At 67.5% G+C, this 48284-nt stretch carries 38 protein-coding genes; 25 read left to right on the top strand and 13 right to left on the bottom strand.

Annotated elements, in window-relative coordinates; translation table 11 throughout:
- Nucleotides 1–122: 122 nt before the first annotated feature.
- Entirely contained in the window at nucleotides 123–515 is a 393-nt protein-coding gene (locus tag ABN028_RS31625; protein WP_349699141.1) for a hypothetical protein, read from the bottom strand.
- Nucleotides 516–835: 320 nt separating this feature from the next.
- Here ABN028_RS31625 and ABN028_RS31630 point away from each other — a divergent pair, with 320 nt between their 5' ends.
- Together ABN028_RS31630 and ABN028_RS31635 are read left to right on the top strand one after the other, a co-directional pair.
- Nucleotides 836–1204: an NUDIX hydrolase gene (locus tag ABN028_RS31630; protein WP_349699142.1), complete on the top strand. Its 369-nt coding sequence runs from the start codon at nucleotides 836–838 to the stop codon at nucleotides 1202–1204.
- Between the two features lie 159 nt (nucleotides 1205–1363).
- Nucleotides 1364–1909 (top strand): NUDIX domain-containing protein, encoded by a 546-nt coding sequence (locus ABN028_RS31635; RefSeq protein WP_349699143.1) that lies wholly within the window; start codon nucleotides 1364–1366, stop codon nucleotides 1907–1909.
- 261 nt (nucleotides 1910–2170) lie between these two features.
- Here the strand turns inward: ABN028_RS31635 and ABN028_RS31640 are convergent, their stop codons facing one another.
- The gene (locus ABN028_RS31640) at nucleotides 2171–2896 is read right to left on the bottom strand and encodes a tyrosine-protein phosphatase (protein WP_349699144.1); all 726 of its coding nucleotides are present in this window, start codon (nucleotides 2894–2896) and stop codon (nucleotides 2171–2173) included.
- 193 nt (nucleotides 2897–3089) lie between these two features.
- Here ABN028_RS31640 and ABN028_RS31645 point away from each other — a divergent pair, with 193 nt between their 5' ends.
- Complete coding sequence (locus tag ABN028_RS31645) at nucleotides 3090–3890, top strand: SDR family oxidoreductase (protein WP_349699145.1); 801 nt, start codon at nucleotides 3090–3092, stop codon at nucleotides 3888–3890.
- Between the two features lie 43 nt (nucleotides 3891–3933).
- Complete coding sequence (locus ABN028_RS31650) at nucleotides 3934–4599, top strand: DUF402 domain-containing protein (RefSeq protein ID WP_349699146.1); 666 nt, start codon at nucleotides 3934–3936, stop codon at nucleotides 4597–4599.
- Between the two features lie 226 nt (nucleotides 4600–4825).
- Here ABN028_RS31650 and ABN028_RS31655 read toward each other — a convergent pair whose 3' ends face one another.
- From ABN028_RS31655 to ABN028_RS31670, 4 genes are all read right to left on the bottom strand, one after another.
- Nucleotides 4826–6112 (bottom strand): RNA polymerase sigma factor, encoded by a 1287-nt coding sequence (locus ABN028_RS31655; protein WP_349699147.1) that lies wholly within the window; start codon nucleotides 6110–6112, stop codon nucleotides 4826–4828.
- A gap of 24 nt (nucleotides 6113–6136) precedes the next feature.
- Nucleotides 6137–6556 (bottom strand): YciI family protein, encoded by a 420-nt coding sequence (locus ABN028_RS31660; RefSeq protein WP_349699148.1) that lies wholly within the window; start codon nucleotides 6554–6556, stop codon nucleotides 6137–6139.
- A 172-nt stretch (nucleotides 6557–6728) separates the two neighbouring features.
- Entirely contained in the window at nucleotides 6729–8924 is a 2196-nt protein-coding gene (gene katG, locus ABN028_RS31665) for a catalase/peroxidase HPI (RefSeq protein ID WP_502877645.1), read from the bottom strand.
- A gap of 27 nt (nucleotides 8925–8951) precedes the next feature.
- Nucleotides 8952–9365 (bottom strand): Fur family transcriptional regulator, encoded by a 414-nt coding sequence (locus ABN028_RS31670; RefSeq protein WP_349331396.1) that lies wholly within the window; start codon nucleotides 9363–9365, stop codon nucleotides 8952–8954.
- A gap of 547 nt (nucleotides 9366–9912) precedes the next feature.
- Here ABN028_RS31670 and ABN028_RS31675 point away from each other — a divergent pair.
- The 4 genes from ABN028_RS31675 (at nucleotide 9913) to ABN028_RS31690 (ending at nucleotide 17537) form a co-directional block, all read left to right on the top strand.
- Nucleotides 9913–10980: an ankyrin repeat domain-containing protein gene (locus ABN028_RS31675; protein WP_349699149.1), complete on the top strand. Its 1068-nt coding sequence runs from the start codon at nucleotides 9913–9915 to the stop codon at nucleotides 10978–10980.
- A gap of 313 nt (nucleotides 10981–11293) precedes the next feature.
- Nucleotides 11294–13246 (top strand): ABC transporter substrate-binding protein, encoded by a 1953-nt coding sequence (locus tag ABN028_RS31680; protein WP_349699150.1) that lies wholly within the window; start codon nucleotides 11294–11296, stop codon nucleotides 13244–13246.
- A gap of 181 nt (nucleotides 13247–13427) precedes the next feature.
- Complete coding sequence (locus ABN028_RS31685) at nucleotides 13428–15470, top strand: ABC transporter substrate-binding protein (protein WP_349699151.1); 2043 nt, start codon at nucleotides 13428–13430, stop codon at nucleotides 15468–15470.
- Nucleotides 15471–15530: 60 nt separating this feature from the next.
- Nucleotides 15531–17537: an aldo/keto reductase gene (locus ABN028_RS31690; RefSeq protein WP_349699152.1), complete on the top strand. Its 2007-nt coding sequence runs from the start codon at nucleotides 15531–15533 to the stop codon at nucleotides 17535–17537.
- A gap of 20 nt (nucleotides 17538–17557) precedes the next feature.
- On the opposite strand, the gene ABN028_RS31695 is transcribed toward ABN028_RS31690, so the two are convergent.
- Nucleotides 17558–18379 carry a siderophore-interacting protein gene (locus ABN028_RS31695; protein WP_349331370.1) on the bottom strand — a complete coding sequence of 274 codons (822 nt, stop codon included), beginning with the start codon at nucleotides 18377–18379 and terminating at the stop codon, nucleotides 17558–17560.
- A 131-nt stretch (nucleotides 18380–18510) separates the two neighbouring features.
- The gene (locus ABN028_RS31700) at nucleotides 18511–19242 is read right to left on the bottom strand and encodes a DUF2470 domain-containing protein (RefSeq protein WP_349699153.1); all 732 of its coding nucleotides are present in this window, start codon (nucleotides 19240–19242) and stop codon (nucleotides 18511–18513) included.
- Between the two features lie 168 nt (nucleotides 19243–19410).
- Here ABN028_RS31700 and ABN028_RS31705 point away from each other — a divergent pair, with 168 nt between their 5' ends.
- Together ABN028_RS31705 and ABN028_RS31710 are read left to right on the top strand one after the other, a co-directional pair.
- The gene (locus ABN028_RS31705) at nucleotides 19411–19938 is read left to right on the top strand and encodes a hypothetical protein (protein ID WP_349699154.1); all 528 of its coding nucleotides are present in this window, start codon (nucleotides 19411–19413) and stop codon (nucleotides 19936–19938) included.
- A gap of 199 nt (nucleotides 19939–20137) precedes the next feature.
- Complete coding sequence (locus tag ABN028_RS31710; RefSeq protein WP_349331373.1) at nucleotides 20138–21148, top strand: phosphotransferase; 1011 nt, start codon at nucleotides 20138–20140, stop codon at nucleotides 21146–21148.
- A 55-nt stretch (nucleotides 21149–21203) separates the two neighbouring features.
- Here the strand turns inward: ABN028_RS31710 and ABN028_RS31715 are convergent, their stop codons facing one another.
- The 3 genes from ABN028_RS31715 to ABN028_RS31725 all read right to left on the bottom strand — a co-directional run bounded on the left by ABN028_RS31715 (nucleotide 21204) and on the right by ABN028_RS31725 (nucleotide 24681).
- Nucleotides 21204–22157: a hypothetical protein gene (locus ABN028_RS31715; protein WP_349699155.1), complete on the bottom strand. Its 954-nt coding sequence runs from the start codon at nucleotides 22155–22157 to the stop codon at nucleotides 21204–21206.
- A gap of 51 nt (nucleotides 22158–22208) precedes the next feature.
- A complete protein-coding gene (locus ABN028_RS31720; RefSeq protein WP_349699156.1) occupies nucleotides 22209–23297 on the bottom strand; it encodes an MASE1 domain-containing protein in 1089 nt (362 codons plus the stop codon).
- A 73-nt stretch (nucleotides 23298–23370) separates the two neighbouring features.
- Nucleotides 23371–24681, bottom strand: coding sequence for an MFS transporter (locus tag ABN028_RS31725; protein WP_349331376.1), 1311 nt, complete (start codon nucleotides 24679–24681; stop codon nucleotides 23371–23373).
- A gap of 236 nt (nucleotides 24682–24917) precedes the next feature.
- Here ABN028_RS31725 and ABN028_RS31730 point away from each other — a divergent pair, with 236 nt between their 5' ends.
- The 5 genes from ABN028_RS31730 to ABN028_RS31750 all read left to right on the top strand — a co-directional run bounded on the left by ABN028_RS31730 (nucleotide 24918) and on the right by ABN028_RS31750 (nucleotide 30062).
- Complete coding sequence (locus tag ABN028_RS31730; RefSeq protein ID WP_349699157.1) at nucleotides 24918–26318, top strand: amidase; 1401 nt, start codon at nucleotides 24918–24920, stop codon at nucleotides 26316–26318.
- A 49-nt stretch (nucleotides 26319–26367) separates the two neighbouring features.
- Entirely contained in the window at nucleotides 26368–27330 is a 963-nt protein-coding gene (locus ABN028_RS31735) for a hypothetical protein (RefSeq protein ID WP_349699158.1), read from the top strand.
- Nucleotides 27331–27459: 129 nt separating this feature from the next.
- Complete coding sequence (locus tag ABN028_RS31740) at nucleotides 27460–28515, top strand: amidohydrolase family protein (RefSeq protein ID WP_349699159.1); 1056 nt, start codon at nucleotides 27460–27462, stop codon at nucleotides 28513–28515.
- A gap of 15 nt (nucleotides 28516–28530) precedes the next feature.
- Nucleotides 28531–29622 (top strand): amidohydrolase family protein, encoded by a 1092-nt coding sequence (locus tag ABN028_RS31745; protein WP_349699160.1) that lies wholly within the window; start codon nucleotides 28531–28533, stop codon nucleotides 29620–29622.
- A complete protein-coding gene (locus tag ABN028_RS31750; protein WP_349331381.1) occupies nucleotides 29619–30062 on the top strand; it encodes a Rieske (2Fe-2S) protein in 444 nt (147 codons plus the stop codon). The genes ABN028_RS31745 and ABN028_RS31750 overlap by 4 nt, the downstream gene beginning before the upstream one ends.
- Before the next feature lie 12 nt (nucleotides 30063–30074).
- On the opposite strand, the gene ABN028_RS31755 is transcribed toward ABN028_RS31750, so the two are convergent.
- Nucleotides 30075–30278 carry a hypothetical protein gene (locus ABN028_RS31755; protein ID WP_349331382.1) on the bottom strand — a complete coding sequence of 68 codons (204 nt, stop codon included), beginning with the start codon at nucleotides 30276–30278 and terminating at the stop codon, nucleotides 30075–30077.
- 76 nt (nucleotides 30279–30354) lie between these two features.
- Nucleotides 30355–32211, bottom strand: a complete 1857-nt coding sequence (locus tag ABN028_RS31760) for an ABC transporter substrate-binding protein (RefSeq protein ID WP_349331383.1) — start codon at nucleotides 32209–32211, stop codon at nucleotides 30355–30357.
- Between the two features lie 1104 nt (nucleotides 32212–33315).
- Here ABN028_RS31760 and ABN028_RS31765 point away from each other — a divergent pair.
- The 10 genes from ABN028_RS31765 to ABN028_RS31810 all read left to right on the top strand — a co-directional run bounded on the left by ABN028_RS31765 (nucleotide 33316) and on the right by ABN028_RS31810 (nucleotide 48142).
- The gene (locus tag ABN028_RS31765; protein ID WP_502877647.1) at nucleotides 33316–35409 is read left to right on the top strand and encodes a serine/threonine-protein kinase; all 2094 of its coding nucleotides are present in this window, start codon (nucleotides 33316–33318) and stop codon (nucleotides 35407–35409) included.
- Between the two features lie 107 nt (nucleotides 35410–35516).
- A complete protein-coding gene (locus tag ABN028_RS31770) occupies nucleotides 35517–36299 on the top strand; it encodes a PP2C family protein-serine/threonine phosphatase (RefSeq protein ID WP_349331384.1) in 783 nt (260 codons plus the stop codon).
- Nucleotides 36296–37597, top strand: a complete 1302-nt coding sequence (locus tag ABN028_RS31775; protein ID WP_349331385.1) for a vWA domain-containing protein — start codon at nucleotides 36296–36298, stop codon at nucleotides 37595–37597. The genes ABN028_RS31770 and ABN028_RS31775 overlap by 4 nt, the downstream gene beginning before the upstream one ends.
- Before the next feature lies 1 nt (nucleotide 37598).
- A complete protein-coding gene (locus ABN028_RS31780) occupies nucleotides 37599–38351 on the top strand; it encodes an FHA domain-containing protein (RefSeq protein WP_349699161.1) in 753 nt (250 codons plus the stop codon).
- A 7-nt stretch (nucleotides 38352–38358) separates the two neighbouring features.
- Nucleotides 38359–39522 carry a GlnX family signal transduction membrane protein gene (locus tag ABN028_RS31785; protein WP_349699162.1) on the top strand — a complete coding sequence of 388 codons (1164 nt, stop codon included), beginning with the start codon at nucleotides 38359–38361 and terminating at the stop codon, nucleotides 39520–39522.
- 206 nt (nucleotides 39523–39728) lie between these two features.
- Nucleotides 39729–40919 (top strand): NAD(P)/FAD-dependent oxidoreductase, encoded by a 1191-nt coding sequence (locus tag ABN028_RS31790; RefSeq protein WP_349699163.1) that lies wholly within the window; start codon nucleotides 39729–39731, stop codon nucleotides 40917–40919.
- A gap of 22 nt (nucleotides 40920–40941) precedes the next feature.
- Complete coding sequence (locus ABN028_RS31795; protein WP_349331389.1) at nucleotides 40942–41877, top strand: sigma-70 family RNA polymerase sigma factor; 936 nt, start codon at nucleotides 40942–40944, stop codon at nucleotides 41875–41877.
- Between the two features lie 76 nt (nucleotides 41878–41953).
- Nucleotides 41954–44443 (top strand): TerB N-terminal domain-containing protein, encoded by a 2490-nt coding sequence (locus tag ABN028_RS31800; protein ID WP_349699164.1) that lies wholly within the window; start codon nucleotides 41954–41956, stop codon nucleotides 44441–44443.
- Nucleotides 44440–45867, top strand: a complete 1428-nt coding sequence (locus ABN028_RS31805) for an ATP-binding protein (protein ID WP_349699165.1) — start codon at nucleotides 44440–44442, stop codon at nucleotides 45865–45867. The genes ABN028_RS31800 and ABN028_RS31805 overlap by 4 nt, the downstream gene beginning before the upstream one ends.
- Entirely contained in the window at nucleotides 45836–48142 is a 2307-nt protein-coding gene (locus tag ABN028_RS31810; protein ID WP_349699166.1) for a DEAD/DEAH box helicase, read from the top strand. Before ABN028_RS31805 ends, ABN028_RS31810 begins: the two co-directional genes overlap by 32 nt.
- Nucleotides 48143–48284 lie beyond the last annotated feature (142 nt).

Raw genomic sequence — 48284 nt, forward strand, 5'->3', positions numbered from 1 at the left:
ATCGCACCCACGAACCAAGAACGTCCCGATCACCGTCATGCAACACCAACGCCGCAGCAGGAGGATGAGCCATACCAGCATCCTCCCAGGAACAACCGTCCAATCATTAACGCCACGCCGTACTAGGTCTCGGCCGGCGGCGTTGCCTCCCACGCTCCCTCGGCGTCCCAGCGCTCGAGGTCGCGCAGCCATGCGCGGGCATTGCCGTCGGACGGCGCACGCCAGTCGCCGCGCGGGGCCAGCGCGCCGGCCGCGGACACCTTCGTCCCGTTGGGCAGTGCCGAGCGCTTGTATTGGGCGAAGCCGAAGAAGCGCCGGCATAAATGCTCCAGCCAGTGGCGGATCTCGGGCAGGTCGTAGGACAGGCGCTTGGCGTCGGGGACGTTCGGTGGCCAGGTGCCGGCGTCGCTGTCACGCCATGCGTGCCACGCGAAGAAGCCCATCTTTGACGGCCGCATGCCGTAGCGCAGGAGGTGGACCAGCGCGAAGTCGTGCAGTGCGTAGGTGCCCAGCACCGGCACATCATCTCGAACGTGACCGACAGGGCGGCGACCGCATCATCGGGGTGACCAACCGGCGCCTACGGCCACCTCTCGGTCAGGCTGGGCCGCCGAGGGTAGGGTCGTCCGTCGGCCGCGACGACCATGGCGCACGCGAGTCCGTACTCGTGCGCTCCACCACGCTCGAGATGCGACATCTCGGCCCCACCTGAAGCGCGATGGGAGACTGTCCAGCCATGTATGAGTTGCCGGTGGAGCAGAGCGATGGATGTGTCCTTACGAGCTTCGATCGCCTGCCCGAAGATGAGCTTGGTGGCTTGGACCCAGCCGTGCCAATGACGGCCTCGCTGGTTGTGCTCTGGTGCGGCGGCAAGTGCCTGATGGTCTTCAACCGATACCGGCAGGCCTGGGAGTTGCCCGGCGGGATGCTGGATCCGGGTGAGTCGCCGCGCGAAGCCGCGTTCCGCGAGCTCGAGGAGGAGAGCGGGCAACGGCCGGCCACTCTCGACTTCGCCGGTGCGGCACGGACGTGGTACGCACCCGGTCGCCGGTTCGAGTACTTGGCGATCTACCAGGGACGGATCGTCTCTCCGCTTCCCTTCACCCCGAATGACGAGATGGCAGACAGCATGTGGTGGGACCCAGGCGAGGACCTGGCCGACCTCCACCCGATAGACGCCGCTCTCGCACACCTGTGCCCTTGAGCTAGTGGCTCGAGCCCGCGCGCGTGTACGCGTGCTGCGCCACTGCGCGACGAGCACGCCGAGTGTTCACGCCATGCGCTTGCGGAGGGAGGGGCGGGCCAGTCCACATCGACGGCGAGCCCGCAGCAGGGCCCGACTGTGTATCTGTACGGTGTGGCAGTGACTACGACGGAGTCGAACCAAGCTGACTTCAGGGCGACGCTTCCTCGAAAGCGGATGGCAGCCGGCGCGTTACTCTTCGACCCAACAGCCCGCATACTTCTTGTTCAGCCCACGTACAAGAACTCCTGGGAGATTCCCGGCGGAGTGGTGGAGGCTGACGAGTCACCACACAGGGCCGTGTGCCGGGAGTTGCAGGAGGAGCTGGGCCTTCGCCGGGCGCGGCTCGACCTGCTCTGTGTCGACTGGGTGTCATCACATGAGGGCAAACCTGAGGGCGTGATGTTCGTGTTCGACGGGGGGACGGTCCAACCTGAGGAGGTTTCGGCGATCACTCTGCCCGAGGACGAGCTGCGCGGCTGGGCGTTCTGTACTCGCGAAGAGGCAGAAAGGCTGTTGTCGCCGAGACTTGCGCGCCGGGTTATAGCGTCCCTGTCTGCTCGATCCGCTGGAAGAGCTGTATATCTGGAGAACGCGCGCCTGTTCGATCGGCCCGGCTCGGACAACGAGGAGCAGGATGGGGCAGCATGGACCACACCCGGCTGATCCGGTCGCGCAGTTCGAGCTTCAGGCTTCAACAAACCTCCATGTTTCCTGACAACCGCCGCCGAGTGCCCGGAAACCAGCCGACGGCGACCAGGGCGCGACCCTCGCGCACGAAGACAGGCAACTCGTGTCTGTTCCCGAACACACTCAGAGCATGCGGGACTTCCCATATTGGTCTCTTAAGGAGTCGTGCCGGAGCGGTGTCCATCTCAGCAAGCCATGGGTTCGTCACGGGTATGGGCAAGATCGCACCGCGTCGGTCTACTGCGAAGTGAGTCGTACGCGAAGGGTTCGGATCTGCGTCGCGGTGACGCCGCTTGCCATGAAGTAGGCCTCAGCACCGCCGTGCTGGTGGTCCACGTGTTCGAGTGCCTCCAGAATGGTTTCTGGCTTCGCTCTCCTCATCATCCGCCGCCGTTGGTCGTGAGCGGGGTCGCTGACGTCCGGCAGTTCAGCGTCGTTAACTCTCATGGCTTCTTCACTGGCGGCATAGTCTTCCGCGATAGCGGACCGTGGCACTCCGATCACGTCGAGCACGAGCGCGACGAGCATGCCGGTGCGGTCTTTACCCGCCGAGCAATGCACGATCACTGCTCCCTCCTCCACGGCGGTGATCTCAACCACAGCTGCTGCGATGCGGCGAGCGTTGCGGTCGATGCTGCCGCGGTAGAGGTCGGCGAGGGTGCGCTCGGTCGCCGGCTTGCGCTCGTGATCGCGGGTCTCGTCGATGAAGGCGATCTGCCGGTACGAAGGATCGTCCTGGAACGGGTGCGCCACCTGCGGCATCTCCCACGGCGACCGAAGGTCCACGATTCGCGCCATGCCGCCAGTTCTGATCGTCTCCAGGCCTTGAGTGGTCAGGCGGTCCAATGTGTCCGCACGGATCAGGACGCCCGAGCGAGTCTGCCCGCCATCCGCCAATGGCAGCCCACCAAGGTCACGAACATTTCGGCAGTTCGGCCAGACAAGGCGTCGTGTCTCGAACACGCCACGAGTCATGACTGACGGCTCCGGCGAGCGGACATGTCCTGGTCCATGACGCCCGAGAATAGGCCACCGTCTGCGTCCGGCCGCTCGGGGAAGATGCTGCGAGCTGGGCCAGATAGTCTCCCTTCCGTGAGATCTTCAGCTGGCAAACGGCGTGCGGGATAGGGCTACAGACACAGGGACCCCGGTGACAATGAGTATCGATCAGACCCAGGCCGACCGTGGCCGTAATCCTTCCGACGTCCCCCGCCCGGTCGCGCTGGTCACCGGCGTGGGCCGCACCGTCGGTATCGGAGCAGGAATAGCCCGCCGATTGGCGGCGTCAGGCTGGGACATCGCCTTCACCTACTGGACCGCATACGACGAGCGCATGACCTGGGGTATCGAGCCCGGAGCGGCCGGCGCGATCGACAGATCCCTTGCCGAGCACGGCGCTGCTACGGCCGCGATCGAGGCGAACCTCGGTGACGCAGGCGCCCCGTCGCGCATCTTCGATGCGACCGAACGCCGACTTGGCGGTGTCACCGCCCTGGTGATGTGCCACTGCGAGTCGGTCGCCTCCGGCCTGCTCGACACCACCGTCGAAAGCTTCGACCGGCATTTCGCCGTCAACGCACGCGCCACCTGGCAGCTGATCCGCGAGTACGGTCGCCGCTTCCACGCCACACCTGGAACGGGACGGATCATCGGTCTCACCAGCGATCACACCGTCGGTAACCTCCCCTATGGCGCGAGCAAGGCAGCCCTGGACCGCATTATCCTGGCCGCCGCCCGCGAACTCGCCCACCTTGGCATCAGCTCCAACGTCATCAACCCGGGGCCGATAGACACCGGCTGGATGACAGACGACGTGCGGGCCAGCGGCATCCGCCAGACACCGCTCGGCCGCCTCGGAACACCGCAAGACACCGCGCACCTCGTGGACTTTCTCTGCTCGCCGCAAGGGCAGTGGATCAACGGCCAATTGCTGATGAGCAACGGCGGCTTCGCGTAGTTGCCCAGCGAAGTCGACCTTCGTTGCACGTAAGGTTCATCAGATGACACTCGCAAGGCGCTTCGTACCCGGCGAACTCGTGCTGTTGCGGACGATCCAGGACGGCCTGCCAGGAGTCGAGCCGCGGCACGTCGGTTACACGATGCCGACCCGGATGATCGCCGACGACGCTGAAGCGATAGTGCTCTACCATCCACCGGGGCAGCACGCGAAGCGGAGGTCCGGCAACCGCAGTCCAGGGCCCTGGGGTCCGCGCATCATGCCCGGTGACTGGGATGGCGGCTACGAGGACGATGCCGTCTACCACGGACCTGGCGTAGTCCGGCTCCACGTAGTCGCCGACGGCTACTCGATCATCCGTACCTGGGACCACGAGACCGGCCAGTTCCAGGGCTGGTATGTCAACCTCGAACTGCCTTGGCAGCGTTCGGCACCTGGCTTCGACAGCAAAGACCTCGTTCTCGACGTCGTGGCCACAGACGATCTGTCGAAGTGGAAGTGGAAGTGGAAGGACGAGGACGAGTTCTCCTGGGCGCAAGAGGTCGGGCTCCTGACTCCGGACCAAGCCGTACTCGCCGAGGCCCAAGCGCGCAAGGCGATCGCCACGTTGGAGGCACGGGCCTGGCCCTTCGACGCCGACTGGAGCCGGTGGACGCCCAGCCTCGACTGGTCGGTCCCGCTCGTACCAGAGGAATTCCACCGCCTCTGACATCCGAAAGCACAGAAGATCCGGAGCGCGGGTCATCGTCGCGTGGCCGTTACACGAACCCTCTCGCCGGACACCCCACACACCCGTCGTACGTCGGTGATGCGCAAGGCGTGGTGTGAGGGAGTCGGTGTGACGATCAGGACGCAGGACGGCGTCCATCACCACGACATCGCTCAACATCACTCGCGGCGCGGCAGTCGACTGAGAGGTTCCGGTCGTGAGCCGGTCAGCCGAGGTCGGCGACCTTACGCTCCAGCACGGCGCGTTCGCGCTCGTTGCCGCACAGGTGGAGGGCGAGCTGCAGTTCGGCGCGCGCCTCGTCGATGCGTCCCAGGCGGGTGAGCAGCTCGCCGCGAACCGTCGGGAGCAGGTGCGAGTTCGACAGCACCTCGGCGGCAACGAGCTCGTCCACGATCGGCAGTGCCGCCGCCGGTCCCTGGGCCATGGAGACGGCCACAGCCCGGTTGAGGTCGACCACAGGCGAGGGCGCGAGCCGGCCGAGTGCCTCGTAGAGGAGCACGATGCGTTCCCAGTTCGTCGCGTCGACGGACGGGGCGACGGCATGGCATTCGGCGATCGCGGCCTGCAGGCCGTACGCGCCCAGGCCTCGGCCGACCTGCTCAGCGCGGGCGAGCGCGGCTTGTCCGCGGCGGATCGCGGCGCGGTCCCAGCGGCGGCGGTCCTGGTGTTCCAGCAGCACCGGCTCGCCGTCCGATCCAATGCGGGCGGGGAAGCGCGCCGCGGTCAGCTCCAGCAGAGCCAGCAGGCCGTGGACCTCGGGTTCGTTCGGCACCAGCCGGGCCAGCATCCGCGCGACGCGCTGTGCCTCGCTCGCGAGGTCGAGTCGGATCAGATCCTCACCGGAGCTGGCCGAGGACCCTTCGGTGAAGATCAGGTAGACCACGGTGAGCACCGATCCGAGCCGCTCGGCCCGCTCCTTCGCCGGTGGCACCTCGAACGGTACCCGGGCCGCTCCGAGGGTCTTCTTCGCCCGGGTGATTCGGGCCTGCACGGTCGCGGTCGGGACGAGGAACGCCTTGGCGATCTCGTCGCTCGTCAGACCGCCGACCACCCGCAGGGTGAGCGCGACCCTCGCCTCCCGCGACAGCACGGGGTGGCAGGAGATGAACATCAACGCGAGCATGTCGTCGTCGATCTGATCCGGATCGCACAGCACGTCCTCGCCGTCTCGGACCGGATCGGCTGGTGCGCTCCCCGAGGCGACGCCGCCCTCGCCCAGATTCTGAGCGAGGGCGGCGTACCGCTCGTCAAGGGCAGAGCGCCGGCGGAAGGCGTCGATCGCGCGGCGCCGGCCGACGGTGAGCAACCACCCCGCCGGGTTGCGGGGCACACCCTCGCGCGGCCAGGTCACCAGTGCCTCGGCAAACGCCTCCTGGGCGAGGTCCTCGGCCAGCGCGAAGTCGCCGGTGTACCGGGCGAGCGCACCGACGATCCGGGCGGACTCGATCCGCCAGACAGCGCCGACGGCCTCACGGCCGGTGGGATCAGCCATCCCCGACCCGCCCTGCCGATCCGTTCAGAGCTGACCGGTGGCTTCGCGCCACGCCCGCTCCTTCTTGATCCACTCGTTGTCCTGCGGAAACTCGTCGATCGTCGAGACCCGGCGGATCTCGGCCTTGGCGCCCGGCCCGGCCATCGGCGCCCGCTTCGCCCACTCCACGGCCTCCTCCTTGGAGGCGACGTTGAGGATCCAGAAGCCCCCGAACAGCTCCTTGGTCTCGCCGTAGGGACCATCGGTGACCACCGGCGGGTCGGACGAGTAGTCCACAACCACACCTTGTGCGGCGTCGTCGAGGCCCTCCGCCGAGATCAGCACGCCGGCACGGATCATCTCGTCGTTGAACCGGCCCATCGTCTCGATGATCTCGTTGAAATCGACGTCTTGGAACGCTTTGTACGTCTCGTCGGTGGCGCGCATGATCAGCATGTACTTCATGGTTCTGTCTCCCTGGATTGTCCGGGTCCCTCTCTCGGGCCCGCTTACCCCTAGGTCGAACGGGGAAAGTCGTGGATCGACACAACCCGCCAACCTTTTCGAGAGACTCCGGAAGCCACCCGGCCGGGGATGTCCAGGTCGGCCTGACGTGCGGCCGACCTGGACACCGGTGTCAGGCGAGGTCGAACCGGTCGAGGTTCATGACCTTGTCCCAGGCCGCCACGAAGTCGCGTACGAACTTCTCCTGCGCGTCGTTGGCTGCGTAGACCTCAGCGAGGGCTCGGAGCTCGGAGTTGGAGCCGAAGACGAGGTCGATGGCGGTGCCGGTCCGGGTGATCTCTCCGCTGGCGCGATCACGACCCTCGTACACGAACTCCTGCGACTCGGACGCCTTCCACTCGGTGTTCATGTCGAGCAGATTCACGAAGAAGTCGTTGGTCAAAGTCCCGGGCCGGTCGGTGAAGACGCCGTGCTGGGCCTGTCCGACGTTGGCGTTCAGGGCACGCATGCCGCCGACCAGAACCGTCATCTCGGGAGCGGTCAGCGTCAACATGTTGGCCCGGTCCAGCAGCAGGGTCTCCGCCGGCAACTTCTCCCCGGCTCGGACGTAGTTGCGGAACCCGTCGGCGGTCGGTTCGAGCACGGCGAACGACTCCACGTCGGTCTGCTCCTGCGAGGCGTCCGTACGCCCCGGCACGAACGGGACCGTGATGTCGTGTCCGGCGTTCTTCGCCGCTTGCTCGACGGCCGCACACCCACCCAGGACGATCAGGTCGGCGAGCGAGACCTGCTTCCCGCCTGGCTGCGCGCTGTTGAAGTCCCGCTGGACCTGCTCCAGAACCTGGAGCGCCTTGGCGAGCTCGGCCGGGCTGTTGACCTGCCAGTCCTTTTGCGGTGCAAGGCGGATCCGTGCCCCGTTGGCCCCGCCACGCTTGTCGGTGCCGCGGAAGCTTGCCGCCGACGCCCACGCGGTGGAGACCAGCTGGGAGATGGACAGGCCCGATGCGAGGAGCGTGCCCTTGAGGGCAGCGATGTCCTCGTCCGCGATGAGCTCATGGGTGACCTCGGGGACGGGATCCTGCCACAGCTGCGGCTCCGGAACCCATGGGCCGAGGTAGCGGGAGACCGGGCCCATGTCGCGGTGCAACAGCTTGTACCACGCCTTGGCGAACGCGTCGGCCAACTCGTCCGGGTGCTCGAGGAAGCGCCGGGAGATCGGCTCGTAAACCGGGTCGAAGCGCAGCGCGAGGTCCGTCGTCAGCATCGTCGGCGCGTGGCTCCGCGACGAGTCGTGGGCGTCGGGCACGGTGCCGGAACCAGCGCTGTCCTTCGGCTTCCACTGGTGCGCCCCGGCAGGGCTCTTGGCCAGCTCCCACTCGTAGCCGAACAGAGTCTCGAAGAAGCTGTTGTCCCACGTCACCGGGGTCGGCGTCCAGGCACCCTCGAGGCCGCTGGTGATCGTGTCCGCGCCCTTGCCGCTACCGAAGGTGTTCCGCCAGCCGAGGCCCTGCTCCTCGAGGGGCGCCGCCTCCGGCTCAGGCCCGACGTTCTCCGCGTGACCCGCACCATGGGTCTTGCCGAACGTATGGCCGCCGGCGATCAGCGCGACCGTCTCCTCGTCGTTCATCGCCATCCGGCGGAAGGTCTCGCGAATGTCCCTGGCGGCGGCCAGCGGATCCGGGTTGCCGTTGGGGCCTTCGGGATTCACGTAGATCAGGCCCATCTGCACGGCGCCAAGAGGTCCCGCGAGTTCCCTGTCGCCGCTGTAGCGCTCATCTCCGAGCCAGGTGTCCTCAGGCCCCCAGATGATCTCCTCGGGTTCCCAGATGTCCTCGCGACCGAACCCGAAGCCGAACGTCTTGAACCCCATCGACTCCAGGGCACAGTTTCCGGCGAAGACCAGGAGATCGGCCCAGGAGATCTTCTGGCCGTACTTCTGCTTGACCGGCCAGAGCAACCGGCGCGCCTTGTCCAGGCTCGCGTTGTCGGGCCAACTGTTGAGGGGGGCAAATCGCTGCGTGCCGGCGCCGCCGCCACCCCGGCCGTCGGCGATGCGGTAGGTGCCCGCCGCATGCCAGCTCATCCGGATGAAGAGCGGTCCGTAGTGGCCGTAGTCAGCCGGCCACCATTCCTGCGACGTCGTCATCACCTCGACGATGTCTCGTTTCAGCGCGTCGAGGTCGAGGGTCTTGAACTCTTCTGCGTAGTTGAAGTCCTCACCCATCGGACTGGATCGGGGCGAGTGCTGGTGGAGTACCTGCAGGTTCAGCCGATTCGGCCACCAGTCCTGGTTCGTCCTGGGCCGAGTCGGCGTGGGAGTCGGCGCGGAGATTGCTGGGTTTTCGCTTTCGCTACCGCGGTCAGACACGTTGGTCCTTCTCCTGTCTCGCTGTTCTCATCTGGTGGCTGGTTGGTTCGCCGCGACACACTCGGGACATCGGCCCCAGTAGATGACCTCGGCTTCGTCGATCTCGTAGCCCGAGTCATCAGCGGCCGTCAGGCAGGGGATGTTGCCGACCGCGCAGTCGACATCGGCGATGGCACCGCACGTCCGACAGACGACGTGGTGGTGGTTGTCCCCGACCCGCGCCTCGTAGCGCGCCAGGGAGCCGCGCGGCTGGATACGCCGCACCAGACCCGCGTCGGTCAGCACCCGCAGTACGTCATAGACGGCCTGGTGGGACACCCCGGCGAGGTTCTCCCGAACGGCACCGATGATCGACTCCGTGTCGGAGTGGGGATGGTCGTGCACCGCGGACAGCACCGCGATCCGCGGTCGGGTGACCCGCAATGCGGCCCCGCGCACCATCCGCTCGAGGTCCGCAGTCGTAGGCACGCTCCGAAGTTTGGCGCAGTTTCTGGAATCAATCAAGTATCAGGCGGGCCGGGCGCGCCCCAGCCGATTCCATACCAGTCCGCGTCGAAGGGGGACATCCGTCAGCACTTGCCTGTGCCCTGTCTTCCCTGGCTAAGATCTGTGCCGGCCGACATGGGCGGCCGACGGTCCGCGTGAAGGGTCGAACCCACCCGTTCACGTCCACCTCGACCGTGGCGCGCTGACTTCCAGCCCGTGAGTAGCGGACGCCGGGCTGAGTGGAAGGAACGTGCCCATGCCCACCCGAAATCTGCCCGAACGACCATCTCTGGCGTACCTGCGCAAGCTCGCCAAGGAGCGGTTGGTCGCATTACGCACGACTCGCCCAGCGACAAAACTCGCCGACACCCAGCAGGCGATTGCCCGCGAGTACGGCTTCTCGAGTTGGCGGGCACTGAAGGCAGAGGTTGATCGGCGACGTGCTCCGAGCACGGCCGACTTCTTCGGCGCGTGCACGACGGGAGACGTCGACGCCCTGCGCATGCACCTGCAGATCGATCCCGGCCTGGTTCGCGAGCGCAACTCGGAAGGCAGCACCGGTCTGCACCTCGCGGTGCCCCAGCCGGAAGCCGTGCGCCTGTTGATCGAGCATGGCGCTGATCCCGACGCGCGCGACGTGGGTGACAACGCCGGTCCGTTGCATCTTGCCGCCGGGGGAGGGCATCTGCGCAGTGTCCGGGTTCTCCTCGACGCGGGGGCTGACGTGCAGGGCGCGGGAGACGTGCACCAGGCCGACGTGATCGGCTGGGCGGCACGTGAAGGTAATGAGGCGGTCGTCAACCTGCTGCTCGAGCGTGGGGCCCGCCATCACATCTTCTCCGCGATTGCTCTCGGTGATCTGGAGATCGTCGAAGGCCTGGTCGAGGAGGATCCTGATTGCCTGTTCCGCCGCCGTTCGCGGTTCGAGAACGGGCAGACGCCACTCCACGCCGCGCTGGCGCCGCCGGACGGGTTGTCAGGAAAGGACCGGCAGTACCCCATGCTCGAGCTCCTGATCGAGCATGGCGCCGAGGTCGACGCGAAGGACGACAAGGGCCGCACGCCGTTGATGGTGGCCATGCTGCGTGGCGATCGAGAAGGAATGCGCCTGCTCAAAGCCGCCGGTGCCGAGGAGCCGCGCCAGGCCGAGCGGTCGAGCGCTGACACTCTCGGCCAGTCGATCAGGAAACTCTCGGTCGGCATGTCCGCACCCAACCTCGCCGAGACGGTGGCGTGGTACACATCCATCGGGTTCACGGTGACAACGCGCCACGAGCAGGACGGTGAACTGGACTACGCCATCTTGTCGTTCGGCGTTGCGGAGATCCACCTCAATCGGTTTGGCGAACCGACCGCGCCGACGCTCTGGTTCGTCACCGATCGGATCACAGATCTGTACGACTGGCTGAAGCAGCGCCAGCTCAGGGTGATGACGGAGCCGGACAGGGTTGATGAACCGGAAGTGCGCTTCGAGGAAGACCTGTATGAACCCTTCTATGGCGGCCGCCAGTTCAGCGTCAGGGACAACAACGGCACGTTATTGATCTTCTACGACCCCGTACAGGAATAGGCCCTCAACCCACCAGTGACGAAGGCCTGCGTCGTACGGCTGACCTACGTGCCCGCGCCGGCGCGGATGGCGGAGGGCGGAGGGTCGAGCCGGTCGCGTGCACCTTGCTCTTGCCGGTTGTGGCCGCTCGGCCACAACCGGCGGCGAGCGTTGACACCGGCCAGACACCGCCGATAATTTCCCGACAATGAAATTGACCTTCCATTCCTTAGAATTGGCGCTCGACGTGAGCACCCTTCGGGCAAGAGCCCGGCTTCCGGGACCTCGTGTGGTCGCAGTGGTGTCACCCGCATCTCACGAAGGGACGGCGTAGATGACGAGACGCCTTTCGCGTAAGGAGTTCCTGGCGATCGGGGCGATGGGCTCCGCCGCCCTGCTCACCTCGTGCGACCTGTTGACGACCGACCCTTCTCGCAAGGCCGGCGGCGGACAGGCCAGAGGCGGCGCCAACGGGCCGGAGGCGCCGAGCCTGGCCCGGCTCGTGAAGAAGGGCGAGCTACCGCCGGTGAAGGAGCGACTCCCGGATGAGCCGAGGGTGATCGATCCGGTCGAGCGGATCGGTCAGTACGGCGGAACCTGGCGGACCGCACTGGAGAGCACCGACCCGGGCTGGCTGTACATGACGATGCGCTACGACCAACATCTGGTCGGCTGGGATCCGCAGTGGCAGAAGATCGTCCCATTCGTCGCCGAGTCCTTCGAGGTCGCGAATGGTGCCCGGGAGTTCGCCTTCACCCTCCGGTCGGGGATGAAGTGGTCCGATGGTGAGCCGTTCACCGCGGATGACCTGGTGTTCTGGCACGACGCGGTGCTCACCAACTCCGAGCTGACCCCGGTCGTCGGTCCGCAATACGGCGACGACGAGAAGCCGGTGCGGGTGGAAAAGCATGATGACCAGCACGTGTCGTTCGTCTTCCGAGAGCCCCACGGCCTGTTTCTTCACGAGCTCGCGTGGTTCTGGACTTCGTTCGAGATGCTTGCTCCGCGACACTATCTGAAGCAGTTCCACCCGAAGTACAACCCGAACGTCGATGAGTTGGTCGCTGAGGCGAACGTCCCTGACTGGGTGGAGCTCTTCTTCCAGAAGCAGGACTGGTTGAACAATCCTGACCTGCCCACGCTCACTCCGTGGGTACCCATCCGTCCGTTCAACGATGGCCGCCGCATGACCTGGCGGCGCAACCCCTACTACTGGTCTGTCGACTCGAAGGGCAGCCAGCTTCCCTACCTTGACGAGGCGACGTTCACCTTCTTCAACGACCCGGAGACGTTGCTGCTCAACGCGGCGAACGGCGACATCGACATGTACATGCGTGCGGAGACCACGACGCCGCAGAACAAGCCGGTCCTCGCGCAGTCCGCCAAGACCGGTGGGTACCGACTGATGGACGTCACCACGTCCGATCTCAACACGATGGGGCTCTGCCTGAATCTGACCAACCCGAACAAGGCAAGACGCCAGGTCTACCAGAACAAGAACTTCCGCATAGGCCTGTCGCATGCCATCAACCGTCAGGAGATCATCAACGTCGTTCATCAGCGGCAGGGCCGGCCGTGGCAGACCGCGCCCCGGCCAGAGGTTCCGTTCTACGACTCCGACGACTTCGGTACGCAGTACACGGAGTTCGACCTCGACCTGGCGAGTGAGTATCTCGACAAGACCGGATTCACCGAACGGGACGACGAAGGGATCCGGCTGGGGCCGGAAGGGGAACCGATCATCGTGACGGTGCTGACCCCGAGCCGCTACACGTTGATCGTCGACGCTCTCCAGATGATCAAGCCCACCTGGGAGAAGGTCGGTGTCGGACTGCGGATCGACAACGTGGATCCGACGCTGGTCGGCGACCGGCTCGAGGCCAACGAGTACGACTGCACGGCTGATGCCGGTCAGCTCGGCTACATGGACATGATTCGAGACCCACGATGGCTGTTCGCCTCCAGCGGGAATTCGCTGTACGCCCCTCTCTGGGCCAACTGGTTCACGGGGGCCACACCACAGGAGGAACCCCCGGCGGCGATGCTGCGACAGATCGAGATCTACCGCGAGGAGGTCGTCACCAAGACCAATGTCGAGGACATGTTCGAGCCGATGCGACGGATCATCGAGATCGCCCGGGACGAGTTCTGGTCGATAGGCATCAGTTTGCCCGACAGTTACTACGCCGTGGCCAAGAACAACTTCCGCAACGTGCCGGACGACATGTGGATGGCCTTCATGTATCCGGGGGTCACCCACGTCTCCCAGTACTTCATCGACCAGTAGCGGGCATCGCGCTCGCGGTCTCCGACGCGTTCGGCCGCTGGGAATCAGGCCGCTTGGTTGGTAGTCCGCCCGAACACAGTCAGTAAGGCGTCGCTTGCACCGTCCGAAGATGGCCGGTCGCAGCCGTATACGCGCACAACCGACCGCCCTAGCCTCGTCCCCGAGGTAGGAGGCGGACGCGATGAACGAGAGCTTGGACAGAGCCGACGGCCCGATGAGGTACCGGGAGACCTTCGTCCCGCGTGACCCGTCTCGCCGACATGTGCTGAGGGCCGGTGGGCTCGCGGCGGCCGCCATGTTCGCGGCCGGCTGCGACCTGCTGTCCACCGATCCACAGGGAAGGAGCGGTGGGGGTGACGGTGCGGACGGCGCCCTTGATGCCAAGGAAGCGCCCGAGCTGACCAGGCTCGTCAAGGCCGGCGATCTTCCGCCGCTGGGAAAGCGGCTTCCCGCCAGTCCGATGGTGGTCGAGCCGACCGACCGGCTCGGAACCTACGGCGGACAATGGGACCTGTTCGGCGACAGCCCTCCGCCCGGCGGTGGCGCGGAGGTCTACTACGAGTGGTTGGTGCGGTGGAGTCCGGACTGGAGCGAGGTACGCCCCAACGTCGCCGAGTCCTTCGAGATCGAGGATGACGGCAGGCAGTACACGTTCCACCTTCGGGAAGGTATGAAGTGGTCGGACGGAGAGCCGTTCACGACCGAGGACATCGCCTTCGCCTACAACGATGTGGTGCTCAACGAGGAGGCCTTCTCCGCACCACCGTCCTTCTTCGTCACCGGCGGCAAAGCCGCGCAACTGGAAGTGATCGACGACTACACGTTCCGTTTCGTCTTCACGACTCCGAACGGTTTGTTCCTCGAGCAGTTGGCGTCCAACGGTGCCCACGTCCTGACCATCACCGCCAAGCACTACTTCGAGCAGTTCCATCCGAAGTACAACAAGAACATCGACGCGCTGCTGAAGGAAGAAAAGTTCGACACGTGGTACGAACTGTTCGGTGACAAGGGCGGCTCACTGGGCTGGATCGGCAACATCTGGCAGCCGGAGGTGCCGCTGCTGACCGCGTGGCACACCACGGAGATCACCCAGCAGGACACCCGGATGGTGCTGTCGCGCAACCCGTACTACTGGAAGACCGACCCGCGGGGCCGTCAGCTTCCCTACCTGGATCGGATCGTTCGGCACGTGATCACGGACCAGGAGGCAGCTCTCCTGCGTGCGATGGACGGCGAGTTCGAGTTCCTCCCGCCGACGTTCTACAACCCGAACCTTGGTACGCCGAAGAACAAGCCTGTGCTCGCGTCGAACCGGGACAAGGGTGGGTACGAGTTCGTCGACGGGCTGGACTCGACGATGAACAAGACGGTCATCGCGCTCAATCTGAACCATCCCGACCGCAAACTCGCGGAGGTGTTCCAGAACCGCGACTTCCGCATCGGGCTCTCTCACGCGATCAACCGCGAGGAGATCATCACCGCGGTGTACCAACGGCAGGGCGAGCCCTGGCAGGCGGCTCCGCGTAAGGAGTCGGAGTTCTACCACGAACAACTCGCCACGCAGTTCACGTCGTACGACGTGGATCTGGCCAACCAGCACCTGGACAAGGCCGGCTACACCGAGCGCGACGGCAGCGGGTTCCGGCTGCGTCCGGACGGCAAGCGCATTGCGTTCCACATCGACGTGATCACCGAGGAGCCCACCCAGATCGACGCGCTCGAACTGGTCAGGAGCTACTGGGAAGACGTGGGTGTGAAGATGGACCTCCACACCATCGACCGCTCTCTGTTCTACACGCGCAAGGAAGCCAACAAGCACGACGCCAGCGTGTGGACCGGCGATGGCGGCATGCGGGACGGAATGGTCGACCCCCGGTGGTACTTCCCGTCCAACAACGAGTCCAACTTCGCGCTTCTGTGGATGACGTGGTACCTCACACGCGGCGAGGAAGGCGAGGAGCCGCCGGAGGCGGCCCGCCGGCAGATGGAGCTTTACGACGAGATCGGACTGACCGTCGACCCGGAGAGACGGCACGAGTTGTTCATGGAGATCCTGCAGATCGCGGCCGACGAGTTCTGGGTGATGGGCACCGTCCTTCCGATCGGGACCTACGGCATCAAGCGGAAGGACTTCCACAACGTGCCGAAGTCGATGATCGCGTCGTGGAGATACCCCACACCGGGCCCGGCCTATCCAGAGCAGTACTTCGTCGCGGACTCCTAGGCAGGGTGTGCAGTCCGCGCCGGCCCGCGGTGTCGTCGGAATACGAGGGGAACGAGGACCATGAGTACGCAGAACGTGCGCTGGGGAATTCTCGGTCCGGGCCGGATTGCCGGACGGTTCGCGGCTGACCTGCCGAGCTCCGAGACCGGCAGGCTGGTGGCGGTGGCCAGCCGGGACCTCGCGCGGGCCAAGTCGTTCGCCGACAAGCATGGCGCGGATCACGCGTACGGCAGTTACGACGAACTCCTCGCGGACGACACCGTGGATGCGGTCTATATCGCTACGCCGCATCCGCAGCACGCGGAATGGGCAATTCGCGCCGCCGAGGCGGGAAAGCACCTGCTGTGCGAGAAGCCGCTCACGGTCAACCACGCGCAGGCGACTGCGGTGTTCGAGGCCGCGCGCAGGCACGACGTGTTCGCCATGGAGGCGTACATGTATCGCTGCAACCCGCGGACCGTGCGGCTTGCGGAGCTGATCCGTTCGGGTGCGATCGGCGCGGTCCACCAGATCCAGGCGACGTTCGCGTTCGGGTCCAGTGGAGATCCGGAGAATCGGTTGTTCCGGCAGGACCTCGCGGGCGGCGGCATTCTCGACGTCGGAGGTTATGCGACGTCGATGGCGCGCCTGCTGGCCGGTGCCGCGCGCGGCCAGGCCTTCGCCGATCCCGACGAGATCGACGGAGTCGGTCACATCGGGCGCGACAATCGGATCGACGAGTGGGCCGTGGCGACGTTGCGGTTCGCCGCTTCCGGATCCGACCCGTCCATCACCGCCCACGTGGCGACGGGCGTACGTAGGTCCGCCGAGAACGCCGTACGCGTCTTCGGTAGCGAGGGCTATCTCGTCGTCGGGTATCCGTGGGGCGCTGGCAGGGATGGAAATCCCACGACCATCGAAGTCCACCGGGTCGGTGCGGATCCGGAGATCATCGAGTTCGCCGCCGGGCGACCGTACGCCTTGGAAGCCGACACCGTGGCCGCACACCTGGAGGCTCGGCAGGCCCCGGCGATGAGTTGGGCCGACACCCTCGGAAACATGGCGACGCTGGACCGTTGGCGGGCGGCGATCGGGTTGGAGTACGACGCGGAGCGGATCGACGCCAACATCCCGCCCGTCCACGGGCGGCCGGTCCGCCCCGGATCCGACCACCGGATGCGGTACGGCGAGGTGCCCGGCGTCAGCAAGAAGATCTCCACGCTGGTGATGGGTGGGGTCGGTCGCGGGCTGTCGCACGCCAGCGTGATGTACGACGACTTCGTCGAGCGCGGCGGAAACTGCTTCGACACCGCGTACATCTACGGCGGTGGCATGGCCGAGCGTCTGGTCGGCCAGTGGATGCGCAACCGCGGCAACCGGGACGAGATCGTGGTGATCGGCAAGGGGGCGCACACCCCGCACTGCGACCCGGAGTCGATCCGCCGCCAACTGACCGAGAGCCTGGAGCGGCTGCAGACTGACTATGTCGACCTGTACTTCATGCATCGGGACAACATTGATATTCCTGTCGGGGAGTTCGTCGATGTGCTCGACGAACTCCACCGAGCGGGCCGGATCCATGCCTATGGTGGCTCGAACTGGACGACCGACCGCCTCGTCGAAGCGAACGCGTACGCGCAGTCCCATGACAGGAAGGGATTCGTGGCGCTCAGCAACAACTTCAGCCTTGCGCGGATGGTCGAGCCGCCCTGGGATGGCTGCCTGGCCGCCTCAGACCCCGAACCGCGCCAGTGGCTCGAGGAGCACCAGCTGGCGCTGTTTCCGTGGTCGAGCCAGGCGCGCGGCTTCTTCACCGGACGATCCAGCCCCGATGATCACTCCGACCCCGATCTCGTGCGCTGCTGGTACAGCGAGGACAACTTCCTCCGCAAGGAGCGTGCCGAGACCCTCGCCAGCCAGCGCGGGGTGTCGGCGGTCGCGATCGCGTTGGCGTATGTCCTCGCGCAGGACTTCCCCGCGTTCCCGCTGATCGGTCCGCAGCAGCTCAGCGAGACCCGCGACTCCTACGCCGCCCTCGATGTCGAGCTCACGCCGGCGGAGGTGCGCTGGCTCGACCTCCGCGACTAGGGGTGTCCACGGGAAACCCCCTAGTCGAGCGGGATCTGCCCGATGGGTTCGCGCTTCTCGGCCTGGAACCGGTCTTCGGTCCTTCCGTACGCCCAGTAGCCGGACACCGAGAGCTGGTCCCGCGGTAGGCCTCGTACGTTCTTGAGGTAGTTCCGGAGTTCCTTGACCATGCCGCGCTCACCGTGCACGAACACCTGCACCCGCCCCTCCCGCCACGGGCTCTTGGTGACCGTGTCGACGAGCACGGTGGATGTTCCCGCGCGAACGCCGTCCCGGTGCAACCAGTGGACGAGGACGCCGTCCGGGTGGGTGAGTTCTTGGTGGTCCTCGGTGGAGTCCACCTCGATGAACGCGTCGCCGACGGCATCGTCAGGCATCGCCTCGAGCGCTACGGCAATGGCGGGGAGGGCAGCTTCGTCTCCGGCCAGCAGGTGCCAGTCGGCGTCGGTCCGCGGCGTGTAGGCGCCACCGGGCCGGGAGATCACCAGGCGATCACCGGGTCTGGCGGCGACGGCCCACGGCCCGGCAACGCCTTCGTCACCGTGGACCACGAAGTCGATGGCGAGCTGGCGCTTCTGCTGGTCGTACCAGCGCACCGTGTAGGTGCGGCGCACGGGCATGTCGTCGGGTGCGAGCCGTTGTCGTAGCTCGGCGAGATCGTACGGCGGAGTCAGCCCGAGTTCGGGTTTGACGAAGGTGATCTTGACGTAGGCGTCGGCGTGGAGGTCGTCGCCGAACGTCGCGAGTGACTCGGCCGTGAGCACCACGCGGATCATGTGCCGCGTCAGCCGCTGCGTGTGGACAACCTCGACGTCGTGGTAGTCGGCCCTGCTTCTGGTCATGGTGGAAGTGGCTCCTCTGGGCGCATGCTCGAGTGGGTCGACCTGGCACGGCGAACAAATTGCCTCCGCCAGCGGTGTCGCGCGGATGATGGCCGCGACATCACCCGATCCCGCTGGGAGGGTGGCAGCGGTCATCGCTCGGCGTGCAGTCGTCGGCGATGGGGGCAGAGGTTGGCGCGCGTAAGGAGAGCGCGGAACTGCGGGCCCACCTGTGTGACGTCGGTCAGTCGTACGGGAAACGGCAGGCGGACATCGTTGTGGTGGCGTGTGTATTCGAGCCGAAGGGTGATCCCCCAGCGATCCATTGCCAGGGGCAGGACCCGGATGACGTGGTGCATCAGCCGCGGCTCGATCAGGCGGGTCAGCTTTGCTACGAGGTCGGCGTGGGCGTCGGCCAGGTGCAGAAGCAGGTCGGCCTCATGCGCGGCCAGTAGATCGGTTTCTGTCGAGGCGAATTCGTCGGGACTGACGGTGACACTGCCGCCGTTCTCCTTGAAGGTGATCAGTTCAGGATCCAGCCGAGCGGCGATCGGGTCCGTCGCCTCGCGGGCAGGAACAGGGGCCAGCCGTCCGGCAAACGTGACCTGGGCGCGAACCCGGTCCCGCACCGAGATCGGCGCCAGGTCGGTGAACTCCGCCACGGTTCGCAGGCCCTCGCTCGGACCATGAGCGAGGTCGGTTGCCACCCGGCAGTCGATGGGTAGGCGAAGGACGACCCGACCCTGACCGTCAAGCGCGTGGAGGCCGAGCAGCACCTGCCGGTGCCCGTCCGCGGAGAGGGTCAGGGACGCCGCCGCGGCGACGGCGGACCGGGTCCGTTCCGGAACGGTCGGCTCGATGCGACCGGTGACGGTAGCGCCCATTCACGTCCTCCAATAAGGTAAGCCTGTCCTAACCTAGTCGAGTGCGGGCGAGATCGCCAGGCTTTCGCACAGCCCGGACTCGCAGTCCGCGTCTCAGTCCGGGCGGTGGACGTCATCGACTAGGGGTGCCGCCACCCGAGGAGCGATGCGACGACACGCCACACTGGCATGACGATGAACGTCCCTACCTTCACGGTCCGCGTGCCTCAGTATCAGGTCGATACCGAACCCGACCACAACGCCGTCGGCAAGGTCGTGGATGCTGAACTGCAGAAGCACTTCATGGGTCGCACGGTGGTCGTGCGCGGCGTCTGCTCGCCCTCCCACCCGGGCAAGACCGTTGATGACCTTGTCGAGATCGTCAAACGCCACGGTGTCGACCGCTACGACCCTCACCGCAAGGGTCACGGGTACGAAAACATCGATGGCAAGCACATCGACCTGTTTGCCTTTCGGCGCAAAGTGACGCCACGCATGCGGCTCTTCAAGGACTTGAGTTGGGGCTTCTACCACGGCGCGATCGCCAGTCACCGCACGCCGTACCGCATCGACATCCTCCTCGTCTATGACGCCGCACAACTCAAGGCGGTGCTGCACCAGTACGAAGGGAGGACGGACAAGAAGCGGGACGGATTCGTGTTCAGGGACCCTGAGCGCAAGCAGAAGGCGCTCCTTGGCATTGTCACGATCAGTTGACCCGTGAGCCAGACCCAGCGGTCGTTTCCCTCGACTTCAATGAATCGGCCGCTGCGGCGCTCCATGCATCCTCGTCGAACTCGTCCTGGGGCGGGTACATGGCAACCTTGGCGGCATGACGTGCGGTCAAGAGCATCTGAGCGCCGAACCTCCACAGCGACCGCGGTTCGGCCCGATTCGGCAGATCCCTCCTGACGAAGTGCTGAAAGGTCTGTCCGGCGCCGCGGCCGACACCGGGTGGGTCGTCGACCAGTTCGGTGACGACAGCGGCTATCCCAACGGCGGGATCTGGCGGGTGAGCGCCGACCGACTGAATGGTGCCGGTCCCTCGAGCGTGTGGGTCAAGCGCACGGGTGCCAGCTACCTCGGCGACAGTCCGGTGTGGCGCTGCCGGTTCGCATCCGATGATCCGCAGTGGTGGGGACGCGAAGCTGCGTTCTACGAGTCAGATCTGGCGGTCTCGGGTTGGCCAGGCGGCGTACGTGCGGCGCGCTGTTACGCGATCGACGACCACGACGAGTGCCGCGACCTGTGGCTGGAGTCCGTCGACGTCCCGGCGCCCCTGCGCGTGTGCGAGCAGGCCGCCATCGGGCTGGCTGGGTGGCAGGTCGCCCACCTGGACAGCGACCGCTCCTGGTTGGCCGAGGACTGGATTCCCACCCACGTCAGCCGTTACGGGCTCGACAACCAGCGGACTCTCGCGCATCCGGCTTGGCCGGCAGCGATCGACCGGGGCCTCGACCCGGTGCTGCGCTGCGTCGTCGAAGCACGGGTCACCGACCCGGCGGAGATCCGGCGTCAGCTCCAGGACTTTCCGCAGGTCCTGACGCATCACGACTTCCACCACGCCAATATCGGCACTGTCGACGAGGAGGTCGTCATCATCGACTGGGCATTCGTGGGCTGGGGGCCGATCGGACACGACGCCGGCCATCTCGCCCTCGACGCCGAAGCCAACCTGGGTGCGTCTCCCAGCGAGGCCTGGCACGCCATGCAGTCGGCGTACTGCGATGGCCTGAGTGCAGCTGGCTGGTCCGGTGATCTCGACCTCGTACGACGGTCGATGGTGGTATCCAACGTCCTTCGTCTCGGTTGGACGATCGACCATTTCCTGAGCGTTGCCGAGCAACTTTCCGACGACACCTTCGCTGCGATGTCGGCCAGGATGAATTTCCTCGCTGGCCTACGTGAACCGGAGTCTCAGTCGTGATCCAGCGTCTGCGGCGACTGGTGACGATCGCGGACGTCGTCGGTGCACGCGAGCCTCACCCGGACAGGAGGTGGTCTCGCCTCGCGTCGAGCTCGCCGAGCTGGCCGGCGATGTCACGCGAGGTCTTCTCCAGCTGCTGGAGTGCCTGACGTACGGCCTTGCTCGCCGTTTCAGCGCGGCGGCCTGCCTCCTGGATCCGTGACCGAACCGCCAGGTCGCTGAAGATGTTGTCGAAGAACACGTCGAAGGTACGCGTCATGCCGTCGACCTGCACGCCACCGATCGCGGCGATCCCCACGTCGGCGAGCTCGCGCGAGAAGTCCCCGAGCGCGACATCCGCGCGGTGAAGGAGATCCGTAGCCTCGTCCATCCTGTTGTACTTCATCATGTCCGTGACCAGTCCGCCGCCGAGAAACGTGTCGAAGGTCGACCACGACTCCGCCTTGCCGAGGACCTCGACCGCCTGCTCGACCAGGGTGGAGGCCGCCTTCCCGGCTGCGTACGCCTCGGCGGTCTCCTTGCGCGCGGCGATGAGCGCGCCGCGTTGCCTGGCGATGTCCTCCAGTGATGCTGCGAGAGCAGGGTCGTTGGTGAGCGCCCACTGCTCCTTGGCGGCGAGGGCACGACTGTGGATGTCGTCGACGTCGCCCAGCCCGTTGAGCTGGGCCTGGACCGACTCCGCATTGCGGTGGGCGGCGTCCCGTCGGGCCTCCGCTTCCGCGACGGCGTAGCTGGCGGCATCACGCTCGGCGCGTTCACGGTCGAGATCGTCGGTACGTGATCCGCGAAGAGTCGCCCAGATTCGGGTGGGCGAGAAGGACTCCAGCGCGTCGACGTCCTTGGCCTCGTCGGCGAGTCGATCGCGGAGTTCCTCGACCTGCTTGTCCAGAAGCTGGACGTGGGCCTGTTCGGTCGACAGCCGTCGGGTCAGGTCCGTGTGCTGCCGGCGGATTTGGGCGGCGTGGGCAAGGTCGGCCTCGATCTGGGCGAGCCGGGAAGGTTCGGTCACACGCCGATCGTAGAGCGCGTCGCCGAGCCGGTACGAACGCCGAGCCCGCACCTATCGATAGCGCGGTGGTGGAACCCACTTCTTTCTGACGCTGCCCGTCGACTGTTTCCGCGTCGTACTCTGCTCTTCCCTGTGCGACAGTTCCCTGTACGACTCTGCGTCCGGGAGCAGGCTCTGTTGTAACCGCTCGATGACCTCGGCCAAGCGAAAGCACGTTTGCTGGACGTCCGCGCGGGCCTGGCGCCACTCGGTGATGACCACCGCAAGCAGCAGCCCCGTGAGAACGAACGTTCCATTGAACACCTGAAGGATCACGATATTCTCGTACAGATTGCGCCCCTCGAAGAGGCCGTAGCCATGCGCAGCGGTGTCGATCGCCACGGCTGACACGATCAGCGCGCATGGTGCCACGCCATTCAACTGAAACCGCAGTGCCGCCAGTACGACGAGTGGAAAGGCAATGAACGGGACGCCGAATTCTCTGTCTCCGATGATCGTGAGTGTGAGGGTGGTGAGCAGCAGACCAGCAAGCTCGAGCCCCCGCCACGACCCGACCCGGATGGCGAGCCGGGGCTCGTCTCGCAGGGCACGGAGAAACCTGTTCAGAACAAGGATGAACGGGGCCACGACCAGGACGCCCAACATGTCGCTCGACCACCACACGACCGACACCTGGAGGAACTGTCGCGCCGGCAGGACATCCGCGACCACGAGTGCGGCAGTGCCCAGTGCCGCGCTGAGCGACATTGCCCCAAAGGCGCCAAGGAGCACCAGCGACAGTGCGTCCCTGAATCGGTCCAGCTCGATCCTGAACCCCACGCGCCGGAGGAGGAGATAGGCACAGACCGGTGCAAGAGTATTTCCCAGGGAGACCAGGAGCGCTTCGGGCGCAGGCACCGCCTGCACGTTGGACAGGAAGGAGCCGAGTGTGATGGCCGGCCATATCCGGATATCGAAGAGCAGGAGACCGGCCAACGCGATTCCCGCCGATACCCACAGCGACGTCACCGGCAGGCCGAGCGGTTTGGTCAAGACACTCAGATATGTCCCGGCGTAATAGGCCATAGCAACGCCAACGACCCGCACTCCGAGAAATGCGCGTGCCTTGAGATCATCAGTAGGGCGGCCAGTGGCGACCACCACATCACGCTACAACCATGACCGCTGGAGGCGGGTCTTCGACTGGCTCGAGAGGTTCCGTCGGTCCCGACGATCAGGTGGAGTCCTGAGGGCTGTCCACGCCGGCCTGCCGTCGCTGGTCGATTGGCCGTCGCCGGTCGAACGGCTGTCGACGTCGACTGGCGGCCGCGTACAGCAGCGCGGCCACCACCATCGTCACCGGGAACACCGCGCCGACGAGGAGTCCCACCCGCAGGCCGGAGCCGTCACGGACGGGAAGGCTCGCCGCGAGATCGCTCAGGACGCCGTTGCCTCCCGACGAGGCGAGGTCGGCGACGGCCCCGCTGATCCACGGCCCGCCCGCCCCGCCGGCGTCTCCGAAGATGGCCAGGACGCCGAACATCGCGGCCCCACCGAGCGGGAAGCGCGCGGCCGCGAGGCTGAACGTCCCAGGCCATAGCAGGCTCACCGCCAGACCGCAGAGCGCACACCCCACGAGGCTCAGCACCGGGCTGGCGGACAGCGTGGCCACCAGGTAGCACGCGGTCGCGAGGGACCCGCAGCAGACCAGCGCGGGCAGCAGGGGGATCCGTTCTCCCCACAGGCCGTACGCCATCCGGCCGATGCCCATGAGGACGGCGAACAGGCACGGCCCGGCGAGGTCCCCCCAGACCTTCGACACCCCGAGGCCCTCCTCGGCGAACAGCGACGCCCACTGGGACATGGTCAGCTCGGCCGCCCCGGCACTCAGCATGAGGACCATCGCGATCGCGAAGGCGGGCGCGCCGAGCAGCGCGCGCAGCGACATGCGGTGCTCGTCGGGCACGGTGGCCGGCAGCGGAACCCGCAGGAAAGCGACCAGGTTGATCAGCGGGACGATAGCCCAGACCAGCGGCAGCACCTGCCACGAGCTCTGACCGATGGCCGCGAGCAGCAGCGTGGTGACCGCGACGACACCGACCTGGCCCCAGCAGTAGAACGAGTGCAGCAGGCTCATCTGCGCCGCCTTCGCCGCCTGCGGTGTGGGTAACGCGTCGACGACCGGGCTGACCAGGACCTCGAGCAGTCCGCCGCCGACGGCGTACACGATCACTGCCACACAGAGACCGAGGTAGGGCGACGGGGCCAGGCTCGGCGCCACCGACAGCAGGACGAGGCCGAACGCGGCAAGGACGTGGGCGAGGACGAGCGGCCCGCGGTAGCCCGCCCGATCCACCACCTTGACCGCGATGACGTCGGTGACCAGCTGGGTGGCGAAGTTCAGCAGGACGAGCCGGCCCAGCATCTCCACCGGCACGTCGTACCGGGTCTGGAAGACGATGAACAGAACGGGCGCGAGATTGTTCACGATCGCCTGCGTGACATAGCCCGTGTAGCACGCCCGACGGGTGGAGTCGAAGGTCATGGCCACCTTTGTGATCGCCTCGTGGTCGTTGCCGTGTCGACCCCCGTCGCCTGCCCGACCCCCGCCGCTTGGCCGTCGACCGCGCTGGTGACGTTGTGTGAGTATCTCCGGGTGGGAGAGCCCGAAGCGTACTCATCACGTCACCGGCTCGGTCAACGGCAGCAAGGTGCCTGCTCGGGCAGGTGTCCGGTGAGAGACAGAGCAGTGCGATCGTCTGAGCATCGGAGGGCGTACGAATGGGATCCGCAGACCAGCTGCACTACCTGCAGTTGACCGAGTTGGCCACTCTTGTGCGGACGAAGGAGGTCTCGCCCGTCGAGGTGACCGAGGCCCAGCTGGAGCGCATCGCGGCCCTCGATCCCGAGCTCGGGAGCTACACGACCGTGCTGTCCGAGCGGGCGCTCGCCCAGGCGACCCGGGCCCAGGCGGACGTGGCGAACGGGCGAGTCCTGGGTCCGCTGCACGGGGTGCCGTTGGGCGTCAAGGACCTTGTCGACGTCGCGGGTGTGCCCACGCGCGCGGGGATGCCGCTTCGGTCCGAGGTGATCGCTGCGGCGGACTCGACGGTGACCGCACGCCTGCAGGCGGCCGGCGCGGTGATCCTCGGCAAGCTGAACCTCACCGAGGGGGCGTTCAGCGCGTACCACCCGACGCTGCGGGCACCGCTGAATCCCTGGGACCACGGACGTTATGCGGGCGTGTCGTCGAGCGGCAGCGGCGTGGCTGTCGCCGCCGGCCTGTGTTACGGAGCGATCGGATCGGACACCGGAGGATCGATCCGCTTCCCGTCGGCGGCCAACGGGGTCACGGGCTTGAAGCCGACCTGGGGCCGGGTCAGCCGGCACGGCGTCGCCGAGTTGGCCGCGACCCTGGACCACGTGGGTCCGATGTGCCGCAGTGCGGCCGACGCGGCGGCCATGCTGCAGGTGATCGCCGGCAGCGACCGGGCCGACCCGACGGCTGCCCGAGAGCCCGTGCCCGACCTGGTGGGGGCGGCCGGTCAGCCCGTCAAGGGACTCCGCATCGGTGTCGACAGCGACTGGATCCACGCGGGCGTCGACGGTCCGACGGCCGCGGGCGTGGACCATACGATCGCCGTCCTGGCGTCGCTGGGAGCCGAGATCGTCGACATCCGCTTTCCTGATCCCACCGCGGTGGTCGCGGACTGGTTCGACATGTGCGGCGTACAGGCGGCGATCGCGCACGAGGCCACGTTCCCGGCGCGACGAGAGGGCTATGGCCAGGCGTTGGCGGACCTGCTCGACCGCGGCCGGGCTCTGACCGGGCTGGAGTACCAGCGGATGATCCTGGCGCGGGCGGATTTCAGCGGGCGGTTGGCCGCGGTGTTCGACGTGGCCGACGTGCTGGTGATGCCGGCCATGGCGTTCGTGACGCCACCGGTCGACCTTCTCGCCGAACTCGCCGGGCCGGACCGGTGGCGGCTGCGGAAGTTCACCGTCCCGTTCAACATGAGCGGCAGCCCCACGATCACCCTGCCGTCGGGATTCTCGCCGGACGACGTGCCGACCGCTGTCCAACTGGTGGCGCGGCACTTCGACGAGCCGGCCCTCGTGCGTGCCGCCGCGGCCTTCCAGTCCGAGACCACCTGGCATCGCCGACACCCGCCCGGACTGTGACGCGCGACGAGCCCAAGCCCCGCTGACGAGTCGATGTGGAGAAGACGACATGCCTACCATCCCTGCTCTTTTCGGTCCGTACGGCGGTGCCGCGGTGGAGTTCCTCGACCGGTTCGAGCGGTACCGCGCGAACGCCCTGTGGTTCCACGGCTTCGACCCGGCGGCGTTCGAGGCGTGCGCGCAGCACGGGGTGGCGGCGTGCGTGGAGTTCAAGACGTTCCGCGCCGACTTCGCCGCCCGGCCGGAGCTGATCCCCCTCGGCGTGGACGGTCAGCCGATCCGGTACGGCCGGCTCGTGCAGGGCGTCTGCCTGTCACAGAAGGACTTCCTGGAGGAGGTCGCAGCCGATCTCGTCGCCGGGCTGCGGGAGTTCCAGCCCGCCGGCATCTGGCTGGACTACCTGACCTACGCCGGCTGGTTCGAGGTGCCGGATCCGGACCTGCAGGACAGCTGCTTCTGCGCGGCATGCGTCGCGGACTTCTGTGCCGCCACAGGCCTCGACACGACCTCGCCCGAGGAGATTCTTCGTACGGCGGCCAAGCAGTGGGAGCGGCACAAGTGCGAACGCATCGCGGCGTTCGCCGGCAAGTACGCCGACCTGATCCATGCGTACCTGCCCGACTGCGTGGTGGGGGCGTACATGTGTCCGTGGCGGCCGGAGGAGTTCGACCGGGCGCTGAGCCGCATCTTCGCCCAGGACTATGCGATGCTCGCTCCGGCGATCGACGTGTTCACGCCGTTGATCTACTGCGCGAAGAGTGGGCGAGGTCCGGGCTGGGGGCGGGAGTTCCTGGAAGCGTCGGCCGCGTTCGTCCCGCACGACCGGCCGGTCCAGCTGATCCTGGACGCGAAGGACTTCCCCGCCAGCCTGCGCGAGACGGCCGCGTCCGACCACCCGAGCCGCGGTTTCCAGGTCTTCGACGGAGCCGCGATCTTCCGTGACTCGCACCTGTCCGCCGAGTTCGCCGCCGCCGTCGAGCAGATCCAGCGCCAGCCCTCAGCCGGCCAGTGACGACCACGACCCACCCAGCCGATGGCCACACTGGTCACGTCGTCGCGATCGTGAACGCGTTCGTCCGGAGTAGCCTGCAGTGGAAACGTCTGATGAATTGCACCGTGCGGAACGACGAAGGAATCGGCGTTGACGATCATCGACTCCAACGTGCACAACGAAGTTCCCCACGTCCACGCCCTGCTGCCCTACCTCTCGGACTACTGGGTCGAGCAGATCGACAACACCGTCTTCCGTGGCCCGGCCGGCTACGACGCCCCCTACCCGCCGAACTCCGACATCGCCGTTCGGCCCGGCTGTCGGGTCGCGGACGGGCCGCCTGACCTGGAGATGACTCAGCGGCAGGTTCTCGGCCCGTCCGTCGAGGCCGCGATCCTCCTGTGCACCTACGCGGTGAACGGACTGCACAACCCCGACCAGGCGGTGGCGCTGGCGAAAGCCACCAACGACTGGCAGATCGCCGAGTGGCTCGACAGGGACAGTCGGCTGCGGGCGTCCATCGTCGTACCGTCGCAGCTTCCGCACCTGGCGTCGGCGGAGATCGAACGGGTGGCGGACCACCCCGGCTTCGTCCAGGTCGCGCTGCCGGCAAGGGCCCACCATCCGTACGGCAATCGCCTCTTCCATCCGCTGTGGGAGGCGATCGTCCGCCATGACCTCGTAGCGGGGATCTACTTCGGCGGCGCCCCTGGCAATCCGACGACACCCGTGGGCTGGCCGTCGTACTTCATCGAGGAGTACGTCGGGATGGCGCACGTCTTCGCCGCCCAGCTGACCAGTCTGGTCAGTGAAGGTGTCTTCGATCTCTTCCCCACCGCACGCGTCACCCTCGTGGAGAGCGGCGTGACGTGGCTGCCGGCGCACCTGTGGAAGTTCGACAAGGAGTGGAAGAACCTTCGGCTGCAGGTTCCGTGGGTGAAGCGGCCGCCGTCCTCCTACATCCGTGACCACGTACGCCTGACGGCGGAGCCGTGGGACATGCCCGCGGACGACCGGCTGGCGCTCGATCTTCTCGACCAGCTGGGCTCGGAGGACCTGCTGCTGTTCGCCACCGGGTTTCCGCACCAGTCTCTCGGAAACCTCGACCACCTGTTGGGCGTGGTTCCCGAGGCCACGGCCGACAGGATCAGGGCGACGAATGCGCAGAGCTGGTACCGCGGCCTGAACCACGCCGAATCGTCGTGACGACGGAGGATTCTCATGACCGCAGTGACAGAGGCACCGCGCCGGCCGAAGCCCGACACCCAGGTCGGCATCGTCGACTGCGACACGCACAACACCTGGAACGACCTGTCGGAGCTGAGGCCGTTCGTCGCCGAGCGCTGGCACCGGTTGCTCGACGAGTTCGGTCCCGGGCACTACGCGGGTGGCGGCTATCCACGGTTCTGGGGTGACGCCGCCGACACCGCGCCGGACTCGGGACGCAAGTCCGGCTCCGACGTGGCCTTCATGGGCAGGAACCACCTGGACCGGTACGGGATCGCGTACTGCGTCCTCATCCCGTCCAATCCCGTGACGGGCATGCAGAATCTGGACTTCGCGGCGGCCCTGGCGCGGGCGATCAACGACTGGCAGGCCGCGGAGTGGCTCGATCGGGAACCGCGGATGCGTTCCTCGATCGCGGTGCCGACGGAGGACCCGGACGCGGCGGTCGCCGAGATCCGCAGGCTCGGCCACGACCGGCGGTTCGTCCAGGTGCAGTTCAGTGGCCGGCCGAGGGAGCCGATGGGCCGGCGGCGGTACTGGCCGATCTACGAGGCATGTGCGGAGCTCGATCTGCCGGTGATGTCACACGCCTTCGGGTCGTGCGGGAACCCGATCACCGGCACCGGTTGGGCGTCGTACTACATCGAGGACCACGTGGGACCGGCGATCTCCGTCCAGGCGAACATCACCAGCCTGATCATGGAGGGGGTGTTCGAGCGGTTCCCGACGTTGCGGTTCGTCTCGGTCGAGAACGGCTTCGCGTGGGCGCCGGCCCTTCGCTGGCGGATGGACAACGCGTGGACGCTTCTGCGGCACGAGGTGCCGCACGTGCGTCGTCCGCCGTCGGAGTACTTCGACGAGCACGTCTACCTCGCCACCCAGCCGGTGGAGGAGCCGGAGAAGCGGGAGTACTTCGGACAGATGCTGGACCAGTATCCGGGGTTCGTCGACCGGCTGCTGTTCTCCAGCGACTATCCGCACTGGGACGGCGACACACCCGCGCGTGCCGTGCCGCTACTCCGCGACAAGGACGCGCGCGACAAGGTGCTCCGGCAGAACGCGCGCAGACTGTACCGCCTGCCGTGAAGTACGTCGTCGCGACGGTGGAGGAGATACCTCCCGGTGACCGCAAGATCGTCGAGGTCGCTGGCCGGTCCGTCGGCATCTTCAACCTGAGCGGAGAGTTCTTCGCCCTGCGTAACCGATGTCCCCACCAGGGTGCCGAGCTCTGTCGCGGAAAGCTGTGGGGGACCGTCACCGCGTCGGTACCGGGGGAGTTCGACTACACGCCCGGTGGCGAGATCCTCAGCTGCGTCCATCACGGCTGGGAGTTCCACATCCGGACCGGACAGTCATGGTGCGATCCGGACCGTCTCCGGGTCGCCGCGTACGAACCGGAGGTCAGGGGAGGGGACGAGATCCTCGAGTCGGCGCCAGGTGAGGACGGAAGGGTCAGGGGTCCGTACGTCGCGGAGACGATCCCCGTCACGGTCGAGGGCCAGTACGTCGTACTCGACCTCGCCTAGCGAGCGGCTCGACTAACTGTCGTCGTCCGGGGGCAGGTCCCACAGCTCGACATACCGTGTCGCGCCACACGCGCGACAGTAGGTGTCGATGGCATCCTCGTCGACCCAGGTGTGCGAGGTGTCCCGGCACAGGACGGGCATCACCCGCGGTTGGCTGATCACGATGCGCCGTCGTCGGCTACGAGTGAACTCGAAGTCCAGTTCGTCATCGGCCATGGGGACGATCATAGACAGAGTCGGCCGCCACGTTGCACGCGCCCGTGGCCACTTTGTTGGCCACTGGCGGCGGGTGTCACGCGGGTTCGAGCCGGCCTTCGAGGAGCAGCATGACGGCGTGGTTGTCGTCGTACGGCGCGTTCTGGTAGATCGGGTCGTCGTCGGGTGGCCACGCCTTCACGCGTTCGCCCTCCAGGGCGGCGTTGTTGCCCAGACGTTCGAAGATCGGGATCTTCGGGAGTAGCTCGTTGAAGATCAACGCGAGCTGGGTGACCTTCGCCTTCTGCGCCTCGATGTCGAGCCCGGCGCCGGCTTCGGCGATGAGTTTCTGGATGTCGACCTTGCCGAAGGCCTCGGTGTTCTGGGTGAGCTCGAACGCCATGCCGCGGCCGAGTTGGCTGACCGCCACGGGAATGTTCTGCGTGATGAAGTCCATCTGCAGGGAGAAGTACGGGTGCGGACTTCCGTCACTCCACTGCTGGATCGCGAGCTCGAACTCCCCCTTAGGGATCAGCGGGATGACCTCGGGGTTGACCATCCCCTTGTCCTCGATCGCGAAGCCGAAGTCGATCAGCTGTTCCATGACGTTCACCGCGGCAGCACCCCAGTCGGCGAAGTCACTGGGGTAGAGGAACTCGAATCTGGCGGGTCGGCCGTCCGGCATGGTCCAGCGGTTTCCCGACTTCCGCCAGCCGGCCTCGACCAGCAGCTGTTCCGCCCTGCCGGGGTTGTATTTGTACGGTTCCAGCTTGGCCCGGTCGGCTTCGGTGAGCCACTCGCGGACCTGGATGTCGAAGAATCCAGCCATGAACTCCGAGGGGTACGCCGACTCGCCCAGGGAGACCTCGGCAGCCTGTGCCTTGTCGATTGCGTAGGCGAGCGCCTGCCGTGCCTTGACGTCTTTGAACATCGGCACCTTGTCGAGGCTGAACGTGATCGCCGGTCCGATATAGGTCACCGGCTTGAGGACGCGGAATCCCAGCTGTTCGAACCGCTCCTGTGTCTTGAGCGGAAAGCCGTGTGTGGCGAAGTCGACCGACTTGTCGAGCACCTTGGGAGTGATGTCCGCTGTCTCGCCCTTGTAGATGACGATCTGGTCGAACCTCACCTTGTCGGCGAGGACCCCGTTGGTCTGCTTACGAAGGACGAGGCGGGTTTCGTCATAGGCCTGGAAGTCAAAACGGAAGGGCCCTGACGTGATCACCTCGGACGGGTCTTCCATCGGGTCCTTCGGGCGCCAGCTCTGGAACTCGTCGCTGAGCTTGCCGCCCTCGGGGTCGTCCATCGAGCCACCGGACTCGAAGAGCTCCTTCGCCCGCAGCGCGAAGTCGCCATAGATCTGGGCCGGGAAGATGTTCGCGCGGATGATGAAGCGCTCGACCACATCGGCGGGGTTGGTGAGCTGGAACGTGACCTGACGTTCGCCCGTCACGTCCAGGGACTTGATGAACGTCCACTCCTGCTGGCGCATGATCCAGCGACACCAGAACGTCGCCTCGACGTCCCTGGCGGTGATGGGTTCGCCGTTGTTCCAGGTCAGGTTCTCGGCGACGTTGTAGACGAACGACTTCTGGTCGAAGTCGAAGCTTTCGCACACGAGGTACAGCCACTCCTCGCGGGCCCAGTACCACATGCCGCCTGGTGCGACGATGAGGTCGAAGTACGCCCCCAGGTCGACGCGGTTCTGGAGCTCTGAGAACAGGTTGAAGTGACCGCCATCGGCCGGCAGTAGATACGGCCAACCGCCATGGAACGCCGGGCCGTCACTGGCTGCGAATGTCTCGTCACCATCTGACCTGGCCTTGCCTGTGGTGCAGGCAGTCAGGCCGGTGGCGCCGACCGCGCCGACCGCGCCGAGACCGAAGATCTCGAGGACGCGGCGCCGGGAGACTTCCCGGTGGGATGCGCCGAAGTGGTCCGATGTCGACGTCATGCTCTGTGCCATCCTCGCCAGCCAGGGAGATGGGGCGGCCCAAATGTACGCGATCCCGCACAACCTGTGCTCTAGGTGCCGCGATGTGGCCATACGCACGCAAGCGGTTACAGAGTGCGGTCGTTTTCCTTGTGGCGCTTGGGAAACAGCGCTCGGAACAGCCTGGCGGGACTGGTACAAACGATGTGAAAACGTAGAGACAACCCAAACGGGCGGGTCATTGGCCTCTCCGGCCACTTCGGGTTATTCCCATTTATTGCTCCCACTCGCCACAGTGGGCGAGACTTGGCCCCGCCATCTCTCTGCTCGCGCAGTTCCACGCGAGTGGGGTGTGGAGCGTACGTCCGCATGTGCCAACCGCACCGCAGTGCCGGCACCACAGGCCGGCACTGGTCGGCGGTCAGGGCGAGGAGGAATGGCCGGATGGTTCGATGCACCGATCTCGCGTGCACCGGTGAGGTCGAGGACGGCTACTGCAACGTGTGTGGCCTGTCGCCGGTACAAGCGGCCAGGCCGGCGCAGGCGCCCGTGGGGCCGCCGCAGCCGCCCGGGTCAGCGCATCCGTCGGGCATGCCTGCGGCCAACGGACCCATGCAACCAGGCGTCGGCACGCCGTCGTCCTGGACGGCCGATCCCGGCGGGGCGCAGTTGTGGTCGCCGGGTCCGGGTGGGCCGGCGAACGGCCAAAGCTGGACGGGTGGGCCGCCGCCGGGCTCGCCGCAGCCCGCCACACCCTTCCAGCAGGAGCTTCGCGGACCGGGCGGTGCCATTCCCTTGACGTCGCTCGCGCCGACGTCGCCTGCCCCGCAGCCTTCCGGTCCGGCGAGTGGGTCCGGTCCGGCGAGTGCATCGGGTCCTTCGGTTGGGTCGGGTCCTTCGGTTGGGTCGGATCCTTCGGTTGGGTCGGATCCGTCTGGTGGCTCAGACCCGTCGGGTGGGTCGGATCCTTCGGTTGGCTCAGGCCCGTCGGGCGGCTCGAGCCCGTCGAGTGTGTCCAGCCCGTCAAGCCCGTCCAGCGTCTCGAGAGTGTCGAGCGTCTCGAGTCAGTCGGTGGTGTCGAGCCCCTCGGCCCGCAGCATCTCCACCGGGTCCATCTCCCACCGGATCAGTGGGCGGACGCGGACGACCAGCAGCCGCACGTCGCGCTCGGCCAAACGTGGCACGCTCGGCGCGGGACTGGTCGACGTCGTCCCGGTGCCCGTTCGCGACCCCGCCGAAGCGGTCCTCGAAAAGCCCGAGGTCCGCGAGAAGGACCGCTTCTGCAGCGGCTGCAACGAGCCGGTTGGCCGCAGTCGGCCAGGCGTGCCCGGGCGGCTGGAGGGCTTCTGCCGCAAGTGCGGTCGCCGGTACTCCTTCGTACCCCGCCTGAAGGCCGGGGACCTCGTGGGCGGACAGTACGAAGTGCTGGGTTGTCTTGCCTACGGCGGATTCGGCTGGATCTACCTCGCCCGGGACCGCAACGTCAACGACCGCTGGGTCGTCATGAAGGGTCTGCTGAACGCCGGCGACACCGAGGCCCTCATCGCCGCGGCGGCCGAGCGGGCGTTCCTGGCCGAGGTCGAGCACCCGAACATCGTCAAGATCTACAACTTCGTCCGCCACTTCGACCCGTCGACGGCCCAGATGGTCGGCTACATCGTCATGGAGTACGTCGGTGGCCGGTCGCTCAAGGACCACCTGTTGGAGCTGCGCAAGGAGGAGGGCGACCTCGCCTCGATCCCGCTCAGCCAGTCCATCGCGTACATCCTCGAAGTGCTCCGGGCGTTCAGCTACCTCCACGAGCGGGGTCTGCTCTACTGCGACTTCAAGCCGGAGAACGCCATCCAGTCCGAGGAGCAGCTGAAGCTGATCGACCTCGGCGGCGTCACCCGGATCGGCGCCGAAGGCGACATCTACGGCAGCGTCGGCTACCAGGCGCCTGAAATCGCGACCACCGGCGCCTCGATCGCGTCCGACCTCTACACGGTCGGGCGGACCCTCGCCGTGCTCAGTTTCCCGTTCAGGGGGTTCTCGACGAAGCTGACCGACCGGCTCCCGCCGCGGGAGGAGATCCCGCTCCTCCAGCGGTACGACTCACTGGACCGGTTCCTGCGACGTTCCACTCACCTCGAGCCGAGTGTGCGGTTCCAGGACGCGGCGGAGATGGCCGAGCAGCTCACCGGCATCCTGCGTGAGGTGCTGGCCTCCGAGGACGGGCGGCCGCGCCCCGGCCAGTCCCGGCTGTTCGGCATCGAGACCGACCCGGCGGGTACGGAGATCCCCGGGCTGGAGGGCACGCAGGGTCCGGTGCTCGGTGTCCTCGACCCGATGCAGGCGGCGGCGGCGCTGCCCGTCCCGTTGGTCGACCCGAGCGACCCGGCCGCGACCTTCCTGGCCGGCCTCTCCACGAGCGATCCGCACGACGTGCTCGCCGCGCTGCAGGCGAGTCCGGTGCAGTCGCCAGAGGTCATGCTGATGATGACGCGGACCACCATCGCGCTCGGTGACCTGAAACGTGCCGAGGCGTTGCTCGTCAACCTCGCCTCGACGCTGCCGGGTGACTGGAGAGTGTTCTGGTACGACGCGGTGGCGGCGCTGTCGGTGGGCGAGCTGGGCATCGCCTCCGAACGCTTCGACGAGTTGTACTTCATGCTGCCGGGCGAAGCTGCCACGAAGCTCGCCCTCGCCTTCGCCCGCGAGTGCGTCGGCGACGTGGGCTCGGCCGCGAGCCTCTACGACACGATCTGGCGTACCGACCGCACGTACGTGAGCGCGGCGTTCGGACTGGCCAGGATCCTCGTCGCGGATGAGGACCGGGCCAGCGCGATCCGCGTGCTCGACACGGTGCCGAGCGTCTCCAGCCGCTACATCCCCGCCCAGGTGGCGACCATCGCCTGTGCGGTACGGAACCGCCGGCCGGAGACCATGACCGACGCCGAGATCACCAACGCCGCGGACCGGCTCCAGGCCCTCGGGCTCGACGCCGTACGCCACGACCTGCTCGCGGTCGAGATCCTCGGCGCCGCGCAGACGTACGTCCAGGCAGATCGGCCCGTGCGACCTGGCACCACCGTGCTCGGCGCGCCGATGACCGACACCGGACTGCGCCGCGAGCTCGCCCGGACCTATCGCCGCCTGGCCCAGCACTCGTCGGGCAAGGACGAGCGGTACACGATGGTGAGCCTCGCGAACTCCGTACGACCGAGAACGTGGGTGTAGACGTGTTGACCTGCCCGTCCTGCGAATACCCCGCGCATCAGGCCGACACCTACTGCGAGGGATGCGGATACCGCTTGCTGCCGAGGCAACCGCAGCCTCGTGACCGCATGGAGGTCGACCACCCGGGTGCGGCGGGGGTGAGCGACCGGGGCCTGGAGCACTATCGCAACGAGGACTCGGTGGGTGTCCTCGACTACGTGTTCGGTCACGAGCGGGGGGTCGTGGCCGTGGTCTGTGACGGCATCTCGAACTCGCCGCGTCCCGACCGTGCCTCGCAGGCGGCGGTCGACGTCGGCACCGAGGCCCTGGTCGCGCATCTCCGTGCGGGCTACCAGGCGGGTGAGGCGACCAAGGCGGCGGTGGCCAGTGCCGGGAAGGCGGTGTCGGCCCTTGCCACATCACCAGCTGACGCACCAGCCTGCACCTATGTATCGGCCATTGTGGAGCGCGACGTGGTGACCGTGGGTTGGGTGGGCGACAGCCGTGCGTACTGGTTGGCCGCCGACGCGCGGACGCAGTCTGTCGTTCTCACCAAGGACGACTCCCTGGTGAACCATCTGTCCGAGACGGGGGAGATGACTCACGACGAGGCCAGGAGGCAGCCGAACGGCGGCGCCCTGGTCAAGTGGCTGGGGGCGGATGCGGAGGACATCCGCCCGCGCATCGTGAGCTGCGAGCCCGGCGCTCCTGGTGCCGTGCTCATCTGCAGTGACGGCCTGTGGAAGTACCTTCCCCAGGCCGAGGCACTGGCCGCGGCCGTTCCTGGCGCTGCCAAGGCGCCGATGGCGGCTGCGCGCTCGTTGGTGCAGTTGGCGCTCGACGCCGGCGGTCATGACAACGTCACCGTGGTCGTGATTCCGTACCCACCCGAGGGAGGGCATAGAGGATGAATGGTGGTTCCGGTTTCACGTTGACGATCTCCCAGAACAAGTTTCTCGCCCATGGTGCGCGAGAGGTCAACGCGATTGTGACCATCGAGTCGACCGGACTCGGTGGACTGTTGGGGGGCGAGGAACCCGACACCGGGATGGCGGAGGTCATCATCCTGGACACGTCGGCCTCGATGGAGTGGCCGATCACGAAGATCATGGCGGCCCGGCAGGCCGCGATGAAGGCGGTCGACAACCTCCGCGACGGAGTTTCGTTCGCGGTGGTCGCAGGTAACCACGTCGCCACCATGGTCTACCCGCGCGAGGAGCAGACGGTCGAGGCCAACCGGCGTACGAAGATCGAGGCGAAGGCGGCGATCGGTGGCCTGGCTCCCAGCGGAGGTACGGCGATGGGGGCATGGCTCCAGCTCGCGGCCCAACTCTTCGCTCCGCACCGCGACGACCTCCGGCACGCGATCCTGTTGACCGACGGCAAGAACGAACACGAGGCGCCGGAGCAGTTCGGCGCGACTCTCTCGGCGGTCGCCGGGAGCTTCGTGTGTGACTGTCGCGGTGTCGGCACCGACTGGGAGCCCGACGAGTTGCGCCGGGTGTCCTCGGCCCTCCTGGGAAGCGTCGACATCGTTCCGGATCCCAACGACCTCGAAGCGGACTTCCGCGCGATGACCGAGCACGCCATGGGCAAGTCCATCGGCGACGTCGCCCTGCGGATCTGGCGGCCGGAGGCGTCGCGGCTGAAGTTCGTCCGGCAGGTCCTTCCGAGCGTCGAGGACCTGACGGAGCGTGGCGTGAAGGCCGGTCGGATGGCGTACGACTTCCCGACCGGTTCGTGGGGGAACGAGGTCCGCGACTACCACATCTGCATCGAGGTGATGTCGGGTGCGGTCGGTCAGGAGATGCGGGCCGCCTGGGTCCGCCTGGTCCAGCCCGGGGATCCGCCCGAGGTCCTGGCGTCCGGCAACGTCCTGGCGTCGTGGACCGACGAGGAGGGCGACTACACCGTGATCGATCCCCAGGTCGCCCACTACACCGGTCAGCAGGAACTCGCCGAGGTCATCCAGGCTGGCCTGCACGCCAAACGGTCCGGTGACCTCGACACGGCGACGACCCGGCTTGGTCGGGCGGTCACCCTGGCGCGACAGACGGGGAACGAAGCGACCTCCGCGCTCCTGGACAAAGTTGTCGACGTCATCGACCACGAGTCCGGAACTGTGCGGCTGAAGTCCGTGGTCGACAAGGTCGACGAGATGTCACTCGACACCCGGTCGACCCGCACCGTTCGTACCCGCAAGGAGTGACATGTCGACGTGCCCAGCCGGTCATCAGTCCGCCGACAGCGACTACTGCGAGACGTGCGGGATCCGCATGACCAGCATGCCTTCGACGAGCACGTCCGCGACCACGGTGTTGGGCGTGGTCTCGGAGTCGTCCACCCCCGACTGCCCGGTCTGCGGTGAACGGCTCGTCGACAGGTTCTGTGAAGGATGCGGGTTCGACACGCTCCAGGCGAGAAGGTCACACCAGGCGGTACCCCCGCCCGCCGCTCCGGCGACGAGTGGCTGGCCGGGATCGACCGAGAGTGGCTGGCCGGGATCGACCGAGAGTGGCTGGCCGGGATCGACCGGGAGCGGTTGGCCGGGTAGCCGCGTCGACTGGATCGCCGTCGTCGGTGCCGACCGGGACTACTACGAGCGGCTGATGGCAGAAACCGGGTCCAGCCCGACCACGCTGCCGTACCCGTCGTACCACCCCGAGCGGCAGTATCCGCTCACGGCGCAGTTCGTCCAGATCGGCCGCCGCAGCGTCGGGCGGGGCATCCGGCCGGACATCGATCTCAGCCTTCCGCCGGAGGATCCGGCCGTCTCGCACCAACACGCCGTGCTCCTGTCCAAGCCGGACGGCGCGTGGTCGCTGGTGGACCTCGGCGCGACGAATGGCACGCTGCTCAACGACAACCCCGAGCCGGTTTCGGCACACATCGAAGTTCCGTTGCGCCAGGGCGACCGGATCTACCTCGGCGCCTGGACCGTCATCACTCTCCGGAAGGGATGAACGCGAGGTGGCAGTGAAGACGGCGGCCCCACCGGCCGGTGGGCTCCTGCGTCGTGCGCGGACGACGCCGGGCCGCGTGCGCATGCTCACCGTGCTTGTCGTCCTGACCCTCGGGGCGCTGGCGACGTTCGGCAGTCTGGCCATCGACAACGCCCGGGACGGCGTACGCGTCATCGGCCATGGTGCGGGCCCACAGGTCGTCGCCACCGGCGACCTCTACTACGCGCTCAGCGACATGAACGCCCAGGTCGCCAACGTCCTGCTGGCCGGCAGGGAGGCGAGCCTCGGCATCAGCCGGACCGCCGCCCTGGAGCGGTACGAAGATCGCCGCACCCAGGCCAGTCGCGCGGTCATGCAGGCCACCAGTCTCGCCGCCGGTGACAGCGGCCAGGACGACACCATCCGGGAGGTGTTGGACGGGATCGGCAAGTACGAACGCCTGGCCTCCCAGGCGATGATTCTGGACGCGCGCACGGAGGGCACGGGTCCGCTGCCGCAGCAGGCGATCGACCTGTACCGCGAAGCCAACACGCTGATGAACCGCGACGTGTTGCCCAAAGCCCGGACGGTCACCGTGGAGAGTGACGAGTCCGTGCAGGGGACCTATGAACGCGCGCAGTCGCAGGTGAGCAACCTCCCGCTCTGGATCGCCGTGAGCGGCGTCGCCACGATCCTCGCCCTGATCGGGCTGCAGGTCTACCTGTCGGCGCGGTTCCGCCGCATCCTCAATCCGGCGCTGGTCCTGGCGACCGTCGCGACGTTCGTCCTCGTCGTGGCCAGCCTCTTCGTGCTGTCTGTCGCGCAGGAGAACCTCACCGCGGCCAAGGCCGAAGGCCACGACAAGATCCTTTCGGTCTCCCGGTCGAGGGCCGCCAACAACACGTTGCAGGCCAACGAGGGAAGCTACCGTCTCGACGTACGCCAGAACGTCGCGTCGGCGGAGAAGCTGCGCGGCATCGAGGAACGGATGGGGCCCCTGCTCGACGGCTTCGCCAACACCGACCGCACGATGGTCGCGCTCATCAAGGATCACAGGCAGGCATTCGTCCGGGCGATCGCCGAGAGTGACAAGGCACTGAACGGTTGGCACCTGATCTTTCCCGGCGCCGTGGCCGGGATCGCTCTGCTCGTCCTGCTGGGCGTGCGGCCACGCCTCGCCGAGTACCGCTGAGCCGAGCGGGGTCCGGGCGCTTCGTTCCCGCCGTGTGTCGTGGTCTGGCGAGTCGTGGCCCTTGGTGGGGGAATGAGCGATTTGGCGAGAATCAGAAGGTCGTACGCACTGCTTTAGTGCATGGTGATCCACTCCATAGTCGATCCCTGTCAGGAATCTGGGTGCTGTCTCGTTCGGAGGGCAAGCGAACAGACAGGAGCACGATCATGCGGCACCGCATCATCGTCCTGGGGGCCGGATACGCCGGAGCCTCCGCCGCCGGGTTCCTCGCCCGCCGTCTCCAACCCGCCGACTTCGAGATCACCGTCGTCAACGCCGAACCCGACTTCGTCGAGCGGATGCGCCTGCACCAGCTCGCCGCCGGCCAGAACCTGCGCCGCTACGGATTGGCGGAGATGTTCGCCGGCACCGGCATCCGGCTGCACCTGGCGCGCGTGACCGACGTCGACCCCGAGCGTCGGACCGTCACCGTGACCGACGGCGCCGGCACCGACCGGCTGGAGTACGACACTCTCCTCTACACACTCGGCAGCACGGCAGCCGACCACGGCGTTCCGGGCGTGGACGAGCACGCCTTCCACGTCGCCGGACGGCCGGCGGCGCTGCGCCTGCGCCAGCACCTGGATGAGCTGGGCGGAAACGGGACGGTGCTGGTCGTCGGCGGCAACCTGACCGCGATCGAGGCCGCCACCGAGATCGCCGAATGCCGCCCCGGCCTGCAGGTCACCCTCGCCACCACCGGCGAGCTGGGCGGGTGGCTCGGACCGAAGGCCCGCCGCCACCTGATGCGCGCCTTCGACCGCTTCGGCGTCGCGGTCCACGAGCACACCACGGTCGAGCGCGTCGAGGCGACGAAGGCCGTCGCCGCTGACGGCACCACCTTCTCCTCCGACGCGACCGTGTGGGCGGCCGGCTTCGCCGTCCACCCCATCGCCGCCGCCAGCGGTCTCGCAGTCGAAGATGACGGCCGGATCACCGTCGACCGGATGATGCGGTCGGTCTCGCATCCGGAGGTCTACGCCGCAGGCGACAGCGTCTACGCCATCGGCGAGAACGGTCGGCCGCTGCCGATGTCCTGCGCCTCTGCGGGGTTCACCAGGATGCAGGCGACGGCCGCGATCGTCGGGGACCTGACCGGTCGCAAGATCTCGACGACCCCGTTGGCCTACCTCGGCAACTGCATCAGCCTCGGAGGGAAGGACGCGATCTTCCAAGCGGTCGACGGCGACGCGCGGTCGACGTCGTGGTCGCTGCGCGGTCGGGCCGCCGCGCGCGTCAAGGCGTTCGTCCTCAACGGGACCGCCTGGAACATGGGCCACCCGACCTACGGACTGCCGACCCGCAAGCGCCGTCTCGCGACCACGACCGGAGGCCACACGGAGGCGGTGGCCGCCTAGATGGCCATTTAGGGTGGCGTTCGTGGACGCCGCCACCGTGGAGCGTTTCGAGGCCAACCGGGACCGGTTGGCCTCGCTCGCCTACCGTCTGCTCGGCTCGGCCGCCGACGCCGAGGACGCGGTGCAGGACGCGTTCCTGCGCTGGCAGGCCGCCGACCGGGAGCGCATCCAGGTGCCCGAGGCGTGGCTGACCAGGGTGGTCACCAACCTGTCTCTGGACCGGCTCCGTTCGGCGAGTAGGCGGTACGAACGCGCGGTCGGCGACGGGCTTCCCGAACCGCTCCTCGACGGCGACCCCATGCTGGGCCCGGCCGACACCGTTGAGCAGCGCGAATCGGTGACCTTGGCGGTGTTGACGCTGATGGAGCGTCTCTCGCCGATCGAACGGGCGGTCTACGTCCTGCGCGAGGCCTTCTCCCACAGCCACGCCGAGATCGCCGAGATCCTCGACATCACCGAGTCCGCGAGCCAGCAGCACGCCCACCGGGCCCGGCGCCGCATCGCGACCGAGCGCAACGTCAGTGAAGTCGACCATGCGTCCGCGCGCCGAATCGTCGAGGCGTTCGTCGACGCCGCCTCCTCGGGTCGCACCGAACGGCTGCTGGCGTTGTTGACCGACGACGCGACCGCGATCTCCGACGGCGCCGGGCTGGGCGGGAAGATCCTGCGGACCTCGGACCCCGAGCGGATCGCCGCCACGATGCGAGCCGGCTTCAAGCCGACTCCGGCGAAACGGAAACTGGCCGGCGGCTCCCCGGCGATCCACTCCGGCATGGTCAACGGCTCCCCCGCCATGATCGCCGCGCTCGAGGACCGGGTTGTCGGCGTGGTGATCCTGGAGGTCCGCGACGGCAAGATCGCGGCCCTACGCGGTGTGGCCTCCCCGGCCCGCCTCGGCCGCCTCACCGAGGAATGGCTCCGGCACGAGCACGATGACCCCCTCATCGAATCGTGGTGACCGAAAGCACCCGAATCTCTTGATCCGGTACTATGTTCGAACGCTCACCTCACGCCAGGCACCCAGGGATTCGTCGATGGGCAACGTCGTCCGCGCCGCCGCCCACGATCACGGTGCCACCTCGTCCGACCTCGCCCCCCTCGACTGGGCGGCTGATCCGTTCGCCGGGCAGTCCGCCCGAGATGCCCGGTGGCTTCGTCCGGGCGCCCACACGGTCGTCGGCGGACACGCCATCCCCGGCGGCATGATCTACCTCGGCCGGCGACTTCCGGCAGCGCGTGGCGGCCGGGTCGAGCCCGCACTCATCGATCCTGACCTGGAGCTCGCGCCCCGGTGTCCCGGGACCGGCGGCAAGGACCTGGGCTACTGGCCGTCGTACGACCGGATCCCGCCGGAGAGCCGGGCCGCCTACCTGCACTGGCTCGCCGACGGTCGCCGCGCACCGGGGGTGCCGATCGGTTACGTGTTCCTCTTCTTCTACGGCCTCGAGCGGCGCCTCCTCCACGACATCATGGCCGACCCGTCCCTGCGTGCTGAGGTGCCCTTGCTGGCCGCGGAAGTGCAGGGCCTGCTCGAGGCCTACGGCACCCACGCGTCGTTCCGGCGCTATGCGACGGAGTTCTCCCACCTGCTCGAGCTGGTCGGGGCTCCCGATGAGACGCCATCGGACGCGTTCGCCGTCCCCGAGCTTCGGGAGCCGAGGTGGCCACCGCCGATGACACTGCGGCGGGCGTTGGGTGCGTTCGCCACCGAAGGACGTCGGCTGCCGGCCACATGGGCGCTGGCGTGGGCGTGGTACCACCCCGACATCTCCCTGCGTACTCCCGCGTTCCGGTGCCGGGACGAGTTCGCGCGGTTGTTCACGGTGCGGTACGCGGATGCCCATGGTGAGGGTCTGCTTGTCGAGCCCGGCCAGCGTCGCCTGTGCGTCGAGTACCAGCCCGCGAGCGCCGGCCTCCGGCCGATGCGGTACGGACGGGATGTTCCCGATCTCTACCTGGCGGACGAACCACGCCGGCGGCTCGCCGAGTTGGTCGGCAGGGTCACCGACGACCTCGGTGCCTACAGCCGCTGGCTGCGCCGCCACGACCACCGGGGCGACACGATCGCGGCGGCGGCGTTGCTGCCGGCCGAGCTGGTGGTCGACGCGGAGGGGCGGGCGCTCGACCCGGAGGTCGCCGCGTGGCAGGGCTGGATCGAGCGCCGTCTCACTGGTGCATCATCGACCACTGTTGACGCCGGCGAGCTGATCGCCAGGTGGCCCACCACGGCAGCTGGCGCGATGACGCGACGGGAGGCCGCCGCCCTGTGCCGACTGCTCGGCCACCTCGGCATCGGTCTCGAACCGGACGTACGCATGGGTGGGCCGGCGCCGACCGCCGGTCAGGCCGCGGTGGTGTTCCGAACCGATGTCGACGTTCCGCCGGTGGCCGGTGAGAATTACGCGGCCGCCGTCACGTTCGCGCAGCTCGCCGCGGCTGTCCTGGCTGCCGACAGCCAGCTCGGCGAGGACCAGCGCCGGCAGGTGAGCGAACTGGCGTGCGCGGCCCTCCCGCTCGGCGCCGGTGAACGCCTGCGGCTGGGCGCACATCTGCACTGGTTGGCCACCTCGGCCCAGTGCGGCCTCACGGTACTGCGAAGGCGCCTCGACGGGTTGTCCGGCACTCTCCGGGCGAAGATCGGCGAGCTGCTCATCACGACCGCCACCGCGGGCGGCACGGTGCTGCCGCATCATGTGACCAGTCTGCTGACGAGTTACCGCCGACTCGGGTTGGACCCGGACACCGTGCCCAACCGCGTACACGCTTCGCTCACGACTCCATCTGCCATGTCGTCCAGGTCTGCGATCGCGCCCGCTTCCGCGCGGGCGCCGGTGCCCGCCGCGGCGGCGTCTGCACCAGCGGGTCTGGCTCCTCCTGCGCCCGTGGCTGTGCCCGGGCCTGTGCGCATGCCCACGCCGTTGCCCGCGAACGAACCGGTGACGGTGCAGGCGGGCGGCGCGGCTGTGGGCGAGTACCTCCTCCCGCGGCGACCATCTGCCGAGCCCGCTGTCCCAGCTCCGGATCCGGCACGGGTGCCCGCTCCGGACCCGCCCGCGCTGATGCCGCTGGACACCGCCGCGATCGAGGCCAAGCTCGCCGAGACCGCCACCGTTTCCACCCTGCTGCACCGCATCTTCGCCGACGATGAACCCGCCGAGGGCGATGCCGCGGGCGTGGCAGAGAACGAGCCGGATAGCGACGCGGAGAACGAGACAGGTAACGACGCGGGCGACCTTGCGTCCACCCACGCAGGGCGCTGCGACAACGAATCGGGCGGGGTCGAGCTCGTGCCCGGCCTCGACGCGCCGCATTCGGCGCTACTACGTGCCCTGGCCGAGCGTCCGGCCTGGCCGCGGGACGCCTTCGATGCCCTGGCGGTCGGGCTGGGGTTGTTACCGGCGGGTGCCCTCGACCTTCTCAACGAGGTCGCTCTCGACGCCGCCGACGAACCCCTCACGGCCGGCGAGGACGTCCTCGAGATCGACGACGACGTACTCCAGGAGCTCCTAGGGGAAACGGGATGAGCGAGCGCACCGAGCGAACCACCACGCCGAGCGCGCCCACGACCACGACATCCGACGCGGCGTCGACCCGGATCCGGCCACGGGATCGCGACACGTTGGTGCAGGCGCTGCGCGCGGGCGTCGTACCCCGCGCGGGACAACAGCACATCCAGGTCGGCCGCGTCGCCGAGGTCAAGGCCCTGGTGTCCGACATCGCCCGCGTCGACGACGGCGGATCGACCGCACGGTTCGTGATCGGCGAGTTCGGGTCGGGCAAGACGTTCTTCCTGCACCTGGTCCGGTCGATCGCCCTGCAGCAGAAGCTGGTGACAGTGCACGCCGACCTGTCGCCCGACCGGCGCCTGCACGCCACGGGTGGTCAGGCACGCAGCCTCTACACCGAGCTGATGCGCAGCATGGCCACCCGGGCCAAGCCGGACGGCGGTGCCATGGCGGGCGTCGTGGAACGCTTCGTGACCGCCGCGCTGGCGCAGGCGCGCGACAACGCCGAGGCTCCGGACGACGTGATCCGTGCCCGTCTCGCCGAGTTGGCGGAGCTGACCGGCGGCTACGACTTCGCCGAGGTCATCGCGGCGTACTGGCGGGGCCATGACACCGGCGATGACCAGCTGCAGACCGACGCGGTGCGGTGGTTGCGGGGCGAGTTCTCCACCCGGACCGAGGCTCGAAAAGCCCTTGGCGTACGTACGATCGTCGACGACAGCAACGTCTACGACCAGCTGAAGCTGCTGGCCCGCTTCGTCCGGCTGGCCGGCTACGGTGGGCTGCTGGTCTGCCTCGACGAGATGGTCAACCTCTACAAACTGGCCAACACCCAGGCCCGCAACGCCAACTACGAACAGCTCCTGCGCATCGTCAACGACAGCTTGCAGGGCAGCGCGGGAAGCCTCGGCTTCGTCTTCGGTGGTACGCCGGACTTCCTGCTCGACACCCGGCGCGGGCTCTTCAGCTATCCGGCCCTGCAGTCTCGGTTGGCCGAGAACACCTTCGCCACCGACGGATTGGTCGACCACTCCGGCCCGGTCCTGCGCCTCGCCAACCTCTCACCCGAGGACCTCTACATCCTGCTGGGCAAGCTGCGCCACGTGTTCGCCGGCGGTGACCCGGCGGCCTACCTGGTGCCGGACGAAGGGCTGGAGGCGTACATGCGACACTGCGCTTCCCGCATCGGCGATGCCTACTTCCGTACGCCACGCAACACGATCAAGGGTTTCCTCGACCTGCTCGCCGTGCTGGAGCAGAACCCTGGCGAAGACTGGCGGAAGCTGGTCGGCACGGTCGGTCTCGCGGCCGAGACGGATCCGGAGCTCGCGCCACTCGCCGACGACGCCGCGCCGACCACGCCCGCCGACGACGCCGCGCCCGCTCCCGTCCGATCTGCAGGATCGCCTGATGACGACGACCTCACCAGCTTCCGGCTCTGACCCGCCGGCCGTCGCCGTCCCGGAGCCGGCGACGTCGTCGGCGTCGTCGGCGTTCGAACGCTTCCATCCCCGCGTACGCCAGTGGATCTGGGACCAGGGCTGGCAGTCGCTGCGGAGCGCGCAGGAGCACGCGGCCGCGCCGATCATGGCCGGCGACCGCGACGTGATCGTCGCCGCCGCAACGGCCAGCGGCAAGACGGAGGCGGCCTGGCTGCCGATCTGCTCGGTCATCGCCATGCAGGCGGAGGACGACACCGCGGAGCCCGGCGTCAAGGCGCTCTACCTCAGTCCGCTGAAGGCGTTGATCAACGACCAGCACTCCCGGCTCGACCAGCTCTGCGAGCACCTCGACCTGCCCGTGCACCGCTGGCACGGCGACGTCGCGGGCTCGCAGAAGCGCCTCGTCACCCGTAACCCGGACGGCCTGCTGCTCATCACGCCTGAGTCGCTGGAGTCGCTGTTCGTCAACCAGGGCGAGAAGATCGTGCGGTTGTTCGGCGGGCTGCGGTACGTGGTGATCGACGAGCTGCATTCGTTCATCGGCACCGAGCGCGGCGCGCAGCTTCGCTCCCTCCTGCACCGACTCGAGCTCGCGGTCAGGCACCGGATTCCCCGCATCGCGCTGTCCGCGACGCTCGGCGACTTCGGTGCCGCGGCGGAGTTCCTTCGTCCGGGGGCCGGACCCGACGTGGCTGTCGTCTCCTCCGTCGACGCTGATTCGCCCAGAAATGACGACAGGACCGAGCTTCGCATGCAGCTGCGGGGGTACATCGCCGCGGATCCGGTCAAGGTCAACGCCGATCCGACCGGCGAGACCGGCGTCGACTATGACAAGGGTGCGATCGCCGACCACCTCTTCGCCACGCTGCGCGGCAGCGACAACCTCGTCTTCACCAACGCCCGCGGCCTGGTGGAGATCTACACCGACCTGCTCTCCCGGCGTAGTGCGGCCGCCAACGTCCCGAACGAGTTCCAGCCCCACCACGGCAACCTGTCCAAGGAGGTCCGGGAGCACGTGGAGGACCGGCTCAAGGCGTCCGACACCCCGACGACGGCGGTCTGCACGTCCACGCTGGAGATGGGAATCGACATCGGCTCTGCCGACTCGGTAGCCCAGATCGGTTCTCCGCTTGCGGTCTCGGTCCTGCGCCAGCGCCTCGGCCGGTCCGGCCGGCGCGGCCAGCCCGCCGTGCTCCGGATGTACGTCTCCGAACCCGAACTCACCGACCACACCCCACCCGCCGACGCCCTGCGCAGCCAGCTGATGCAGACGATCGCGATGGTCGACCTGCTGCTGGAGCGGTGGTACGAACCGCCGGACCTGCACCGGCTGCACCTGTCGACGCTGCTCCAGCAGATCCTGTCGGTCATCGCCCAACGCGGCGGCGCCGAGGCGGAGCCGCTGTTCGACGCGCTGTGCGCCCACGGGCCGTTTCGTACGGTCGACAAGGGAACGTTCGTCGCGCTCCTGCGCGCCATGGGCGAGGCGGACCTGATCAGCCAGGACACCGAAGGTCTCCTGCTCCCCGGGTCGGCGGGGGAGAAGCTGATCAACCACTTCAGCTTCTACACCGCGTTCACGACCGACGACGAGTACCGGCTGGTGTCGTACGGACGCACGCTCGGATCGCTGCCGGTCGAGTACCCGATCTCCGTCGGCAGCCTGCTGATCTTCAGCGGCCGGCGTTGGCGGGTGCTCGCGGTCGAGTCGCAGCAGCGGGTCATCGACCTGGCGCCCGCCCGGGGCGGGCGACCGCCGACGTTCCCCGGCATGGGCCCTGACGTCGCCGACGAGGTGCGCCGCCGGATGCGTACGTGGTACGAAGCCGACGCGGTCCCGGTCTACCTCGACCGGACCGCGCAACGCCTGCTGGCCGAGGGGCGCGCGGCATACCGGCGGCTCAGCCTCGACCAGCAGCCCCTTCTGTCGTGGGGACGCGACACCGTGCTGCTGCCCTGGCGCGGCGACAAGATCATGAACACCCTGTCGGTCGTCCTCAGGGACCACCGGCTCGAGGTCGGGCAGGACGGTGTGGCGTTGACCGTCCGGCGTACCAACGTCGTGGGTCTGTGGGAGCTCATCCGGCAGCTCGCCTGCGCTCCGCCGCCCGATCCGCTGGAGCTGGCCGAGAAGGTCGCGAACAAGGCGGCCGACAAGCACGACAACTACCTCGACGACGCCCTGCTCACCAAGTCCTACGCCGCCCGCAGTCTCGACGTGCCCGGCGCCTGGTCGGCGCTCCGTATGCTGGCCGAGACCCCTCGCCCCGAGTGACGGAGAGGTGGAGCCTTGCCGAGTTGTGATGCTGTCGTGTGTCGGCGACCCGGTGACATCGAGTGCGCGACGCTCGACCTGGCGCGCGTGGGTCCGGGGCAGTTGCTCGTACGGACTCTGATGTCGGGGGTCAGTACGGGTA

The organism is Actinopolymorpha sp. B17G11, from assembly GCF_040196095.1.
Lineage (GTDB): Bacteria > Actinomycetota > Actinomycetes > Propionibacteriales > Actinopolymorphaceae > Thermasporomyces.

Bases quoted from the DNA above. Each gene is read 5' to 3' on its own strand.
- ABN028_RS31630 (WP_349699142.1), top strand. From the start codon at position 836: ATGACGGCCTCGCTGGTTGTGCTCTGGTGCGGCGGCAAGTGCCTGATG.
- ABN028_RS31645 (WP_349699145.1), top strand. From the start codon at position 3,090: ATGAGTATCGATCAGACCCAGGCCGACCGTGGCCGTAATCCTTCCGAC.
- ABN028_RS31650 (WP_349699146.1), top strand. From the start codon at position 3,934: ATGACACTCGCAAGGCGCTTCGTACCCGGCGAACTCGTGCTGTTGCGG.
- ABN028_RS31655 (WP_349699147.1), bottom strand. From the start codon at position 6,112: ATGGCTGATCCCACCGGCCGTGAGGCCGTCGGCGCTGTCTGGCGGATC.
- ABN028_RS31660 (WP_349699148.1), bottom strand. From the start codon at position 6,556: ATGAAGTACATGCTGATCATGCGCGCCACCGACGAGACGTACAAAGCG.
- ABN028_RS31670 (WP_349331396.1), bottom strand. From the start codon at position 9,365: ATGGTGCGCGGGGCCGCATTGCGGGTCACCCGACCGCGGATCGCGGTG.
- ABN028_RS31675 (WP_349699149.1), top strand. From the start codon at position 9,913: ATGCACCTGCAGATCGATCCCGGCCTGGTTCGCGAGCGCAACTCGGAA.
- ABN028_RS31680 (WP_349699150.1), top strand. From the start codon at position 11,294: ATGACGAGACGCCTTTCGCGTAAGGAGTTCCTGGCGATCGGGGCGATG.
- ABN028_RS31685 (WP_349699151.1), top strand. From the start codon at position 13,428: ATGAACGAGAGCTTGGACAGAGCCGACGGCCCGATGAGGTACCGGGAG.
- ABN028_RS31690 (WP_349699152.1), top strand. From the start codon at position 15,531: ATGAGTACGCAGAACGTGCGCTGGGGAATTCTCGGTCCGGGCCGGATT.
- ABN028_RS31695 (WP_349331370.1), bottom strand. From the start codon at position 18,379: ATGACCAGAAGCAGGGCCGACTACCACGACGTCGAGGTTGTCCACACG.
- ABN028_RS31700 (WP_349699153.1), bottom strand. From the start codon at position 19,242: ATGGGCGCTACCGTCACCGGTCGCATCGAGCCGACCGTTCCGGAACGG.
- ABN028_RS31705 (WP_349699154.1), top strand. From the start codon at position 19,411: ATGACGATGAACGTCCCTACCTTCACGGTCCGCGTGCCTCAGTATCAG.
- ABN028_RS31725 (WP_349331376.1), bottom strand. From the start codon at position 24,681: ATGACCTTCGACTCCACCCGTCGGGCGTGCTACACGGGCTATGTCACG.
- ABN028_RS31730 (WP_349699157.1), top strand. From the start codon at position 24,918: ATGGGATCCGCAGACCAGCTGCACTACCTGCAGTTGACCGAGTTGGCC.
- ABN028_RS31735 (WP_349699158.1), top strand. From the start codon at position 26,368: ATGCCTACCATCCCTGCTCTTTTCGGTCCGTACGGCGGTGCCGCGGTG.
- ABN028_RS31745 (WP_349699160.1), top strand. From the start codon at position 28,531: ATGACCGCAGTGACAGAGGCACCGCGCCGGCCGAAGCCCGACACCCAG.
- ABN028_RS31755 (WP_349331382.1), bottom strand. From the start codon at position 30,278: ATGGCCGATGACGAACTGGACTTCGAGTTCACTCGTAGCCGACGACGG.
- ABN028_RS31760 (WP_349331383.1), bottom strand. From the start codon at position 32,211: ATGACGTCGACATCGGACCACTTCGGCGCATCCCACCGGGAAGTCTCC.
- ABN028_RS31770 (WP_349331384.1), top strand. From the start codon at position 35,517: ATGGAGGTCGACCACCCGGGTGCGGCGGGGGTGAGCGACCGGGGCCTG.
- ABN028_RS31775 (WP_349331385.1), top strand. From the start codon at position 36,296: ATGAATGGTGGTTCCGGTTTCACGTTGACGATCTCCCAGAACAAGTTT.
- ABN028_RS31780 (WP_349699161.1), top strand. From the start codon at position 37,599: ATGTCGACGTGCCCAGCCGGTCATCAGTCCGCCGACAGCGACTACTGC.
- ABN028_RS31790 (WP_349699163.1), top strand. From the start codon at position 39,729: ATGCGGCACCGCATCATCGTCCTGGGGGCCGGATACGCCGGAGCCTCC.
- ABN028_RS31800 (WP_349699164.1), top strand. From the start codon at position 41,954: ATGGGCAACGTCGTCCGCGCCGCCGCCCACGATCACGGTGCCACCTCG.
- ABN028_RS31805 (WP_349699165.1), top strand. From the start codon at position 44,440: ATGAGCGAGCGCACCGAGCGAACCACCACGCCGAGCGCGCCCACGACC.
- ABN028_RS31810 (WP_349699166.1), top strand. From the start codon at position 45,836: ATGACGACGACCTCACCAGCTTCCGGCTCTGACCCGCCGGCCGTCGCC.